This window comes from Bradyrhizobium sp. CSS354 (assembly GCF_029051725.1).
GTDB lineage: Bacteria > Pseudomonadota > Alphaproteobacteria > Rhizobiales > Xanthobacteraceae > Bradyrhizobium.
The window spans coordinates 1-55,979 of the sequence record NZ_JAACFU010000013.1 but is presented as its reverse complement, the minus strand read 5'-3'; the positions used below and the strand labels follow the sequence as shown (position 1 = coordinate 55,979).

The 55,979-nt window shown below is 64.1% G+C and carries 53 protein-coding genes (1 of these 53 running past the window's edge); 21 read left to right on the top strand and 32 right to left on the bottom strand.

Going from position 1 to position 55,979, the window contains the following annotated elements; all coding sequences use genetic code 11:
• Positions 1-933, top strand: partial view of a DNA mismatch repair endonuclease MutL gene (gene mutL / locus GWG67_RS27090; protein WP_275172417.1) — the 3' portion only. It extends 879 nt beyond the left edge of the window; only the last 933 of its 1,812 coding nucleotides appear in the window; its start codon lies off the left edge, out of view; the stop codon is at positions 931-933.
• A 107-nt stretch (positions 934-1,040) separates the two neighbouring features.
• Here mutL and rsmD read toward each other — a convergent pair whose 3' ends face one another.
• Complete coding sequence (gene rsmD / locus GWG67_RS27085) at positions 1,041-1,595, bottom strand: 16S rRNA (guanine(966)-N(2))-methyltransferase RsmD (protein ID WP_275172416.1); 555 nt, start codon at positions 1,593-1,595, stop codon at positions 1,041-1,043.
• 2 nt (positions 1,596-1,597) lie between these two features.
• Positions 1,598-3,745: a pseudouridine synthase gene (locus GWG67_RS27080; RefSeq protein ID WP_275172415.1), complete on the bottom strand. Its 2,148-nt coding sequence runs from the start codon at positions 3,743-3,745 to the stop codon at positions 1,598-1,600.
• 120 nt (positions 3,746-3,865) lie between these two features.
• On the opposite strand from GWG67_RS27080, the gene GWG67_RS27075 reads away from it, so the two are divergent.
• A complete protein-coding gene (locus GWG67_RS27075) occupies positions 3,866-4,324 on the top strand; it encodes a nucleoside deaminase (RefSeq protein WP_275172521.1) in 459 nt (152 codons plus the stop codon).
• Here the strand turns inward: GWG67_RS27075 and GWG67_RS27070 are convergent.
• Positions 4,321-5,226, bottom strand: a complete 906-nt coding sequence (locus tag GWG67_RS27070) for an alpha/beta fold hydrolase (protein WP_275172414.1) — start codon at positions 5,224-5,226, stop codon at positions 4,321-4,323. The two genes, GWG67_RS27075 and GWG67_RS27070, sit on opposite strands and share 4 nt — an antisense overlap.
• Positions 5,227-5,410: 184 nt before the next feature.
• Positions 5,411-6,694 carry a phosphoribosylamine--glycine ligase gene (gene purD / locus GWG67_RS27065; RefSeq protein WP_275172413.1) on the bottom strand — a complete coding sequence of 428 codons (1,284 nt, stop codon included), beginning with the start codon at positions 6,692-6,694 and terminating at the stop codon, positions 5,411-5,413.
• A 295-nt stretch (positions 6,695-6,989) separates the two neighbouring features.
• On the opposite strand from purD, the gene GWG67_RS27060 reads away from it, so the two are divergent.
• Entirely contained in the window at positions 6,990-7,280 is a 291-nt protein-coding gene (locus tag GWG67_RS27060) for a hypothetical protein (RefSeq protein WP_275172412.1), read from the top strand.
• A 468-nt stretch (positions 7,281-7,748) separates the two neighbouring features.
• Complete coding sequence (locus GWG67_RS27055) at positions 7,749-8,516, top strand: hypothetical protein (RefSeq protein ID WP_275172411.1); 768 nt, start codon at positions 7,749-7,751, stop codon at positions 8,514-8,516.
• A 99-nt stretch (positions 8,517-8,615) separates the two neighbouring features.
• Here the strand turns inward: GWG67_RS27055 and GWG67_RS27050 are convergent, their stop codons facing one another.
• The 4 genes from GWG67_RS27050 to GWG67_RS27035 form a co-directional block, all read right to left on the bottom strand.
• Entirely contained in the window at positions 8,616-12,182 is a 3,567-nt protein-coding gene (locus GWG67_RS27050) for an SIR2 family protein (protein ID WP_275172410.1), read from the bottom strand.
• 226 nt (positions 12,183-12,408) lie between these two features.
• Positions 12,409-12,702 carry a transcriptional regulator gene (locus GWG67_RS27045; protein ID WP_275172409.1) on the bottom strand — a complete coding sequence of 98 codons (294 nt, stop codon included), beginning with the start codon at positions 12,700-12,702 and terminating at the stop codon, positions 12,409-12,411.
• Positions 12,702-13,256, bottom strand: coding sequence for a hypothetical protein (locus tag GWG67_RS27040; protein WP_275172408.1), 555 nt, complete (start codon positions 13,254-13,256; stop codon positions 12,702-12,704). The genes GWG67_RS27045 and GWG67_RS27040 overlap by 1 nt, the downstream gene beginning before the upstream one ends.
• Before the next feature lie 335 nt (positions 13,257-13,591).
• Positions 13,592-14,701, bottom strand: a complete 1,110-nt coding sequence (locus GWG67_RS27035; protein WP_275172407.1) for an alpha/beta hydrolase — start codon at positions 14,699-14,701, stop codon at positions 13,592-13,594.
• A 118-nt stretch (positions 14,702-14,819) separates the two neighbouring features.
• Between GWG67_RS27035 and xseA the strand changes: the two genes are divergently transcribed.
• Positions 14,820-16,460, top strand: coding sequence for an exodeoxyribonuclease VII large subunit (gene xseA / locus GWG67_RS27030; RefSeq protein ID WP_275172406.1), 1,641 nt, complete (start codon positions 14,820-14,822; stop codon positions 16,458-16,460).
• A gap of 494 nt (positions 16,461-16,954) precedes the next feature.
• On the opposite strand, the gene GWG67_RS27025 is transcribed toward xseA, so the two are convergent.
• Both GWG67_RS27025 and GWG67_RS27020 read right to left on the bottom strand, forming a co-directional pair.
• Positions 16,955-17,140, bottom strand: a complete 186-nt coding sequence (locus GWG67_RS27025; RefSeq protein WP_275172405.1) for a hypothetical protein — start codon at positions 17,138-17,140, stop codon at positions 16,955-16,957.
• Between the two features lie 179 nt (positions 17,141-17,319).
• Positions 17,320-18,144, bottom strand: coding sequence for a dienelactone hydrolase family protein (locus GWG67_RS27020; RefSeq protein ID WP_275172404.1), 825 nt, complete (start codon positions 18,142-18,144; stop codon positions 17,320-17,322).
• A 175-nt stretch (positions 18,145-18,319) separates the two neighbouring features.
• Here GWG67_RS27020 and GWG67_RS27015 point away from each other — a divergent pair, with 175 nt between their 5' ends.
• Positions 18,320-18,547: a DUF2093 domain-containing protein gene (locus GWG67_RS27015; RefSeq protein ID WP_007596922.1), complete on the top strand. Its 228-nt coding sequence runs from the start codon at positions 18,320-18,322 to the stop codon at positions 18,545-18,547.
• A gap of 16 nt (positions 18,548-18,563) precedes the next feature.
• Here the strand turns inward: GWG67_RS27015 and GWG67_RS27010 are convergent, their stop codons facing one another.
• Positions 18,564-18,869: a hypothetical protein gene (locus tag GWG67_RS27010; RefSeq protein WP_275172403.1), complete on the bottom strand. Its 306-nt coding sequence runs from the start codon at positions 18,867-18,869 to the stop codon at positions 18,564-18,566.
• 519 nt (positions 18,870-19,388) lie between these two features.
• Here GWG67_RS27010 and GWG67_RS27005 point away from each other — a divergent pair.
• Positions 19,389-19,583 carry a hypothetical protein gene (locus GWG67_RS27005; RefSeq protein WP_275172402.1) on the top strand — a complete coding sequence of 65 codons (195 nt, stop codon included), beginning with the start codon at positions 19,389-19,391 and terminating at the stop codon, positions 19,581-19,583.
• A 382-nt stretch (positions 19,584-19,965) separates the two neighbouring features.
• On the opposite strand, the gene GWG67_RS27000 is transcribed toward GWG67_RS27005, so the two are convergent.
• From GWG67_RS27000 to GWG67_RS26970, 7 genes are all read right to left on the bottom strand, one after another.
• On the bottom strand, positions 19,966-20,301 hold the full coding sequence (locus tag GWG67_RS27000; RefSeq protein WP_007596925.1) for a GYD domain-containing protein: 336 nt from the start codon (positions 20,299-20,301) through the stop codon (positions 19,966-19,968).
• A 313-nt stretch (positions 20,302-20,614) separates the two neighbouring features.
• On the bottom strand, positions 20,615-21,631 hold the full coding sequence (gene lpxK / locus GWG67_RS26995) for a tetraacyldisaccharide 4'-kinase (RefSeq protein WP_275172401.1): 1,017 nt from the start codon (positions 21,629-21,631) through the stop codon (positions 20,615-20,617).
• Positions 21,624-22,970 carry a 3-deoxy-D-manno-octulosonic acid transferase gene (locus GWG67_RS26990; protein ID WP_275172400.1) on the bottom strand — a complete coding sequence of 449 codons (1,347 nt, stop codon included), beginning with the start codon at positions 22,968-22,970 and terminating at the stop codon, positions 21,624-21,626. The genes lpxK and GWG67_RS26990 overlap by 8 nt, the downstream gene beginning before the upstream one ends.
• The gene (locus tag GWG67_RS26985; protein ID WP_275172399.1) at positions 22,933-23,646 is read right to left on the bottom strand and encodes a lysophospholipid acyltransferase family protein; all 714 of its coding nucleotides are present in this window, start codon (positions 23,644-23,646) and stop codon (positions 22,933-22,935) included. The genes GWG67_RS26990 and GWG67_RS26985 overlap by 38 nt, the downstream gene beginning before the upstream one ends.
• Positions 23,643-23,885: a DUF4170 domain-containing protein gene (locus tag GWG67_RS26980; RefSeq protein ID WP_007596929.1), complete on the bottom strand. Its 243-nt coding sequence runs from the start codon at positions 23,883-23,885 to the stop codon at positions 23,643-23,645. Before GWG67_RS26980 ends, GWG67_RS26985 begins: the two co-directional genes overlap by 4 nt.
• A 60-nt stretch (positions 23,886-23,945) precedes the next feature.
• Positions 23,946-24,764, bottom strand: a complete 819-nt coding sequence (locus GWG67_RS26975; RefSeq protein WP_275172398.1) for a 3'(2'),5'-bisphosphate nucleotidase CysQ — start codon at positions 24,762-24,764, stop codon at positions 23,946-23,948.
• Positions 24,751-26,154, bottom strand: coding sequence for a TldD/PmbA family protein (locus tag GWG67_RS26970; protein WP_007614951.1), 1,404 nt, complete (start codon positions 26,152-26,154; stop codon positions 24,751-24,753). Before GWG67_RS26970 ends, GWG67_RS26975 begins: the two co-directional genes overlap by 14 nt.
• A gap of 264 nt (positions 26,155-26,418) precedes the next feature.
• On the opposite strand from GWG67_RS26970, the gene GWG67_RS26965 reads away from it, so the two are divergent.
• Complete coding sequence (locus GWG67_RS26965; RefSeq protein WP_275172397.1) at positions 26,419-26,937, top strand: DUF6101 family protein; 519 nt, start codon at positions 26,419-26,421, stop codon at positions 26,935-26,937.
• Here GWG67_RS26965 and ubiA read toward each other — a convergent pair.
• The gene (gene ubiA, locus GWG67_RS26960) at positions 26,934-27,866 is read right to left on the bottom strand and encodes a 4-hydroxybenzoate octaprenyltransferase (RefSeq protein WP_275172396.1); all 933 of its coding nucleotides are present in this window, start codon (positions 27,864-27,866) and stop codon (positions 26,934-26,936) included. The two genes, GWG67_RS26965 and ubiA, sit on opposite strands and share 4 nt — an antisense overlap.
• Positions 27,863-28,522: a hypothetical protein gene (locus GWG67_RS26955; RefSeq protein ID WP_275172395.1), complete on the bottom strand. Its 660-nt coding sequence runs from the start codon at positions 28,520-28,522 to the stop codon at positions 27,863-27,865. Before GWG67_RS26955 ends, ubiA begins: the two co-directional genes overlap by 4 nt.
• A 210-nt stretch (positions 28,523-28,732) precedes the next feature.
• On the opposite strand from GWG67_RS26955, the gene GWG67_RS26950 reads away from it, so the two are divergent.
• On the top strand, positions 28,733-29,485 hold the full coding sequence (locus GWG67_RS26950) for a 16S rRNA (uracil(1498)-N(3))-methyltransferase (protein ID WP_275172394.1): 753 nt from the start codon (positions 28,733-28,735) through the stop codon (positions 29,483-29,485).
• A gap of 82 nt (positions 29,486-29,567) precedes the next feature.
• Here the strand turns inward: GWG67_RS26950 and GWG67_RS26945 are convergent, their stop codons facing one another.
• Positions 29,568-30,512: a helix-turn-helix domain-containing protein gene (locus GWG67_RS26945; protein ID WP_275172393.1), complete on the bottom strand. Its 945-nt coding sequence runs from the start codon at positions 30,510-30,512 to the stop codon at positions 29,568-29,570.
• A gap of 741 nt (positions 30,513-31,253) precedes the next feature.
• On the opposite strand from GWG67_RS26945, the gene GWG67_RS26940 reads away from it, so the two are divergent.
• From GWG67_RS26940 to GWG67_RS26920, 5 genes are all read left to right on the top strand, one after another.
• Positions 31,254-32,405 (top strand): ATP phosphoribosyltransferase regulatory subunit, encoded by a 1,152-nt coding sequence (locus GWG67_RS26940; RefSeq protein WP_275172392.1) that lies wholly within the window; start codon positions 31,254-31,256, stop codon positions 32,403-32,405.
• A 3-nt stretch (positions 32,406-32,408) separates the two neighbouring features.
• Positions 32,409-33,386: an ATP phosphoribosyltransferase gene (gene hisG / locus GWG67_RS26935; protein ID WP_275172391.1), complete on the top strand. Its 978-nt coding sequence runs from the start codon at positions 32,409-32,411 to the stop codon at positions 33,384-33,386.
• Positions 33,387-33,486: 100 nt separating this feature from the next.
• A complete protein-coding gene (locus GWG67_RS26930) occupies positions 33,487-34,548 on the top strand; it encodes a glycosyltransferase family 2 protein (RefSeq protein WP_275172390.1) in 1,062 nt (353 codons plus the stop codon).
• Positions 34,545-35,390 carry a ChbG/HpnK family deacetylase gene (locus GWG67_RS26925; RefSeq protein WP_275172389.1) on the top strand — a complete coding sequence of 282 codons (846 nt, stop codon included), beginning with the start codon at positions 34,545-34,547 and terminating at the stop codon, positions 35,388-35,390. The genes GWG67_RS26930 and GWG67_RS26925 overlap by 4 nt, the downstream gene beginning before the upstream one ends.
• 136 nt (positions 35,391-35,526) lie before the next feature.
• Positions 35,527-36,354 (top strand): DUF2076 domain-containing protein, encoded by an 828-nt coding sequence (locus GWG67_RS26920; protein WP_275172388.1) that lies wholly within the window; start codon positions 35,527-35,529, stop codon positions 36,352-36,354.
• A 73-nt stretch (positions 36,355-36,427) separates the two neighbouring features.
• Here the strand turns inward: GWG67_RS26920 and GWG67_RS26915 are convergent, their stop codons facing one another.
• Positions 36,428-37,228: a L,D-transpeptidase gene (locus GWG67_RS26915; RefSeq protein WP_275172387.1), complete on the bottom strand. Its 801-nt coding sequence runs from the start codon at positions 37,226-37,228 to the stop codon at positions 36,428-36,430.
• Positions 37,229-37,542: 314 nt separating this feature from the next.
• Here GWG67_RS26915 and GWG67_RS26910 point away from each other — a divergent pair, with 314 nt between their 5' ends.
• The gene (locus GWG67_RS26910) at positions 37,543-38,322 is read left to right on the top strand and encodes a protein phosphatase CheZ (RefSeq protein ID WP_275172386.1); all 780 of its coding nucleotides are present in this window, start codon (positions 37,543-37,545) and stop codon (positions 38,320-38,322) included.
• Between the two features lie 160 nt (positions 38,323-38,482).
• On the opposite strand, the gene GWG67_RS26905 is transcribed toward GWG67_RS26910, so the two are convergent.
• Positions 38,483-39,004 carry a hypothetical protein gene (locus GWG67_RS26905; protein ID WP_275172385.1) on the bottom strand — a complete coding sequence of 174 codons (522 nt, stop codon included), beginning with the start codon at positions 39,002-39,004 and terminating at the stop codon, positions 38,483-38,485.
• Between the two features lie 313 nt (positions 39,005-39,317).
• Here GWG67_RS26905 and groES point away from each other — a divergent pair, with 313 nt between their 5' ends.
• From groES to GWG67_RS26890, 3 genes are all read left to right on the top strand, one after another.
• Positions 39,318-39,614 carry a co-chaperone GroES gene (groES, locus tag GWG67_RS26900; protein WP_007596954.1) on the top strand — a complete coding sequence of 99 codons (297 nt, stop codon included), beginning with the start codon at positions 39,318-39,320 and terminating at the stop codon, positions 39,612-39,614.
• 142 nt (positions 39,615-39,756) lie between these two features.
• On the top strand, positions 39,757-41,388 hold the full coding sequence (gene groL, locus GWG67_RS26895; RefSeq protein WP_275172384.1) for a chaperonin GroEL: 1,632 nt from the start codon (positions 39,757-39,759) through the stop codon (positions 41,386-41,388).
• A gap of 201 nt (positions 41,389-41,589) precedes the next feature.
• Positions 41,590-42,801 (top strand): hypothetical protein, encoded by a 1,212-nt coding sequence (locus GWG67_RS26890; RefSeq protein WP_275172383.1) that lies wholly within the window; start codon positions 41,590-41,592, stop codon positions 42,799-42,801.
• Between the two features lie 196 nt (positions 42,802-42,997).
• Here the strand turns inward: GWG67_RS26890 and GWG67_RS26885 are convergent, their stop codons facing one another.
• Positions 42,998-43,396 (bottom strand): META domain-containing protein, encoded by a 399-nt coding sequence (locus GWG67_RS26885; RefSeq protein WP_275172382.1) that lies wholly within the window; start codon positions 43,394-43,396, stop codon positions 42,998-43,000.
• A 138-nt stretch (positions 43,397-43,534) separates the two neighbouring features.
• Entirely contained in the window at positions 43,535-45,199 is a 1,665-nt protein-coding gene (locus tag GWG67_RS26880; protein ID WP_275172381.1) for an L-lactate permease, read from the bottom strand.
• A 312-nt stretch (positions 45,200-45,511) separates the two neighbouring features.
• Between GWG67_RS26880 and GWG67_RS26875 the strand changes: the two genes are divergently transcribed.
• Positions 45,512-47,275, top strand: a complete 1,764-nt coding sequence (locus GWG67_RS26875; RefSeq protein WP_275172380.1) for an ABC transporter ATP-binding protein/permease — start codon at positions 45,512-45,514, stop codon at positions 47,273-47,275.
• A 250-nt stretch (positions 47,276-47,525) separates the two neighbouring features.
• On the opposite strand, the gene GWG67_RS26870 is transcribed toward GWG67_RS26875, so the two are convergent.
• From GWG67_RS26870 to GWG67_RS26850, 5 genes are all read right to left on the bottom strand, one after another.
• On the bottom strand, positions 47,526-48,530 hold the full coding sequence (locus tag GWG67_RS26870; RefSeq protein ID WP_027520439.1) for a TorF family putative porin: 1,005 nt from the start codon (positions 48,528-48,530) through the stop codon (positions 47,526-47,528).
• A gap of 411 nt (positions 48,531-48,941) precedes the next feature.
• Complete coding sequence (locus tag GWG67_RS26865) at positions 48,942-49,325, bottom strand: histone (protein ID WP_275172379.1); 384 nt, start codon at positions 49,323-49,325, stop codon at positions 48,942-48,944.
• A 99-nt stretch (positions 49,326-49,424) separates the two neighbouring features.
• The gene (glcF, locus tag GWG67_RS26860; RefSeq protein ID WP_275172378.1) at positions 49,425-50,747 is read right to left on the bottom strand and encodes a glycolate oxidase subunit GlcF; all 1,323 of its coding nucleotides are present in this window, start codon (positions 50,745-50,747) and stop codon (positions 49,425-49,427) included.
• Positions 50,744-51,982, bottom strand: a complete 1,239-nt coding sequence (locus tag GWG67_RS26855; RefSeq protein ID WP_275172377.1) for an FAD-binding protein — start codon at positions 51,980-51,982, stop codon at positions 50,744-50,746. The genes glcF and GWG67_RS26855 overlap by 4 nt, the downstream gene beginning before the upstream one ends.
• A gap of 63 nt (positions 51,983-52,045) precedes the next feature.
• Positions 52,046-53,539 carry an FAD-linked oxidase C-terminal domain-containing protein gene (locus tag GWG67_RS26850; RefSeq protein WP_275172376.1) on the bottom strand — a complete coding sequence of 498 codons (1,494 nt, stop codon included), beginning with the start codon at positions 53,537-53,539 and terminating at the stop codon, positions 52,046-52,048.
• A gap of 273 nt (positions 53,540-53,812) precedes the next feature.
• Here GWG67_RS26850 and cycA point away from each other — a divergent pair, with 273 nt between their 5' ends.
• The gene (gene cycA / locus GWG67_RS26845; RefSeq protein WP_275172375.1) at positions 53,813-54,208 is read left to right on the top strand and encodes a cytochrome c-550 CycA; all 396 of its coding nucleotides are present in this window, start codon (positions 53,813-53,815) and stop codon (positions 54,206-54,208) included.
• Between the two features lie 18 nt (positions 54,209-54,226).
• Here the strand turns inward: cycA and GWG67_RS26840 are convergent, their stop codons facing one another.
• A complete protein-coding gene (locus GWG67_RS26840) occupies positions 54,227-55,183 on the bottom strand; it encodes an alpha/beta fold hydrolase (protein WP_275172374.1) in 957 nt (318 codons plus the stop codon).
• A 326-nt stretch (positions 55,184-55,509) separates the two neighbouring features.
• On the opposite strand from GWG67_RS26840, the gene GWG67_RS26835 reads away from it, so the two are divergent.
• Positions 55,510-55,692 carry a hypothetical protein gene (locus GWG67_RS26835; RefSeq protein ID WP_275172373.1) on the top strand — a complete coding sequence of 61 codons (183 nt, stop codon included), beginning with the start codon at positions 55,510-55,512 and terminating at the stop codon, positions 55,690-55,692.
• Between the two features lie 12 nt (positions 55,693-55,704).
• Here GWG67_RS26835 and GWG67_RS26830 read toward each other — a convergent pair whose 3' ends face one another.
• The gene (locus GWG67_RS26830; protein ID WP_275172372.1) at positions 55,705-55,839 is read right to left on the bottom strand and encodes a hypothetical protein; all 135 of its coding nucleotides are present in this window, start codon (positions 55,837-55,839) and stop codon (positions 55,705-55,707) included.
• Between the last annotated feature and the right edge of the window lie 140 nt (positions 55,840-55,979).

Here is a 55,979-nt window from a genome sequence, read left to right as displayed (position 1 = left end):
CCCCGCGAGGTCGACGCCAATGTGCATCCGGCCAAGACCGAGGTGCGGTTTCGCAACGCCGGCCTGGTCCGCGCGCTGATCGTGCACGGATTGAAAGAAGGGCTTGCACGGGAGGGCCGGCGTACGGCTGCCAACAGCGGCGAGAGCGCGCTGTCGTCGTTCCGCCCCGCATTCACGCCGCGCCCGGCAAGCTGGGACTGGCGGGCGTCGCCATCCGCCCCGGTCGCGCCGATGCCGTCATTCGAAGGCTCCACCGCACCCGCGTTCGCCGAGCGCGCGCAAGCGGCGTTCGATGTCGGCGCACCCAGCGCGGACGTGCGGATCGAATCCCAGCCGGTCAGTGACCTGGTCGACCGCCCGCTCGGCGCTGCGCGCACGCAGATCCACGAGACCTATATCGTCTCTCAAACTCGCGACGGCCTGATCATCGTCGACCAGCACGCCGCGCATGAACGCATCGTCTACGAGCGGCTGAAAGCCTCGCTAGCGGCCAATGGCGTGCAGCGGCAGATCCTGCTGATCCCCGAGATCGTCGAGATGGACGAGGCTACGGTGGAGCGCCTGCTCGAGCGCAGCGAGGAATTGGCGTCGTTTGGCCTCGCGATCGAATCCTTCGGCCCCGGCGCGGTTGCGGTGCGCGAGACGCCGTCGCTGCTCGGCAAGGCCAACGCGGGCGGGCTGTTGCGCGATCTTTCCGAGCACATGGCCGAGTGGGACGAGGCGCTGCCGCTGGAGCGCCGCCTGATGCACGTCGCCGCCACCATGGCCTGTCACGGTTCGGTGCGCGCCGGCCGAAGGCTGCGGCCGGAGGAGATGAACGCCCTGCTCCGCGAAATGGAGGACACCCCGAACTCCGGCCAGTGCAATCACGGCCGGCCGACCTATGTCGAGCTGAAGCTGAGCGACGTGGAGAAGCTGTTCGGGCGGAGGTAATTCGTAGGGTGGGTTAGCGAAGCGTAACCCACCAACTTCGTCCCACGTGCGCGGCAAGGTGGTGGGTTACGCCTTCGGCTAACCCACCCTACGAACCGATTGTGAAGTTACGGGCGCTTCAAAAACACGAACTCCGTGTCGTCATACGCGCGCCGCTCCAATTCCTCGTAACCCTCAGGCGCCGCAAACTGTGCGGCCTTTGCCTCTTCCACGACGAGCAGCGCGCCCGGCGTCAGCCAGCCGCCGTCGCGCAGGCTCGCAAGCGCCTTCTCCGCAAACCCCTTGCCATAGGGCGGATCGAGGAACACCAGCGAGAACGGCTCGACCGGATGTGCGGGGCCGAGATCGGTCGCATCACGACGATAGACTTTTGTCACGCCACCCAGGCCCAGCGTCTCGACATTGTTCCGCAGCAGGGCGCGCGCTTCCGCGCCGTTGTCGACGAACAGCACGAATTTCGCGCCGCGTGACGACGCTTCGATGCCCAGCGCGCCGGTGCCGGCGAAGAGATCGAGCACACGCGCATCCGGAATCGGATCGTCATAGGCGTGCACGAGGATGTTGAACACGGACTCGCGCAGGCGGTCCGCCGTGGGGCGGATGTCGCGCGAGGACGGTGAGGCCAGATTGCGCCCCTTCAATCGACCGCCGACGACGCGCAACGTCAGTCCTCCTTCGGCGCCAGATCGCGCTTGCCGTGATAGCCGCGCTTGGGACGGCGCGGCGGACCATAGCCGCTCGCCTCAGCCTCGTTGCGCTCGCGCGCTTCCTCGCTGCCGGTGCGCTGCACCAGAACGCGGCGGCCCTTGCGGTCGTTGATCACGCCGCGCTTGCTCGCAGGCTTCTTCTCGCGGGGCGCGTCGTCTCCCTCATGCGAGGCCGATTTCTGCGGCACGTCGAATTGCGCGCCCGATTTCTCGATGATCTTTTCGCCGAGTTGGTCGCGCAGCACACGGGACTTGATCTCCTCGACCTGGCCTTCCGGGACCTCGCCGAGCTGGAACGGGCCGTAGGAGACCCGGATCAACCGGTTCACCTCGAGCCCGAGATGGGCGCAAACGTTGCGCACCTCGCGGTTCTTGCCCTCGCGGATCGCAAAAACCAGCCAGACATTGGCGCCCTGGTCACGCTCCAGCGTGGCGTCGATCGGACCATATTTGACGCCCTCGATCTCGATGCCGTTCTTCAGCTGGTCGAGCTGCGCCTGCGTGACGTCGCCATGGGCGCGGACGCGGTAGCGGCGCAGCCAGCCGGTGTCCGGCAACTCGAGCGTGCGCGCGAGCCCGCCATCATTGGTGAGCAGCAGCAGGCCCTCGGTGTTGAAGTCGAGCCGGCCGACACTGATCAGCCGCGGCAGACCTTCGGGCAAATTGTCGAACACGGTCGGACGTCCCTCGGGATCGTCATGCGTCGTCATCAGGCCGCGCGGCTTATGATAGAGGAACAGCCGCGTGCGCTCGCGCTCCGGCAACGGCTTGCCGTCGACGGTGACGACATCGTTCGAGGTGATGTCGAGCGCAGGCGAATTGATGACACGGCCGTTGACGCTGACGCGGCCCTGCGTGACCATCTCCTCGGCATCGCGGCGCGAGGCGAGGCCCGCACGCGACAACACCTTGGCGATACGCTCGCCGGCCTTCTTCGGCTTCGGTGCTTCGTCCCGGCGCGGGCGGCCTTCGAAATCCCGATCACGGTTGCGATAGGCGCCGCGGCCGCCGAAGGCGGGACGCTTTTCGAAGATCCTGCTGTCATCCTCGTTTTCGCGGCGTGGACGATCGCCGGAACGCGCTTCGCTGCGGGGATGCTCGTGCCAGTCGGAGCGGCCTTCGGAGCGCTCGCGCGGACGATCGAATTTCGGGCGATCGCCGCCGCGATCGAACCTGGGACGATCATCGCGTGGCCGATCAAACTTGGGCCGATCGAATTTGGGCCGCTCGCGGAACGGACGATCACCCGATGTGCGATCGTCGCGCGAACGCGAAAAGCGCGGACGGTCTTCGCCGCCGCCTTGCCGATCGTCGCGCTTCTGCCAGGGCTTGTCCTGACCGCGGTCGCCGCCGCCAAAATCCTTGCGCGGACCCTTGTTGAAGTCCTTGCGCGGCGGCCGATCGCCGCGCGGGGCCGCATCGCGCTTCTGCCAGGGTTTCGAATCGCTGCGATTGCGGTCCGGTGCGCCGCGCGAAAACTTCCGCTCGCCGTCGAACTTGCGTTCCGGACGGTCGCCACGCGGCGCGTAAGGTCGCTTGTCGCCAAACTTCGCGTCACCGGTTCGGCCGGCCGGACGGGAATCGTCGCGATCCCTGCGCGGCGGACGGTCATCACGCCCATAGGACGGGCGATCACCGCGCGGCTTGAACGGCCGCTTCTCGCCATCGCGCGAGGGGCGATCAGAAAATGGGCGGTCGCCACGAGGCTTGAACGGGCGCTTCTCGCCGTCGCGCGACGGACGATCGGAAAACGGACGGTCTTCACGCGGCTTGAAGGGACGATCACCGCGCGGCTTGAAGCTGCGCTCGCCACGATCCTCGCCGCGCGGCCGATCTTCACGCGGCCGGTCTTGGCGATTGAACTTCGGACGGTCGCTGAAGTCGCGGCGCGGGGCATCGCCGTCCTCGCGGCGGCGGAAGGGACGGCTGTCGCGGTCTCCGCGGGGCGGGCGGGCGTCGCCTTTGTCCCCGGGAGGACCGCGCTTGGCGAACTTCTTGTCGGGCCCGCGTGGCTTGCCGGACCGGCCCTTGGCGGGGCCGCCCTTGGCCGGGCCGCGATCACGCCGGCCGCGGGAATCGTTGTCTTTGTCGCTGTCGCGAGGCATGAATAATCTCACTCAGGGGGTGGCCAGAAAGCATTGTGCGCGCTCGTCTCGAGCCGCATGCTCAGGCAAATTCGGTCAAGCACTTCTGCTGAAGGCGCAGCTACTAGCAGGTTTCTCGCGATGATACGAGGCTTGAAAGCCCCCTCTTTCATGGATTTGGCGCTCAAAACGGCCGAAAACGCCGGAAAGGCGGGCGAAGTTCCGATCGGGTGCGTCGTGGTCCGCAATTACGAGGTCATCGCCACCGCGGCGAACCGGACGCTGACCGACTACGACCCCACGGCTCATGCCGAGATCGTTGCGCTGCGCGACGCCGCCAAGAAAATCGGCAGCGAGCGCCTGGTCGACTGCGACCTCTACGTGACGCTGGAGCCCTGCACCATGTGTGCGGGCGCGATCTCGTTTGCAAGGGTGAGGCGCCTGTATTACGGCGCCGCCGACCCCAAGGGCGGCGCGGTTGAATCAGGCGTGCGGTTCTTCACCTCGCCGACCTGCCATCACGTCCCGGATGTCTATTCCGGGGTGGGCGAAAGCGAGTCGGCGCGGCTGCTCAAGGACTTCTTTCGGGAGCGGCGCTAAGGCGCGGCAAAGAACTCGCGCAGCGCCTTCGCGGTGACGTCGGGGTTCTCCTCGGTGAGGAAGTGCCCCGAATCCACCGGCATGCCCGCGACGTTGGTCGCCCACTGCTTCCAGATGTCGAGCGGGGTGGCGGCGGCTTGCGCCACGCCGGCGTTGCCCCACAGCGCCAGCATGGGAATCGTGATCTTCTTGCCGGCCTCGAAATCGGCCTTGTCGAGATCGTAGTCGAAATAGGCGCCGGCGCGATAATCCTCGCACATCGCGTGCACGCGGGCGGGATCGCGGAACGGGGCGATGTAGTGTTCGAGCGCGCGCTGGTCGATGGCGTCGAGCGTCTTCGACCTGGTCTGGCTCGCCATCTTGAAGCGCAGGAAGAACTCGCCATTGCTCGCAATCAGCGTCTCCGGCAACGGGGCTGGCTGCGCCAAAAAAGTCCAGTGATAGATCTTCAGCGCGTAGGCGCGGTTCACCCGCTCCCAGTAATTATAGGTCGGCAGGATATCGAGCACCGCGAGCTTCGACAGCCGGCCGGGATGATCGAGCGCCAGGCGATAGGCGACGCGGCCGCCGCGGTCGTGGCCGGCGAGCGCGAAGTGCACGTGGCCGAGGCGCTCCATCGCCTCGACCATGGCCTTGGCCATCGCGCGCTTGCTGTAGGGGATGTGCAGCGCGTCGCTCTCGGGCATGTCGGACCAGCCATAGCCGGGCAGATCGGCGATGATCAGCGTGAAGGCGTCGGCCAGCTGCGGCGCGACGCGGTGCCACATCACGTTGGTCTCGGAGAAGCCGTGCAGCAGCAACAGCGGCGGTCCCTTGCCGCCGACGCGGGCGAAGATGCGGCCGAAGGAGGTGTTGATCCATTCGGAGGCGAAGCCTGGATAGAGGTCGGCGAGATCGGACATCTTGTGCATCCTTATCTGTCAGCGTGGAATCTGCTCGGTCTTGAGAATGCCCCAAAACAAAAAAGTCGAAAAACAACCCCATGCACAGTAGCTAAGTCCAACTGGCGCCTACACAATTTCGGAGTGCCGACGGGCGGGGCGGAAATTGCGCGCGCGTGCGAAAAAAGCCTGTCAGCTCAGGGCCTTAGTTCTGGGACTTCTCGGCGTCCACCGCCTGCCAGCCGATGTCGCGGCGGCAAAAACCTTCCGGCCAGTTGATGCGGTCAACGGCCTGGTAGGCGCGGGCCTGCGCCTCCGTCACGGTCTTGCCGAGCGCGCAGACATTGAGCACGCGGCCGCCATTGGCGAGGATGGCGCCGTCCTTCTCGACCGTGCCGGCGTGGAAGATCTCGGCGGTCTCGACCTCTGAGGCGTCATCGAGCCCCTCGATCCGCGTGCCTTTCTGATAGTCGCCGGGATATCCCTTCGCGGCCATCACCACCGTGAGCGCGGCCTCCGGATGCCAGCGGAGGTCGAAATTCTTCAGCTGGCCGTCGCAGGCGGCGAGGAAGGCCGGCACGATGTCCGACATCATCCTGAGCATCAGCACCTGGCACTCGGGATCGCCGAAGCGCACGTTGAACTCGAACAGTTTTGGCCCTTGCGTCGTCAGCATGATCCCGGCGTAGAGGATGCCGCGAAACGGCGTGCCGCGCTGCTTCATGCCTGATACCGTAGGCCTGATGATCTTGGCCATGATCGCGTCATGGATCGCCGGCGTCACCAGCGGCGTCGGCGAATAGGCGCCCATGCCGCCGGTGTTCGGGCCGACGTCATGGTCGAACACGCGCTTGTGGTCCTGCGCGGAGGCCAGCGGAATGGCGGTCTCGCCGTCGCACAGCGCGAAGAAGCTGATCTCGCGGCCCGGCAGAAACTCCTCGATCACGACCTCGGCGCCGGCCTCGCCAAAGCCGCCCTCGAACATCATGGCGATGGCGTCCTCCGCCTCGCGCACCGACTTGGCGACGACGACGCCCTTGCCGGCGGCAAGGCCGTCGGCCTTGACCACGATCGGCGCGCCCTGGCTCTGGACGTAGGCACGCGCATCGGCGGCGTTGGTGAATCGCTTGTAGGCGCCGGTCGGAATGCCGAATTCGGTGCACAGCGCCTTGGTGAAGCCCTTGGAGCTTTCGAGCTGGGCGGGGATTCTGTCCGGCCCGAACGCCTTGATGCCTGCGGCGGTGAGGTCATCGACGATACCGGCCGCCAGCGGCGTCTCCGGGCCGACCACCACGAGCTCGACCGCATTGGTCTTGCAGAAGGCGATCACGGCGCCATGGTCGGCGACATCGAGCGCCACGCATTCCGCCTCGCGCGCGATCCCGGCATTGCCCGGCGCGCACCAGAATTTGGTCACCAGGGGAGACGCCGCGATCTTCCACGCCAGCGCATGTTCGCGGCCGCCGGAACCAAGCAGGAGAATGTGCATCGAGGGCTCGAAATGAGGGTTTTGGTGAACGCGGAGGTCGCATGAATCGGGGTGGGTGTGAAGGGGGTCTGGTGTCGAACTCACCGCCATTCCGGGTGGCTTGCTCCGCTGCCCTTTCTCCCCTTGCGGTAGAGTCATAGCAGAAAAAAACGAAACAATATCAATGTGAGGGCCACTCTCTCCAGCGGATGTTCAAAATAGAGATTCCGCTGGCACTTCGTTTGGCATTGATATCGCAGCAACAACTAAGACGATCAGAGTCGCTACAGAACGCGGACTGCGCTACCCTTCTCGAATGACGGGCATCACTGATTATTTTTTCGTCGGATTTGCCGGATTCCTTTACGTGATTGGCGAGTACAAACTTGCCTTTTGGTTCAGCGCATTTGGGATCGTAAATAACGCTGGAGCCGCCGTGAGGGCCGTTGTGGACCCAGATTGGTACATGCGCAAACGATTGGAAGCCAATTTACCAGTCGATTTCTTCAACTCTGGAATACGGAGTCTTCTGGCAATCAAGGTCATAGTAATTGGCGTGCTCTGTTGGGCGGCGTGGCGTGCAGGCACTCACGCCGGATATTTTTGACAGTCCGAGTATGCCAACCTTGCTAGCGATTATCTTCGGGATTGCTGCTTACGCCGGGTGCAAGGGATGGCCCCTTTACACCGTGATTTTCGTGGGCGGCGCTATGGTAATTTGGAACTTGATGTATTTCGGAGTGCGGGCAATGCAGGCCGCATCAGGCGGCCCGCTAGCCTACCTCTTTCGAATATCAATCATAAACATTCTCCAAGCGGCAGCAGCCTACGCTGTAGGCTTTGGGCTGTATCGCCTGATTGGATAACCCCCGTCATCTCAACAGACGATTTTTTCCGCAAGGAAGGGGCGAATTTGGTGACGCCGCCGACCGGTGATGACCCGTACGAGGAGGAGGCGTAACGGCTGCGGGCGATCAAGCAGCGAAGCAGGCCGTGAACGTCCACTCCGGTCCAAGACCCGACTGTTGGGCGGAGCTTTGCTGTATATTATCACGGCACAAGGGGGTTCGATTTGATGGCTTTCCTAACGCCCGAGCAGATCAAGGAAATCGAGGAAAAGCGTGGGACGCTCCTTCTCAAGTACAACAAGATGCTGCTCAAGCTCCCGTTCACACGTTTTCAGCAAGAGAAGGCGGCGGAATACTTCCTGCACGGCTTCGTGCGTCGCTTGGGCACGCTGGTGCGATGCGTAGACAACGTTTTTGCACTCATCCCGATGGATACAGAGCACGTACCGGAGAAGAACGTGCTGCATGATGCCCAGATCAACATCCAGTCATTCTTCGCGAACGTCTATGGCTGCGTCGACAATCTCGCGTGGATCTGGGTGTATGAGAAAGGCCTTGATCGCAAGATGCGGCGCAACAGCGTCGGATTGCGGGCAAAGCATACGGAAGTGCGGTCCACGTTAAGTGTCGGCTTTCAGGACTATTTGGTGAAGCTCGATCCGTGGCTGGACTACATCATCGAATATCGTGATGCGCTGGCCCACCGCATTCCGTTGTACGTGCCGCCCGGCGGAGTTCCAACCAAGCATGTCGACGTCTACAACACCCTCGAGCGCGGCATGCAAGAGGCTCTGTATGTTCGCGGCGACCCCTACGAATATGAACGATTGTCGGCCGAGCAAAATAAGCTGCTCGTGTTTCAACCGCTAATCTCGCATTCTATGACGGAAACTACTGCTCGTTACGCCTTTCACGTGCAGATGGTCGTCGACTTTCTGACGGTCGATGAGATGGGCAACAAGATGCTGGATGAATTGGGTCCTGCGCGCCCTTAGACGCCGCATTGGAATTACGACAGTACACTAAATCCCCAAAGTCTAAGCATTAGTTGCTCCCGTTTAGTGCACTGTCACCGTAATTCCGCAGTTGATAACTTAGTCAGCCCATTCAGGCCTACCCTCCAGAGCGAACCGGACCTCTGGCACAGGATCATCCGGATAGACAGCAAGCCAATTGTCGATAGCGTCTCCAGACGTACCGGCTTTCTTCAGCTGATCTGCCAGGCGAACACATTCGCGCCGCACTAAGCTTAGAGATCGCGAAGGAAGATCACGCGGATCCCAATTCTCATAGTTGGTTTCGATAGAGAGCAACTCCAATGCTTCGACAAGGCGCGCCTCTTCGCCCGGAGCTATCAAACCCGCGACCAGCAGACGCCGCGCGCACCCAAGCACCATCAGCAGCCCTGGTTCGCGGCGGTTGACGCATAGGGAAACGACATCCGACGCGAGCACGTGCGGAAAGGATGCGGGCGCGCTGCTGCGCAGTTTAACCAGATGATTGATCGCTACGACCGCGCCGTTGATCGCAATATCGGTACGGCCCGCCAGCGCGCGCCGGATCGAAGAAATGCCTAGAGGCTCCCGTTCCGGAAATATGCGTATGAACTGGGCCGCCGTCTGGACCAGCGATTCAACCGGGCCCTTGCGCAGAGCATCGGACCATTTTTGGATCCCATCCGCCTCAATATCGTCCGCGCTCAGAAGTGGCAGAACCGCGTTCGCCAAACACGGGCCGATGCTGTTCTCTATTTCCTGCTGTTTGCTCAGAAGAAACGGATCCGGGAATTCGCGTGCTTTGGGTTTCCATTCCAGACACTTCTCCAGAACCGCTTTTGCATCTGCGAGCGTCAAAGGCGCCGGGACAAGATTACCTTCAAGGTCGCGTGCGCTGGCAGCTAGAGAATTCAGCCGGAATTCGTCCAGCTTTCCCGCAACTAGATCGTGTACAATACTGTGATCAAAGGCCTTCCGGCTGAGGCCGGTCTCGGGTTCTGGAAGCCGCAGGAAAACCTGACCATAAAGATTGGCATGAGACGGAAGTCCCTCGTCTCCATCCCGTTGGGACCACAGCGCCGCTCCAAAGCTGGCTTTTTCAGCATCAGTGAGAACGCCGGCGTCGTGCATCGCAACCAGACGCCAGATAGCGCGTGTTCGGTTCAAATCTGAATAGGACCGACATGTCTCTATCAACGATGCAACGGCGTTGACCCATGCATAGCTTGAGTCGCGTGAAGAATAATCATTTCTATCGAAAGAAAAGGCCAGCTCGGGCCAGTGGTGCTCGATGCCTTCCCGCGAGGTGTCCTTGGGAAGTCTCAGCTGGATTGCTGACAGTGTCAGCGCGCTTCGCATCGACGGCGGCACCGCTTCCAGCGAACGGGTCAAGAGGTTAGTGAGGGGCTCGAACAGCCACCAGTGTTCCCATTCCTTGTCGTTCGACAGGCTCATTGCCCATCCAAACATCTTGGCCGCTTCATTCGGCGACAGACGAACGACCAGCCGCGACAAAAGCTCTGTATACTTCACCGTCCGGCTGATCCAGTTATGCACGGCGAACTGCGTACGTCCGTAATCGACCGCCTGCTTCAGCCGGTCGATAATGGCTTTCACCACCTCGCTTGGCATCTGCGCTACTTTTACCCGGCTGAAGTACCGGTCGATAAACCCATCTGAGCCATTGGGCAGCCTGAGCACGGCTGCCCAAATTGTAACATCGGATGTTATGCGGGCGACTTCCAGGCTTCTGACAAAGCGTGTCCCCAGAACATCGAAGTGATCGATCGATGATGATAGTCCGACGTGATCCGCAAGGGCAAAGATTTCATAGAAGGATGGTGCGCTTCCTGCAACGAAGCGGATGGTCTTCGACTGGTCCCGGTATGTACCCGCATCAAAACGAAGCTGTATTGTTTCAGCTTCCTTGAGCCGGCGATCGAACTCTTCGCCTATCTCATGATCGAAATAGGTCGTTTCATCCCATGGGTCGCAGTTTGCCGCTTTGTATTTGACCGGCCAGCGCTCATACTCATCGTCGCGCACCTTCTTGAATTCCGGATTGTCGCGCATCGTGAAATGCACACGCTTCATGAGCCATGCCGCCCAGGCTTCGCGCGACAAGAGCCAGATGGACCGGCGATCCTGAGCTCGGCGTTCCTTTATGTTCTTCCAGGCGTCAAAGATTGTCTGCGCAGCTTTGCCGTCCTGGCAAAGTTCGCACAGCAGCGCGGCCCTCCGAATACCCCACGCCGGATCGTTGCCCGCAACCGCGCCGACCGCCGCAGCAAGGCCGGCAAAATCTAGCTCATCACGGCAGCGGAGCGCGCGCTCGTAGGCGAGTCCTTCTTCCATCCGGGATGATTTTTCCATGGCTGCGGCAAGTTCTTCAAACGCTGTCCAATCGCGGCGGCGCCGTGCTGCGCGCAGCAGTGCAATCTGAAGTGCGTCCCGCTGCGCAGCCGTAAGGCCAGTATTCTGTTGCAGCGCCTCCTCTGCAAGCTCGACGGCGTCAGGCGGAATAGGCCTGAGCGCCGTTTCATGGCGCCAGATCAGCTCGTAAACGACCATTGCGCGCGTATCGGCATTGGCCTTGCGCAGGCTTCCCCATAATTCCGGGAAGAATGAGTGGGTATCATATTCGAGCCTTTTCCGCTCGTAAGGCGGCGCAACCAGCCAGCCGGGATACCGCTCCCGGTCTTCCCGCCACCGCTGGCCGACGGCGAGACAGAATGCATCAGGATCAGGAAGCGGCGGCTCCTTGTCCGCTCCCTTATGTCCCTCATGGCGCGTCCATACATGGCTCGGCTGCGGCTTGGCCTCCCACAGGCTATCGATGAAGATCGTCATCGCGCGGGAATGCTTTTCATCCCTCTCGCAGTGTTCGACCAACGGGGCCAGATCGATCGGCGAGATATTGTAGTGTTCGAGTACCTGACGCCGTGAAGGCGATAGATTCAAAACCCCGACCAGCCGGATTTTTCGGGCCGAAGCACCCAGTTGATCCCGGACCCATCCCGACCATTGCAGAAAATTCGGATCGTCGCCGGAGAAGCCGATTAGGCATAATTCGTTTTCGAGCAGAACCTGCTGTGCCAGATTGACGAAGGGAGCAAAGCGCTGTGGGTAGGTCCGGAAATCCTCTGCTGTGAAGATAAACGGTTCATGAGATGGCAGGCTGCCGTGGAGTTTAACAATCCGTGGAGCCCGCGTCCGGGCAATGTCGGAAAGCACCCGCACGACCTCATAAGTGCGATCAGGTTCGTCGATCGGCGTGCGCTCAAGAAGCGTATCCCAGTTCGTCGTGAGGACATCAGCCCAGGGCAACCCCATCAGTCGGGAATGCATATCGCCGGGCGTCCACTGATGGTCAGATACGAGATCGCGGATGAGCGTATCCAGCGCATGCCGGCCCAGTGCGGTGCTGTATTGCTCAGCCAGCTTGAGCGGATCATTCGGCAGGCTTTCGCCATGAAGACGCTTACGCATCTCCACCTCGAAGTCGCTCCAGAGAGGGGGCATGCGGCCATCCTGCGATGCGAGCCGTGCAAACCTGCTGAAGCCGGCGCCGACCATGATGGCTGCGCCTCTCACCTCCTTTGCGCCCCAGAGCGCCTGCTGCACTTGGCGCAGCGTCGGATAATCAGGTAGATCTGTTAAGTTCATAGTCGGTCCGCGTTCGTTTCTCACCATCTAGAAAGGCAAGGTGTCTGTCCCACTCCGGAACATAGACGAATGGTTCGATGGTGCGAAAGAGCCGTCATTCTGAAAGCATTGTGAGAATGCAGGACATCTCATAGCAAGCGGCGCTTTCGGCTATCTTCAATGCGGCAGAAACTCTTGTTTGGTGTCTGTGATAATCCAGGGACCGTTCTGGGCTTCAAGTGTAACCTCAGCTTGGCCCAATGATCTCCTGCAACATCGCCACATGCCGCGCGAAGGCGACGCGGCCCGCTGCGGTCGCGGTGACCGTGGTCTGCGGCTTCTTGCCGACGAACGCCTTCTCCACCGAAACGTAACCCGCCTTGGCCAGTGTCTCGATATGCGCGCCGAGATTGCCGTCGGTCGCGCCGGTGAGCTTTTTCAGCCGGGAAAACTCCAATCCTGCGGTGGCCGGCAGCGCGTTCAGCGCCGCCATGATCTTCAGCCGCAGCGGCTGGTGGATGATGTCGTCGAGCTCGGCCATCAGATCCGCCGCATCCAGAGGCCGCCGAGGATCAGGCCTCCGCCGTTGACGAAGGCCATCCAGAGCGGAAACGCCTGGCCGATGTAGAAGTAGCCGATCAGCGTCAGCGCGGAGATGCCGAGACCGATCGCGATGAAGGCATAGCCGAACCAGAGACCCGCCAGCGAATAGAACAGCATGAAGTAGAGCGGCCAGAACGTGCCGAGCTGGCGCGCACCGAAATGACCGAGCAAATTGGTGCAGAGATAACCGAAGGCGAAGAACAGCGCGAACACCAGAAGCAGTCTGACATTGAAGCCGACGCCATGGGAGTGATGCGGCGGATTGAAGATGCGCAGCGCCACCAGACCGCCGGCGCCCAACGCGTCCGCAGCAACCCAGGCGTAGACCGCATAGACCGGCCAAAGCCAGGTCACGAGGTTGGCCGCAAACACCAGGACGCCCCACCAGACGGCGGCGTGGCTCGCCAGCTCATAGAGCTGCGATTGCTTCACGCGCTGGACGATGTCGTCGATATCGGCCAGCGCCGCGGAGGCTTCCTTGCTGTCGATCATGTCGTCCCTTTCTGTCCCTGGCTATCTCGTATGACGCTCAGTGACAGCTGAGCAAGCGCCTCGTCCTTCGAGACGTCAGGCGGACTAGGCGGCTTGCTCCCGCATCTCCCGCTTGCGGGAGAGGCCGACGCGACCCGGGCGATGCGCCAGCATCGTCCCGCGCGCGGCGGGTGAGGGCTCTCTCCACTTGGGGATTTTTTCCGCAATTCTCGACGATCCCATCGCGGCGACAGCCCTCTCCCCAGCCCTCCCCCGCCAGCGGGGGAGGGAGCCTACCGCCGATGCCGCTCCATCGTTTGCTCTCATATGCGGTTACCCTGTCATCAACGGGGCGATCATGACTGCCCTGCCCCGCGCGTGGCCACGTCGTCGGCGATGACCGAGATCGCCTTCGGGTTGGTGACGATGCCCATGTGGTTGATGCCGTCGATGACCTTGACGTCGACCGACGGTTTGATGGCCTGCACGGTCTCCGCGTACTTGTCCGAGATCATCATCTCGTCCTCGGCGCCGCCGAAGATCGTGACGGGGCGTGTCGTCGCCGGAAGATCGATGCGATAGCCGCGCGTCGCGAAATTGCGCGTCAGGCGGTCGGAATAGGTGGCGACGAGGTACTTTGCCGAAGTCGCGGGCACGGCGAGCGCGAGCACCGGAAGCTGCGAGCAGCAGTCGATGCCGAGCTTGCGCAGCGTGGCGAGCGCGAAGAAGCGCGGCAGGTCGACATTGGCCCAGCCGCCGGCATGCGGCTTGTTGGTCGGCGCGTCATAGCCGAGATAGGGCGCGAGCAGCACGGTGCGCACGAACATGTCCTGCATGATCGGTGTCGCGGCGACGCGCAGCGAGAAGCCGGCGCCTGCGGAATGGCCGATCAAGGTGAGCGGCAGCTCCGGGGCGGTCTTGCGGATTTGAGCGACGAAGTCGACGAGGTCGTCTTCGAGCTGGCCGACATAGCCGATATCGCCGCGCGTGCCGGAGCCGCCATGGCCGCGGATGTCGAGCGCCCAGGTCTCCACCCCGCGCGAGGCGATGGCATGGGTCAGGGCATGATTGACGGTGCCGCTGGAGCCGGACGAGCCGTGGATGAAGACCGCGCCGCGACCCGTGGCGGGGCCGGAGCCATTTCCGTTCCGATGGGATCGGAACGGGGCTCCGGATTCTTGTTTTGACGCGTTTTCTTCACGCGAACCGGCTTCCACTTCGCTTGAAAACGCTTTGGCAGCGTAGTGGCGGAAGCCGATCCAGGTGCCGTCGCGGGCCTGGAAGCGCTCGAGCGGAGGCAGCGTGGACCAATCGATGCCCTTGGCGGAGTCGGAGACCGATCGCATCTCCGGTGGTCGCTCCAGCGGCGTTGCGATCATGGCGGCCAGGATCAGCGCCACGCCGCCGACCGCGCACAAGGCCCATTTCAGCCCGTTCAAAACGCCGCGCAGCAGTCGAATTGCCATGACCACACCTCTCAGACCGATAAAATATAGAGAACTCTATAATACAGAGTACTCTCTTGATCAATCCCCGGATTGGCGCCGCGCTGCAAAAATCCTTAACGTCGGGTCTGATCCCAACATGCCGAATCGTTTGCCGATGCCGTCTGCGGAACCCCTGCTCAACACTCCCGAATTCACCGTTTCCGAGCTCTCGCAGTCTCTGAAGCGGACGGTCGAGGACACCTATGGCCATGTCCGGGTCCGCGGCGAGATCTCCGGCTTCCGCGGGGCGCATTCCTCCGGCCATTGCTATTTCGCGCTCAAGGACGAGAGCGCCAAGATCGAGGCGGTGATCTGGAAGGGCGTGCACGGCCGGATGCGCTTCAAGCCCCAGGAGGGGCTTGAGGTCATCGCCACCGGCAAGCTCACGACCTATCCGGGCTCCTCGAAATACCAGATCGTGATCGAGGCGCTGGAGCCGGCCGGCATCGGCGCGCTGATGGCGCTGATGGAGGAGCGCAAGAGGAAGCTCGCCGCCGAAGGCCTGTTCGACGAAGCGCGCAAGCAGCTTCTGCCGTGGCTGCCGGAGGTGATCGGCGTGGTGACCTCGCCGACCGGCGCCGTGATCCGCGACATCCTTCATCGGCTGGAGGACCGCTTTCCCCGCCACGTGCTGGTGTGGCCGGTGAAAGTTCAGGGCGAAGGCTCGGCCGAGCAGGTCGCGGCCGCGATCCGTGGCTTCAACGCGCTGCCGGAGGGCGGGAAGATTCCGCGCCCGGACGTGCTGATCGTCGCGCGCGGCGGCGGCTCGCTGGAGGACCTCTGGTCGTTCAACGAGGAGATCGTGGTTCGCGCCGCGGCCGAGAGCATGATCCCGCTGATCTCGGCCGTGGGGCATGAGACCGACATCACGCTGATCGATTTCGTCGCCGACAAGCGCGCGCCGACGCCGACGGCGGCGGCCGAGATGGCGGTGCCGGTGCGCAGCGATCTCTTTGTCGAGGTCGGCGATCTCGGGCGGCGCACCCGGTCCTGCTGGCAACGCGGCCAGGAGAGCCGTCGCAGCGAGCTGCGTGCCGCCGTGCGCGCGCTGCCGGCCGCCGGGGATTTGCTGGCGATCCCGCGGCAGCGGCTGGATTCGGCGGGCTCGTCCCTGCCCCGCTGCCTCAAGGCCAACACGCATGCGCATTTCCGAAGGTTCACCGCGGCGAGCGCCAAGCTGACGCTGCGGGTGCTGCACGGCCAGATCTCGCAGGCCGATCACCGCCTCACCGTGTGCGGCGAGCGGCTCGGACTGTCCACGCGGTCGCTGCTGCGGCGGCGACGCGACCGCTTTGCCGGGCTGGAGGTGCGCTTGCGCGCCTCCAAGCTTTCCAATGCGCAGGCGCAGCGCAACGCGATTCATCGCCAGCGCGAGCGCACGCATCGCCTTGCCGAGCGCGCGGGCCGCGCGCTGGTGACGCTGTTGCAGCGGCTCGATGCCCGCGTCGAGAACAGCGGCAAGCTGCTCTCCGCATTGTCCTATCGCGGCGTGCTCGCGCGCGGCTTTGCGCTGGTCCGCGACGAGGCCGGCCATCCCCTGCATTCGGCAGACAGCGTCGGTCCCGGCGCGAGGGTGGAGATCGAGTTTGCGGATGGCCGTGTGGGTGCGACCGCGGATGCGGATCGTGCAGCACCGACGGCAAAGCGCGCGCCGTCGCAGGCCAAGGCGGCGGCGCAAGAGGCCAAGCCAGCGCCAAAGCGCGTGGGCAAGCCGGTGGATCAGGGGAATTTGTTTTAGAGGCGCGAGGGCGTCGCGCCACCCTCGCTATCATTCCCCGCCTTGTGCGCAATTGCGCACTGGAGCGGGGAATCCAGTACGCCGCGGCTTCTCGATCAATCACAGCCGTCTCGGCGTACTGGATCGCCCGGTCAAGCCGGGCGATGACAGTGCGGATGTGGGACGCGTGCCACGAACTCGCTGTCGTCCCGGCCTAGTGCGCAATTGCGCACGGGGGCCGGGACCCATAACCACAGGGAGAGGTTTGGCGAAGACTGGTCGTTCGGGACCGATACCACGCGCAACTGATAGATCACGCGGTATGGGTCCCGGCCCCCGTGCGCAATTGCGCACTAGGCCGGGACGACGTTGGGAGAGAGTGCGCCTTACACGTCCGTCATATGTGGGACGCGCGCGCCACACACGCACTGTCGTAGCCCGCATGAGCGTAGGGACATGCGGGACCGGCGGCCCCGGATATCGCTACGCTCATCCGGGCTACGAGACTGCGCGTCTCAGCGGCAGGACAATCCCGCGTCGATCGTGGTCCAGAAGCCGCAATGTTCCGGCGCGAGTTGCGGCGCGCCGGCATGGGCTTCGAACAGATGGGCTTCGAACAGGAAGACCGCGACGGTGAAGACGATCAGGGCGGAGGAGAACAGGACGAGGCGATTGCGCATCGGATTGCGTTTAATCGACATCGTGGTCGAATGATGGCGTCGTGACGGGCTGAAACCATCACGGCGCGCGATCCGTAGAGTCACGGTCGGCCATTTTCCGTGCAGGGCGATGGTCGATGCGGGGCTGTCCGCTGTTGTTCCCCGGGCGGCCCCGCCTCGCTTCTCACGAGCTACGGCGCGGCGAGCCCGCTCATCCCAGGCTACCGCGCCAGCCACTCCGCGACTTGCTTCTGCGACTCCGCGCGCGCCTGCGCGTCGGTGCCGAGATGGCCGTGCTCGGGCGCGGCGGCGTCGGTGCTGCCGGCGAGTGCATGCAGCGGGGTGTTGGCGCGATCGAAGTCGTGAAAGGCGCCGGGATAGACCACGATGCGCGCGAGCGCGCTGCGGCCATGCGCACCATCGACCATCTGGCGGCAGGCCGGCGGCGACGAGACGTCGTCATTGCCGCCGATCAGCACCAGCGTCGGTACCCGTGTGCTCCAGCCCAGGCCTGCGGAAATCCTGCAATCCGGATAGAACGCGATCGCGGCGCGGAAATCCGGCCCCGTCTCGCGCGCAAGGCTCTGCGGACGCACCGCCCAAAGCAGCGCGCTGGCGCCATTGGCCCACCCGATCAGGCTGACGCGGTCGCGCGCAACCCAGCTCTGCCGCATCAACCACGCGCGCGACGCCGCGATGTCGGTGACGCGTTCGCGCCGCGCCTTGACGTGCATCTCCTTGACGCGGCATTGCGGCCCGAGCTCGCGCGAGCCGTAGCTGTCAGGCAGCAGGACGGCGTTGCCGGACTCGAGCAGCCGCTCGGCCCATTCGCGGTAGCGCGGCAGGACGGAATCGGAATGCCCACCGAGACCGCCGCAGCCGTGGAGCGCGATCACGGTCGGAAACGGCCCCGTGCCCTCGGGCTTGTAGAGCTGCGCATGCAGCACGCCCGACGCCAGCGGAATCTCGACCGGCTGCGGCGCCGGCGACGCTTGCGCGGCCGAGATCAGGAACGTCAGGAACAGGGCGGTGAACGGAAGGCGCATCGAACTTTGCCGTTGGATCCTTCGCTCAAGCACTATCATGCGGAAACGGCGCCAAAACATCACAAACCGGTGGGTTTACCGGGCGGACAAGCCACCCTATCTATGCTACATCCCGTCCAACACATCGTGCCCTCCAAGGTGACTCCGGAGCGGCCTTCCACGGAGACTTTCGACCGTGCTGAACAAGTTCGGCCCCTCGGGCCATGGCGAAGCGCAGGTGCAGTATCTCGACGGCGATTTCCGCGTGATCTCGCCGGGGACCTTCGTGCGTTGCGCGATCACCGATACGCGAATCCCGCTCGACGAATTGAAATACTGGAGCGTGGATTTGCAGGAAGCCTACGCCACGCCCGCCGCCGTGCTCGAGCGGCATTACCCGGGCGCGCCCAAGCCGCAGGCGTGAGGCGGCGGGCGCACGTCTAGTGCTGCTCCGTGCCATCCGCGCCCACGCAGGTTTTGATGAAACTCTTCCTGATCTCGCCGACGATCTTCTGATCGATCGCCTGCTTCAGACAATCAAGCCGCGCCTGCGCCATGCAGAGCTGCATCTGGTCGCGCTTGTCTTGTCCCTTCAGATTTTGCGTTGAGCTGAGGCACGTCACGCGCTTGGTTGCGGGCACCGGCACTGTCGCGCTTGAAGCAGCGGGCGACGTCGTCTGTGCAAGCACGGGCGCAGCAATCAGACACGCAACGCTAGCGACAACAATCGCGGCCGGCAGCTTCATCGAACTCTCCTGATCGTCTGAACGATTAGGAGTTTTGCGATGAACGACGCCTGAATGGCGGCTGCCGTCGGCGAGCAAAGCGCAGCTGCCCTGTCGACGTAGCACGAAATGTGCAGCTTATCGCGAGGCATGGAAATGGTCCGCATCGGCGTCGCGACGATGTTCGCGCGCGCATGAAGTACGCGTCTCACCGCAAATGATCTCCGTCACGCCGATCCGCGTTGCATCGGAGAGTGCTTGCACTCCGTGGTTAGTCATTTCGCGTTGTGGTTGGATTCTTTGTTGCGATTGGCGCTCTTAGGTTGTTTGACGAAGTCTTGCTGAAACAGAGCGCCGCTATGCTTCATCTTAGGTAATTGGCCCTGCTCTTTTTATCGCACAGACAATTAAGTCAACCAAACGGCCACTGAGCTCTGGAATTGGCGCAGTCTGTGAACGGGCTCATATCGAAGAGCCATCTGTCGGGCTACGATCACCTCGAAAATTCGCGGTGGAATATTTGTAAATCGAAAATCAACGATGGGGGTGATCATGCCCACCATATTAAACCTGCTCTATCGTGAGTATTGCCGCGCCCGCCTCGCTGAAATGCGGAAACAGCTTCTGATCGCAGCTGAACGCTCTGAAGCTCTCGAAGCGCATCATCATCCGGATCAGGGTGACGATGAGAGGACGGACACACAACGCAAGACCGGTCGCGGCACGCCGAATTGAAGCGGCCCGAGACCGGCGATTTCTCCCGCGTAGCAGTGACCAAGCAGTTGGCAACAGTTTGGGAGGCAGCAATGAATGCACCCGAGTACTATACCGCCATGGTGGCCTGCGTCTCGTGCCTGACCATTATCGGATTGATGGCCGTTGGGGCGTGGTGAGCATGATTGACTGCTGAACCGCAATCGCAGGCCGTTACCGAGGCCGCTGGCAAGCGCGTTCGGTCGGACCTATGACGGCGGACGCAGCACGCGTCGTACAGCATTGTCCGCCAACGACGCAGGAGGCCTTCGCCTTGCCTCGGCTTGCAAACATTATTCTTGCTGTGAGGTGAGCGTTGCCGCCGCTTCGTTCGACTGCGGCGGCTTCGCTTTAGATCCGGATGTCAGCTTCCGGGCGGGGTATACGAAGAACGCAGCTTCGCCGCGTTCTGGCGGACCTGCTTGATCTCGTCCTGCGTGAACAGCCGCGTCAATTTCACGTTCTGCAGGGTGCCCGCCGTGACGGTCAGGCCGGAAATGGCCGGAGCCGCACCCGGATCAGGCACATCGAAAATCACCAAAACGCCTGGGCCGTCGGCCGCAACGCTGAACATCGAAATCAGCTTTCCGCCGGCCGCTTCGATGAGTTTTCTTGCCGCCTCCTGACGATCGGTCTTGGGGTTCTCCAAAATGGCATTGAGAGCGCGTGGTGTGTATTGTCCGGTGAGGCAAAAATGCATGGCATGTTCTCCTCTGGGTTTTTGGCAATGACTTTCCCTGCCGTTCCGAACTCGTCGTTACGGCCGCTGCATCTGAAATGATGAAGGTACTGCCCGCCGTGGGCATAAACGCCGTCGATGATTTCCGGGAGTTCGGCACGTCCCGGTGACGGCTCTCATGAAAGGCTACATCAACTGCCCAACATGCGGAAGGGAATTCGGCAGCCGCGACATGTCACCTCGGTTGCCGCATATCGCATCCGCGCAGGAAATGCTTTTCGTCACACCGTGGCGTCCACAACGAGTGCGAGCGCGGTTCGCGCGCCGTCCGACATTATCGCCTGCCGAATCTTCGCTCGCGCGCCTTGTAGAGATGGTCGCTGATCAATTGCCGGAGCGCAGCCGGGTCGTCGAATTCGAGCTGGACGGCGAACGGCACGATGCCATCGGGCACGCCTTCGCGGCCGTGCAGGCGCGCGAGATCCTTTTCCGTCGTCACCAGCGTTTGCTGCTCGCGTTGCGCCTCTGTGGCGAGGGCTGCGATCTCGTCGTTTGAAAACATGTGATGATCGGCGAAGGCGCGCGTGCGCGCGACCTCGATGCCGCTGGCACGCAAGCTGCGGAAGAACCGTTCGGGATCGCCGATGCCGGCGAACGCGAACACCGGCTTGCCCAATAGTCTTGCGACCGACTCGGTCTCGGGTCTCAGCCGCGCGCGCAGCTCCGGCTTGTTGCGCCTGGCAAGCTCGGCGGCGACATCGTCGGCGGCGCGCCCGCCGCCGATCACGACCAGCGCGTCGGTGCGCGCGAGCTGCGCCTGCAGTGGCGCACGCAGGGGACCGGCCGGGAACACCCTGCCGTTGCCGAGGCCGCGCTCGCTGTCGATCACGATCAGCGAGGTGTCCTTGAGAAGACGAGGGTTCTGGAAACCGTCGTCCATCAGGATCACGGTAGCGCCTTGCGACTTGGCCAGCACGACGCCCTCGAGGCGGTCGCGCGCAACCGTGACAGGAACGTCGCGCGCCATCATCAGCGGCTCGTCGCCGATATCGGAAGCGGTGTGACGCATCCGGTCGACCATCACCGGGCCCTTGAGGTTGCCGCCATAGCCGCGGCTGAGCACCACCGGCGTCTCGCCGAGCTCGCGCAAGAGCTTCGTCAGCGCCAGCACGGTCGGCGTCTTGCCGGCGCCGCCGACATGATAGTTGCCGACGCAGATCACGGGGATGCCGGCGTCGACGCCCTCGCGCAGCATCCGCCGTTCCGTGATCGCGCCATAGAGCGCACCCAGCGGCGCCAATGCATACGATTCGAGGGAACGTGGCCGGTACCAGAAGGCCGGCTCACGCATTGGCGGCCCCCATCTCGATCCGCAACTGCAGCAGATAAGGCTCGAGCGCGGTCATGGTGCGGTTGAGCGCACCGCCGAGATCCTCGACCACGCCGGCGCCCGACTGCTGGATCTTCTGGCGCAGGGTGGGGTCGGCGAGCAGCTGGCCGAGCTGCTTGATCAGCAGTTCCTGCGTGTCGGCGTGGCGCGCGCCGCCGCTGTGATCGAGCGCCTCGTAGACATCGGCGAAATTGAAGACGTGCGGACCATGGACGATGGCCGCGCCGAGCTTGATCGCTTCGATCGGATTCTGGCCGCCGTGGCGGATCAGCGATCCGCCCATGAACACGATGTCCGAGAGACGATAGAACAGGCCGAGCTCGCCCATGGTGTCGGCGACATAAACGTCGGTGGCCGCCGTCGGCAGCTCATCGCGCGAGCGCAGGGCCGGCTTCAGGCCGGACGCCGTGATCAGGCCCGTGATCGGGGAGCCGCGATCCGGATGGCGCGGCACGATCACGGTCAGGAGCTGCGGAAAGAATCCGCTAAGGCTGCGATGCGCCGCCACCAGCATCTCCTCCTCGCCCGGATGGGTCGAGGCCGCGACGATGATCGGACGCCCGCGCGTCATCGCCATCAGCCGTTCGAGCTTGGCGGGGTCGGCCGGCGGCGCCGGAACGTCGAGCTTGAGATTGCCCGTGGTGACGACATCGCGGCCGCCGAGCGTCGAGAAGCGCTCGGCATCGGTCTTCGACTGCGCCAGACAGATGTCAAACCGCGACAGCAGCGCCGAGATGGTGCCCTGCATGCGGCGCCAGCGCGGGAAGGAGCGCGGCGACATCCGCCCGTTGATCAGCACCATCGGCACGCGGCGCGCAGCGCCGGCCAGGATCAGGTTCGGCCACAGATCGGATTCGATGAACAGCGCCAGCGACGGCTTCCAATGGTCGAGGAAGCGCGCGACATAACGCGGGGAATCATACGGCACGTATTGATGGATGACGTCGGGCGGAAAACGCTTTGCGACAATAGCAGCCGACGTGACCGTGCCCGAGGTGAGCAGAATGCGCAGGTTCAGATCGCGCAAGCGCTCGATCAGCGCCGCCGCGGCGAGGACCTCGCCGACGCTGGCGCCGTGAATCCAAACCAGCGGACCGTGCGGCCGCACGTCCCGGGACAGGCCCCGCCGTTCGCCGACGCGCGCGGGATCTTCCTTGCCCTGCTTCAGGCGCCGCTTGATCAGCGCAGGCGCGAGCGGCACCAGGCCGCGCGCCAGGCGCCGGTACATTCGCAGCGTCAACGGCAGCGAGCCGGGCAGCGATTTAGGCATCTGCAGGTCCCGGCCGGCCGAGTTGCGCATAGGCTTGGCGGGTCGCCTCGTTCAAGGTCTCCTCCAGCTCGAGCCGCAGCGCTTCCATGGTGGCGGCGTTCGCATCCGGCGGAACGTGGATTTCCTTGATGCCGACCAATGCGCCCCGCCCGAACGGCAGGTTGATGGTGGTGCGGTCCCAGTTCTTGAGCCGGACGAAGCGGCTGGTCGCCATCGCAAAAGGCATGATCGGCCGCCCCGATTCCCGTGCCAGCATGATGATGCCGAGCCCGGCCACGCGCGAGCGCTTGGGGACGTCGGCGGTCAGCGCGACATTACAACCGTCCTGGAGCGTCCGCACCATTTCCTTGAAGGCACCAACCCCGCCCTTGCGGTGAAACGCGCCGCCATGGTCGCCCGACCCGCGGATGGTGCCGATGCCGAGCCGCTCGGCGGCGATGGCGTTGAACTCGCCGTCGCGGTGGCGGGAGATCAGGACCCTGGCCTTGTACCAGTCCTTGTTCTTGATGAAGGGGGTGAGGAAATGCTGGCCGTGCCAGAACGCGAAGATCGCCGGGATCTGCGGCTCGACCCGGTCATAGACGTCCGGCGGGTCGAACGTGAATTTGTTCGTCCGCCAGACCAGACGCAGATATTCGGCCGCCAGGATTCCGACGGCACGCTGGACGAAGCTGCTCCTCAGCGTATTGCGAAGCAGCTTTTTCAACGCGCCGGTTCTTGATTCGGGTCGAGCAGCCGGTGGAGATGGACGATGAAATAGCGCATCTGCGCGTTGTCGACCGTGCTCTGCGCCTTGGCGCGCCAGGCGGCGTGCGCGGTCGCATAGTTCGGGTAGAGGCCGACGATCTCGACGTCGTCGAGGTTTTTGAAGGTGTTGTGCTCGAGATCGACGAGCTCGCCGCCGACGACGAGGTGGAGCAGTTGTTGCGGGGCACTATCTGGCATCGGTTCTGTTCCTAACGGGCTGCCCGGCAAAGCAGTGTTCGACAAGCACGAGAAAGCGCTTCACGGCAAGGGGCGGTTTCGAAAATGCGAGACAATGCTCGCATGACGATCGCGACCCGCTGCCACCAGCACCCCATGCGTGACTTGCCGGCGGTTATAGAGGATGGGATCTCCGGAGAGATCGCTCATCCTACCATCGGCTTCCTGCACGATCAAATCCGCCGCCGCAAGGTCCCAATCATGACTGTTGCCGCCCGCAAAAGCCGCATCCAGCGCGCCATGGGCGACGCGGCACAGACGCAGCGCGAGCGAACCGATTCGCGGATGCAGCTTGATCTCGCCCAGTGACGGCTTCAGGCGCTCGACCAGGGGCTTCGGACCCGCGACACGCGAGAAGTCGAGCTCGGATCCCGCCGTCGCCCGCACCGGCACGTCGTTGAGGGTCGTGCCCTGGCCGCGGGCGGCGAAGAAGAACTCATCGCTCGTCGGCGCGAACACCGCGGCGAGCACGGGCGAGGCATCCTCGACCAGCGCGACGCTGACGCACCATTCGTCATGGCCATTGAGGTAGTTGCGGGTGCCGTCGATGGGATCGACGATCCAGGTCAGCCGCCGCGACAGCCGCACCTCGTCGTCGGCGCTCTCCTCCGACAGCCAGCCATAGTCTGGCGTCGCCGCACGCAGGCGCGATTCCAGGAGATCGTTGACGGCAATGTCGGCTTCCGAAACCGGCGAGGACGCGCCCTTGGTCCACTTCTTCAGCTCGGTGCGGAACATCGACCCCGCGAGTGCGCCCGCCTCCCGCACCGTGTCTTGCAGCAGCGCCGCGTCGCGCGCCTGGATGCCTTCACCCGTTGCGTTCGCGTCAACGTCCGCCAAGCGTCAAACCCTCGATGCGCACCGTCGGCGCATTGACGCCGTAGCGGAACTCGAGATTGTTCGCCGGCTGCATCGACTTGAAGATCTCGAACAGATGACCGGCGATCGTCACCTCGCTCACGGGATAAGTGAGTTCGCCGTTCTCGATCCAGAAGCCGGAGGCGCCGCGGCTGTAATCGCCGGTCACGCCGTTGACGCCCGAGCCGATCAAATCGGTGACGTAGAAACCCTGCTTGATGTCGGAGATCAGCTCGGCCGGGGTGGGCGTGCCGGGTTCAAGATGCAGATTGTACGGCCCGGGCGACGGCGAGGAGGAGACGCCGCGATGGGCGTGGCCGGTGGTGGTGAGACCGAGCTCACGCGCGGTGGCGCAATCGAGCAGCCAGGTCGTCAGCACGCCTTCGTCGATCAGCGCGATCTTCTTCACTGCAACACCTTCGGCGTCGAACGTCTGCGAGCGCAGGCCGCGTTTGCGCAGCGGATCGTCGATGATGCGGATGTTCTTGGCGAACAGCTGCTGACCGAGCTTGTCCTTCAGGAAGCTGGTCTTGCGCGCGATCGAAGCGCCATTGATGGCGCCGACGACGTGACCGACCAGCGAGCCCGCGACGCGCGGATCGAACACCACAGGCACCTTGCAGGTCTCGACCTTGCGCGGATTGGCGCGGGCCACGGTGCGCTCGCCCGCGGAACGGCCGACGATCTCCGGTGACAAGAGGTCCGCACCGTGCGGCGCCGAGGTGAAATCGTAGTCGCGCTCCATGCCGGTGCCGTCGCCGACAATGGCGGTGGCGGAGATGCCCTGGCTGGAACGCAGATAAGAGCCGTGGAAGCCGGTGCTGGTGACGAGCACCATGCCGCCCATGCCGGCGGAGGCCGAAGCGCCGCCGGATTTGGTCACGCCCTTCACACCTAGCGCCGCAGCCTCCGCTTCGAGCGCCCGGCGCTCAAGCTCCGAGGTCGCGGGCACGTCAGGATCGAGCAGATCGAGATCGGGGAAGTCGCGCGCGAGCAGTGCGGGATCGGCCAGGCCGACATATTTGTCGTCGGGCGCGACGCGCGCCATCGCAACCGCTCGCTCGGCAAGCTTGGTCACGGCATCGCCGCTGGCGTCGTTGGTCGAGACCACCGCCTGGCGCCGGCCGACCAGCACGCGCAAGCCGACATCGTCGCCCTCGGAGCGTTCGGATTCCTCGACCCTGCCGTCGCGCACCTCGACGCCTTGCGAGACGCCACGCACGGCGACCGCATCGGCCGCATCCGCGCCGGCGCGCCTGGCCGCCTCCACCAGCCGCTGCGCGAGATCGGAGAGCGCAGACTGGTCGAACAGGTCGCGGCTGGCTGTGGACGAATCCTTGGGCGAAAGCGTCGAGCTTGGTGAAGGGTTCACAAACGAAATCCTGTTGGGGCGGGCTGCGGGACCGGAATCCACAGATGTGCCCTGATCGCGCGGACTTCAAGCATTTTCAGCCCACCAAAAGCTCAGATTCGCACCTTGCACGCAACGTCTCGTCAATCATGCGCGCCAAGGTCTTGTCAATCATGCGCGGCGGTGAGGTTGGATTAACCAGCCTTTTTAAGCGGTTTCGGAAAGCCGCGCGCTAAGGTCCTCGCATCGACCGGGAACATAATCCCGGCGGGGAGAACTAAAGCCGTGAGGCGTCAAACAGCAACAAGCGGGATCGCTCCCGCCGGGTCGAGCCGCTCCCTGCGGCTCGACCCCCTTTCCCTTCCGGTCCGCTTCGATGCGCATGATCCGCGCGCCGACGGATATGTCCGGCAGATAGAGCTTCATCGCGAACGTGTCGTGCTGCACCGTGCCGTCCGCGGCATGCGGATGGCAATCAACGTCCGCGTCAGCGACTTCATCGGCGTCGCGCTGCGCGGCAACGACGAGGCCCAGACCCTCGTCCTCGTGCATCGCGATCCCTCGCTCTCCATTCCGCTGCTGGTCAGCGCCGATGGCGACGAACTCGTTGAGGCCTGGGCGATCTGGAGCGAGCTGTTCGCACTTCCGCAGCTCGACGAAGGCGCGCGCAAACCCGCGCCGCGCCGTCGCCGCGCCAACGCGATCCGCGACCGCCGTCCGAAATTTTTGATGCGCCGCCGCACCGGTGTCGCACGGGAGCTGTCGGTGCATCGCCATGAGCGCGAGATCATCGCGCGGACTTAAGCCGCCCGCATCACCGCGTCGGCCAATAATCCCGCAAACAACAACAGCCCCGCGTCGCGGTTCGAATAGAACAGGCGCTTGCAGAGATCGCCGTCGCTGATATTCAGCCGCGCGATCTGCGAGGCCAGATGCACGGCGAAGGCCACAAGTCCGAGCCAGGCCGGCCAGCGCGCATCGCCCGACGCCAGCGCCACGCCGATCAGCAGCACCGCCAGGCCGTAGAATAGGATCAGCGCCTGGTGCGTATGCGCGCCGAACAGGCGCGCGGTGGACTTGATGCCGATCAGCGCATCGTCCTCGGCGTCCTGATGCGCGTAGATCGTGTCGTAGCCGATCACCCAGGAAATCGCGCCGGCATAGAGCACGAGCGCGGTGACGTCGATCCGCCCGAAGGTGACGGCAAATCCCATCAGGGCGCCCCAGGAGAACGCGAGCCCGAGCACGGTCTGCGGCCACCAGGTGATGCGCTTCATGAACGGGTAGATCGCGACGATCAACAGTGAGGCGATGCCGGTCAGGATCGCGAAGCGGTTGAACTGCAGCAACACCACGAGCCCGATCAGCGCTTGCGCGACCATGATGGCCAGCGCCTGCTTCGCGCTCACCTGGCCCGACGGCAACGGCCGCGAACGGGTGCGCTCGACCTTGTCGTCGAGGTCACGGTCGGTGATGTCGTTCCAGGTACAGCCTGCCCCCCGCATCACGAAGGCGCCGACGAAGAACAGGACGATGGTGAACGGCAGGCCCCGGACGTCATGCGCCATGCCGGCGGCGAGCGCCGCCGACCACCAGCACGGCATCAACAGGAGCCAGGAGCCGATCGGACGATCGAAGCGGGACAAGCGCAGATAAGGCCGCGCCCATTGCGGTGCGCGCGTATCGACCCAGTTGCCGGTGGAATCGGCAACTCGGGCGGATGTGTCGCTCATCGGGTCAGGACGTTGCCGTTGAGTGTGTCGAAGGTGCTGCCGCCCTTCTTGCCCGCATTGGCCTCGGGCGCCGAGCCCGAACCCAGCACTTCGCTCAGCGACGGACCGGCCGGACCGCGTGGCTGGTTCTGCATCTGCTGCGCAACATTGCAGACCTTCGCGGCCATCGCCTCGGTGTTCTTGTGGCCGTCCTTCATCTGCGCGCCGATTTGCGCCGGAATCCCGCACTTCGAGGCGTTGGCCTCGATGTACTTGATCATCTTGGTCTCAGCCTGGCTGAAGTTGCGGATCAGCTTGCAGGCCTCGTCAGGCGGGGCGTGACGGTCGCTCGCGGCCTTGATCAGCTTGCCGCGCTTTTCGGCATCCTCGCGCAGAGGCATGAAGGCCTTCATGCAGTCCTCGCCGGGACCGGCTTGCGTCGGCGGGGCCGCGCTGAAGGCGCCGGCGCCACCGACGGGTGCGGCGCCGTTCACGGGAAAGGACGATTGCGGCGCGCCGCCGACGGAGGCGACGGGCGCCGAGCCATTCACGGGCGGGAAGGCGGAACTCGTTGGGGCCTGGCCCGGCAGCGGCGCGGGGAAACCCTGCGCATAGGCACACACGGCGCCCATCGTGACCATGGCGGCAGTGATCGGAACCATCAAATGACGGATCATCAAGGCAGTCTCTCCGGCAGGAGCTTGCGGGGTTCGGCGTCTTCCCAATTGAAGCGCAACCAGCGTGCTCGCGATTTTACGATTCCCGCCGGCGCTTAACAACCCGTTGAATAGGGCAAGAGCGCGGCGCGCCGACGCACCAATTTGGCAAAATTTACCCCGAAAGTACTGCTTTCGGTTAAGAACGGCGGCAAATCGGACCCTTGAACGATGCCTTCCCACGATTTCCGCGGCCCCCGCCTGTTCGTCGATGCCCCCCTTGCCCAGGACGGCAGGGTCGAGCTCGACCGCGACCAGAGCAATTATCTCGGCAATGTGCTGCGGCTTGCCGCCGGGGCCGAGGTTTTGGCGTTCAACGGCCGCGACGGCGAATGGCAGGCTGCCATTGAAGGCCGCAAGCGGCCGGACGGCCTCGTCATCCTCCAGCAGACCCGGCCGCAGGACCGGCTGCCCGATCTCGCCTACGTCTTCGCCCCGCTCAAGCATGCCCGGCTCGACTACATGGTGCAGAAGGCCATCGAGATGGGCGCTGCCTCGCTTCAGCCGGTGCTGACACGATTTACCCAGGCTTCCCGCGTCAATACCGAGCGGATGCGCGCCAATGTCGTCGAGGCGGCCGAGCAATGCGGCATTCTCAGCATCGCCACCGTTGCCGAGCCGGTGCCGCTGGAGCGATTCCTCAGCCAGCGCGCCGCCGGCAGGCTGCTGATCTTCTGCGACGAGGCGGCGGAGCTCGAAAACCCCATTCAGAGCCTGCAAGGCGCAGGCGCGGCGGAGGGCATCGACGTGCTGATCGGCCCCGAAGGCGGCTTTGCCGAGGAAGAGCGGGCGCTGCTGCTGCGGCAGCCGAAAATCCTGCGGCTGGCGCTGGGACCCCGGATCATGCGGGCCGACACGGCCGCGGTGGCCGCGCTGGCGATGGTGCAGGCTGTACTGGGCGACTGGGGTCGCGAACGCGGCTAGGCAAGCATTGGTTGGCCTTCCGGCTGCCGATCATCTGAGCAGCCCCAGGCCACCGAACCAGGTGGAGGGCGACCGCACCGTGCTATTCGCCTCGTAGCGATCGGTTCAGAGTCTCGGAAGGCAACTCTCCGAAAGCCTCTCTGTAGCTCGCTGCGAACTCGCTGAGATGCCAGAAACCATGCGCAAGCGCGCAGGACTTCACACTCCGGCTCGCTCGGCCGGTGCGCAGTTGCTTGCGCACCGACCAGAGGCGCAAGACCCGGCTATAGCGATGAGGGCTCATGCCGCAGATGGCACGTGTCGCACTCTGGAGAGTCCGGACCGACACGCCCGCTTGCTCCGCCAGTTCGGTCGTCTTGTGCCAGATCATCAGATCGCGCCGAATCAGTTTCTCCATATCGGCTACGATCCGCCGATAATGCTCGGTGGTGGATGACACAGGTCCGCTTGCGACGCTGGACCAGATCGCCGCATCCATCGTGCTGAGCAGTGACTGTTCGACAATCGTTTGCGAAGCCGGCTCGTTCAAGAAGTCTGGGTCATTTGCTGCGGTTTCAAGCGATATCGAGATCAGACGGCGTAGCGAGGCAAGCACGTCCGGCGCCGGATTCAGCAAATGGCATCCATCGCCTAATTCAGGCAATGGCTCCCGCCCGGATGGACTGAAGTAGACCACTGCCAGCAGACGCCCCTCCGGCTCATGCACCAGGCAATCTGAATCACCTTTCAATACCAGGACAGAACCGCCCATCGATTGCCCGTTGATGCGGGCAGAGGTCACGTGATCCATCGGGACCGCCACTGCGGCAGCATTGGTGAACTGATAGCCTCGAATGATCCGGGGGAAGGTTTTCAACAGCGACAGGGTCAGGGTCGGCAAGGTGAGCCGGGCACGCATGATCGCGGTAGCCCCGGCCGACAACGGCATGCTCGATGCGCCGGCGTATTTCTCGGTCTCGCCGAAATGATCGATGTCATACGAATTGAGCTCGAGCGCCGAGGACGGCTTGAGATCCTGGAACGACATCAAGCGATCCGCCGCTCTCTTTTGCATTCCCTCGCGAGCAGGGACTAGACGGCTTTGATCCATGTTCTGCTGCTTACTTGGCCTTCTTCTTGGAAACGGCGATTTTAGCGCCACGCAAATCATCCGGCCCGTTGACGCCGGCGCGCCGCAGGTCGCGCGGCATTGAGAATGGCATGAACGATCAGAAGGTCGAGTGGATCGAATTCGTCATAGTGCCGGAACATCTCGCAGATCGAAATCAGCGGCCAGCGCGTGTCACGAGACCGAACGGATATCATCTGTTGCATTGCGTATGAATCGGAAACCAACTTTCGCATTGTAAACGAAGGTTCCGCGAACGGATCGTCCCCCTACCCAAATTGAGTATGTGACCGGTGGAGCATTCTGAAGCGGGCCGAGCAGCTCGCGGATGAAGTTGCGATCGAGGCGGCCGAGCTTCCGCCCCAGGCGACCCATTCATCTTGGAAGCGCCCCGGAGACGTCCCTGTCCCGAAATGAATGAGGGTGAGGCCTCCCTATCCATCTGGGGTCGACGCAGTGGGATGAATAGGTGCTATATTACCTGAATTGGCGCGAGACCTCATTTAAGTTTCGCCTCCCGTGATGACTGCGCGTCGCGCCGACGCTGTTAAGCGATTGATCCTTTGGAGGTCGAAACCGCTTTCGGGCCATGCTAAGGCCTGCGGCAATTCGCTCCCCTTGCTTGCCCTGCCCGGTCCCACCGGGACGATGGACCCCGAGATGACCACGACTGCCACCTCAAATGCTGCCGGCTCCGCCGCCTGGGCGGATACGCTGCTGCTGTCGTTCGCGCAGGCCGGCTATGTCAGGGCCGAGCCCGCGATCCTGCAACCGGCCGAACCGTTCCTGGACCTCTCCGGCGAGGACATCCGCAAGAGCCTGTACCTGACCACGGACCTCTCCGGCGAGGAGCTCTGCCTGCGGCCGGACCTGACCATTCCGGTGGCCCGCGATTACCTCAGCTCTGGCCGTGCTGGCGAGCCGGCCGGGTTCAGTTATCTCGGCCCGGTGTTTCGCTACCGCAACGGCCAGAGCAGCGAATTCCTGCAGGCCGGCATCGAATCGTTCGGCCGCCAGGACCGCGCCGCGGCCGATGCCGAGATGCTGGCGCTGGCGCTGGAGGCGACCGCCGCCTTCGGCGTCCGCGACGTCGAGATCCGCACCGGCGACGTGGCGCTGTTCAACGCGCTGCTCGACGCGCTCAACCTCTATCCGGTCTGGCGCCGCCGCCTGGTCAAGGATTTCAACCGCAAGATCAGCCTGGAGCAGGATCTGGAGCGGCTGGCAGCCGCGACCACCGCGACCCGCAGCGAATATGAGGGCGTGCTCGCGGCGCTCGCCGGCTCCGACCGCAAGGCGGCACTCGCTTTCGTCACCGATCTGATGTCGATCGCCGGCACCACCAATGTCGGCGGCCGCACCACGGCCGAGATTGCCGACCGCTTCCTCGAGCAGTCGACGTTGAAGGGCGGCGCGCTGCCGCGCGAGGCCATCGCCGTGCTCAAGCGTTTCCTGTCGATATCGGGTAATCCCGATGACGCCGTCGCGGAGCTGCGCGCGCTCACCAATGATGCAAAGCTCGATCTCAGTGCTGCGATCGACCAGTTCGAAAGCCGGGTCGGCTTCATGGCCGCGCGCGGCATCGATGTGAAGGGGACGCGCTTTTCGACCGCGTTCGGACGCGGGCTCGACTACTACACCGGCTTCGAATTCGAGCTGCATCACCGCGGCAACGGCGCCGAGCCGCTGGTTGCCGGCGGCCGCTATGACGGGCTGATGACTCAACTTGGATCGGCCGAGCCGATTCCGGCGGTCGGTTTCTCGGTCTGGGTGGATGCGCTGACCCGGATCGGCCGCAAGGTGGGAGCTTAAGTCATGAGCGCGCCATTCGTTCTGGCCGTTCCTTCCAAGGGCCGCCTTCAGGAAAACACCGAGGCCTTCTTCGCCCGCGCCGGGCTGAAGCTGTCGAAGGCGGGCGGCGCACGCGACTATCGCGGCACGCTCGCGGGCCTCGACAATGTCGAGGTCGCCTATCTCTCGGCGAGCGAGATCGCCTCGCAACTGTCCCGCGGCTCGGCGCATCTCGGCGTCACTGGGGAGGATCTGGTGCGCGAGACCATCGCGGACGCCGACAAGCGCGTCTCCCTGATCGAAGGCCTCGGCTTCGGCTATGCCGACGTCGTCGTCGCGGTGCCGCAGGCGTGGATCGACGTCCGCACCATGGCCGACCTCGACGACGTCACCACCGGCTTCCGCGAGCAGCATCACATGCGGATGCGGGTCGCGACCAAGTTCATCAACCTCACCCGCGCCTTCTTCCAGAATCAAGGCATCACCGATTACCGCATCGTCGAAAGCACGGGCGCAACCGAAGGCGCGCCGGCCGCCGGCAGCGCCGAGTTGATCGTCGACATCACCACGACCGGGGCGACCCTCGCCGCCAACGGATTGCGGGTGCTCGACGACGGCGTGATCCTGCGTAGCCAGGCCAATCTGGTGGCCTCGAGGGACGCCGATTGGTCGCCGCAGGCGCGGGAGACCGCGCGAATCATCCTCGATCACATCGCGGCGCGGGCGCGGGCCAACAAATACCGCGAGGTCCGCACCCGCTTCCGCCAGTGCGACGCGGCCATGCTCACCGAGGCCCACGAGCGCTTCGGCGTCGAAGCCCCGTTCGGCGGGCCAACCTCCTCGGGCATGCTCACGCTGCACTGCCCGCCGGGCCAGCTCTATGCACTCGCGAGCTTCCTGCGCGGGCATGGCGCCGAGACCGTCTCGGTGGTTTCGCTGGATTACGTGTTCGACCGGGACAACCCGCTGTTCGCCAGGCTCGAGGCGTTCCTGCGGCAGTGAGCCCAAAGTTTGTTGAGCAATTCCGTTCAGCGTAGCGACAGCAAACGGCAGCTACCATATGCTGTCGAGATGACCTTGAACGCCTCTGGAACCTTGATCGATGACGTTGGGCTCTGACGTTTCCGGCATGACGACCACCGCGGCAAGCGCCGCCGCGAAGGGACTGTCGATTGTCGTCCCCGTCTACAACGAAGCGGCGGGCCTCGCCGCCTTGCACCAGCGCATCTGCGATCTCGCAAAGACCTTGCGGGAGCGCTATCGCTTGGCTTGCGAGGTCGTCTATGTCGACGACGGCAGCGCGGACGCGACGCTGTCGATCGCCCGCTCGCTGCCGGCCGACGCGGTCGACGTCCAGGTGGTGTCGTTGTCGCGGAATTTCGGCAAGGAGGCCGCGCTGATGGCCGGCCTCGACCATGCCCGGCTCGGCGCGGTGCTGTTCATGGACGGCGACGGCCAGCATCCGCCGTCGCTGGTCGAGCGACTGGTGCGGCACTGGATCGAGGACGGCTACGACGTAGTCTATACTGCCAAGGCGCATCGCGACAACGAGCCGTTCCTGCGGCGGCTCGCCGGACGCGGCTTCTATGCGCTGATCAATTGGGGCGCGCGCCAGAAGATTCCAGAAGACGCCGGCGATTTCCGCCTGCTTTCGCCGCGCGCGGTCGCAGCACTGAGGCAGCTGCCGGAGCGCAACCGCTTCTTCAAGGGCCTCGCGAGCTGGATCGGCTTCCGCCAGATCCGCGTCGACTACGAGCCCGCGCCGCGCACCCATGGCGTGACAACCTTCAGCGCCGCGCGTCTGCTTGGTCTTTCGATCGAAGGCGTGACCTCGTTCTCGGTGGCGCCACTGCGCTTCGCGAGCCTGCTCGGCGTGATCCTCGCCGGCGGAGCGTTCCTGTTCGGTCTGTCCATCCTCTGGGAGGTCTTGACCACCGGCAAGCAGGTGCCCGGCTATCCCTCACTCGTGATCGGCCTGATGACGATCGGCGGCGTGCAGCTCATCATGATCGGCATCGTCGGCGAATATATCGGCAAGATCCTCTCCGAGCTGAAGGCGCGCCCGATCTACTTCGTCGCCGAGCACAGTGAAAAGCATTTCGAGACCGACAGGGCCCAGGGCGCTTCAAGCCAGGACACCTCGAACAGGACGGCGGCCGAATGAGCGCGGCCGCGCCGCTGCGGCGGATCTGGCTCTGCGCCGACGATTACGGCATCAGCCCGGGCGTCAATCGCGCCATCCGCGACCTGATCGAACGCGGCCGTCTCAACGCCACCTCGGTGATGATGGTGGGACCTGCGGTCGAGCGCAGCGAGATCGAGGCGCTCCAGGCGGCGGCGCAAGCGAGCCCGCGCTGCGCGATCGGATTGCACGTGACATTGTCGGCACCGTTCCGGCCGCTCACCATGCATTTCCGCCCGCTCGACGGCGACATGTTTCTCCCGTTTCCGAAGCTGCTGCGCGCGGGTCTTGCGCGAAGGCTCGACCGCGAGTTCTTTCGCAACGAGGTCAAGGCGCAGCTGGCAGCCTTCGCGAAAGCGTTCGGGCGCGCGCCTGACTTCGTCGACGGCCATCAGCATGTGCAGCTCTACCCACAGGTGCGCGACGGCTTTGTCGATGCAGTCGCCGAAGCCGCGCCAAATGCCTGGGTGCGCCAGGGCGGCCGCGATCTGCCGCTGATGCAGCGGCTGGCCTCACCGAAAGCCATGGTGCTCGATATCCTCAGCGCGCAATTCCGCCGCCGTGCCGGCCGCGCGGGCCTGAGCTTCAATCCCGGCTTCGCCGGCGCCTATGATTTCACGCAAGCCGCCGATTTCGGCGCGCTGATGCGGCAATTCCTCGAAGGCCTGCCGGATGGCGGCCTCATCATGTGTCATCCCGGCTTCGTCGACGACATCCTCACCGGTCTCGACCCGATGACCGCTGTCCGCGAGCGCGAGCACGCCTATCTCGCCGGCGATGCCTTCGCGCGCCTGCTGACGGACAGCGGCGTCACGCTGGGGTGAAACCGGTGAAAGTTTGCGAGAAAGCAGCCCGCGAGGCAGCTTGTCGCATACCGAAATTTAATCCTGCCGGCACTGTTGGGGCCACATTGGAACCCTACATCTGCCTCGCGCTTGTTTTGCGCGAGGGAGACTGACCATGACGCCGCAGGAACGCCAGCTCGTCGACGAGCTTTTCGACCGGCTTTCGAAACTGGAAAATGCACCGCGCGATCCCGACGCGATCGCCGCGATCTCCGACGGCCTGCGCAAGGCGCCCGGCGCGATCTATGCGCTGGTGCAGACCGTGCTGTTGCAGGACGAGGCGCTGAAGCGTGCTCACAATCGCATCCAGGAGCTGGAGGCGGGGCAGGCGCCCGAGCAGGCGCAGTCCGGCGGCTTCCTGGACACCATGCGCGACACGCTGTTCGGCGGGGGTCCGTCGCGCGGCTCGGTTCCGAACGTGCCGCCACGTGACTCGCGGCCGGTCTGGAACAGCGGCCAGGCGATGCAGCAGACCCAGCCCGGTTATGGCCAGCCGCCTTATGGGCAGGCATACGGTCAAGGACCGGGGCAAGGCTATGGCGCGCCGCCGGTCGGCGGTGGCGGCGGCTCGTTCCTCGGCACGGCGGCGGCAGCCGCGGCTGGCGTCGTCGGCGGCTCGCTGCTGTTGTCCAGCATCCGCGGCATGATGGGCGGATCGCATCAGCAGGCCTTCGGCGACAGCAATGCCCTGGGCGACCGCAGCGCTGGTGGAAGTCCCTGGAGCGGCAGCGATCAGTCCGGCGGCTCGCTCGCGCGCGATGCCGGCCTCGATGACATCGGCTCGAACCGCGACCGCGGCGATGCGTCCCGCCAGGGCTTCGCCGACCACGCTTCGAACGACGACCAGAATTACAACGATCAGAACGACAATGACGACAATGTCGACCTCGCCGATGACAGCGATTTCGGCGGCGGCGACGATGGCGGCAGCGATTACGCCTGACGCTTCTTATCCTTGCTCCAAACGAGAACGGCCGCCGATGAGGCGGCCGTTTTTGGTTCCGAGGACTATTCGCCTACATCACCACGACCTTGGTGCCGACGTTGACGCGGCCATAGAGGTCGATGACGTCTTCGTTGCGCATGCGGATGCAGCCCGAGGAGACGTTGGTGCCGATGGTCCAGGGCTCGTTGGAGCCGTGGATACGGTAGAGCGTCGAACCGAGATACATCGCGCGCGCGCCGAGCGGATTTTCCGGGCCGCCTTCCATGTGCCGGGGCAGGTCGGGGCGACGCGCGATCATTTCCGCCGGCGGGGTCCAGGCCGGCCATTCGCGCTTGGCCGTGATCGACTTCACGCCGGACCAGGTGAAGCCGGGACGCCCGACGCCGATGCCGTAGCGCATCGCCCGGCCGTTGCCCTCGACGAGATACAGGAACTTGTTCGGCGTATCGACCACGATCGTGCCGGCGCTTTCGTTGCCGCTATAGTCAACGAGTTGCTTCTCGAATCTCGGGTCGAACTGACGCTGCCGCGGATCGACCGCCTCCTGCTGGAGACCTGCGCCCTGCATCTGCGGCTCGCCCATCGGCGGCAGGCGGCGCTGGTCATAATAACCTGGCTGCTGCTGATACATCGGCTGCTGCGGAGCGTAGGCCGGACCGCGACCGGGCCCGTCGCCGAATATGAACTCGATGAAGCCGCCGCCCATGTTCGAATTGGAGGCGACGCGAACCGGCGCAGGCGGCACCTGCGGCTGGTAGAGCACCGCGGGCGGATCGTTCGGCACGCTATTGTCGAAAGCGCTGGCGCTGTTGGCGCCCGCAATGAAGGTGCAAGCGCTGCCAAGCAGCGCGACAGACATTTTCTTGAACATCGACGTACTCTGTACTGTTTCGTCTAGATCACATGCGTCGTGGCGAGGTGATGGCTGATCCGCTCCCGCGACGTGGTCAATAAAGAGCAAAAGCCGTTTTGTTTGGTAAACGGAAACGCCATTTCGATTCACCACGTCGTCGGCAGCGGTGCAATTTGGCGATCAGCGTTTATTTTCGATGAACGCCGCGCACGCATGGTTAATCGCCCGTTTGCAAGCCGTCGCGCACAACCGCACGACAGTTCCGGCTGTGAACTTCGTGTTAAATCGCTTCTGCCTACAAAGACGCGTGAGTGAGGTGGGGGGAGTTCTTGATGGCTATTCACCGCAAACGTTTTCGTGTCGAAGAGGCTATTGTCGGCGAGATGCCAAGCCCCGAAATGATTGAGGAGGCTGCGCCGATGCATAGCGAGATCATGGCCGAGTTGCGTGCGATCCGTGCACAGATGGCGAAGGGCACCGCGCCCCTGTCCGGCAGCGCCGCCATGGCCGCGATCGACGCCTCCACCGCCCACGAGCTCTCCGAAGCCCGTACCATGCTCGATACTTACCGGGCGCAGATCGAGCAGTGCGAGAAGCTGAAGGTCGAGCTCGACCTCATCCACGACGCCATCGATCGTACCAAGCGCGAGATCGCGACACTGCATGGCAAGAGCTTCGACGGCGGCGAAATGGCCAAGGTCAATGGCGAGCTCGGCGCGGTCGTCGGCGGCACCGAACAAGCGACCCAGCAGATTCTCGAAGCCGCCGAGTCGATCGACCAGGCGGCCAGCGCGATGGCCAAAGTGCAATCGGCCGATCAGCAGAAGCGGCTCGCCGACGATATCCAGGAACGCGTCATCTCGATCTTCGAAGCCTGCAACTTCCAGGACCTGACCGGCCAGCGCATCAGCAAGGTCATGACCACGATGAAGTTCATCGAGCAGCACATCAACTCCATGATGGAAATCTGGGGCGGCGTCGACGCGATCAAGTCCCACGTCGTGCCGCAGGTCGACACCCGCAGCGACGACGACAAGCTTCTCAACGGCCCGAAGCTCGCCGGCGACGTCGGCCACGCCTCGCAGGACGACATCGACGCGCTGTTCGACTGAGCGGACGCGACACTCTGAAAAACAAAACGCCGGCGCAAGCCGGCGTTTTTTTCGTCATTGCGAGCGAAGCGAAGCAATCCAGCCTGGGTCCGCGGAGGCAGCCTGGATTGCTTCGTCGCTTCGCTCCTCGCAATGACGAGTGGCTAGGCCAGCGCCCCGATCACGCCCTCGGCGCGCAGCGGACGTAGACCATGTTGCCGTAGCGGGTGGCGGCGTCCTTGTCGATGAAGCGGGTGATGAGGACGCGGCCGTCGAAGGAGACGATCTCGCGGTCCTGATCACCGGGCGTCGGACCCGCCGGCCCGATATAGTTCTTGCCGCTGGGCGAACCCTTCAGCCGCAGCTCCTGCGGTGTTGCCTGGTCAGCCAGATGCATGATCACGCCGCCGGAGGAGCCGGCGGTGATCACGTAAGGATTTTTGCATTGGGCCCGGGCGGCAGCCTCGGTGCGGGCGCGGTCGGCCGGGTTCTGGAACGAGGCGAGGCCCCAGCGCCCGACGATCTCGTCGGCGCGGATCGACGCGGGCATTTCGGGGCCGGTGCCGGGCTCGGCCTCGGGGGGCGGTGAGGACGAAGAAAAGGACGGCAGGCTCATGCCGCCGCCGCAGGCGCCAAGCAGCAGCGCCATGCAAGAAGCCATCGCCAGATTGGCGACCGTGCGCGCGTGAGCTGAACTGATCATGGCATTCCCCCGGACAAAACCATGGCCGCACCCCTTACGCAGCCAAGCGCAAAACCGCTGCCGGAGCAATGACGTCCTTTAATACGCCGGCGCCCCGAACAAGTTTCCAATGTCACCATCCTATATCCGTCTCACCAATCGCTTAACCACCTTTGCTTGACAGGATCGCGGCCAAGCCATATTCCCGGACGCACCATTAGCACTCTGAAAGATGGATTGCTAACGCGCGCCGATCGATCCTCGGGAAGGGTGGACGGAAGCGCCGCCCGCCCACTGCCTCTCCTTCCGAAGCGAGCCTCCAAAGGGAAACGTCATGACTAAATCCAAATTTCGTCCGCTGCATGACCGTGTCGTGGTCAAACGTATCGACGCCGAGTCAAAGACCAAGGGCGGCATCATCATTCCGGACACGGCCAAGGAAAAGCCGTCCCAGGGCGAAGTCGTCGCCGTCGGCCCCGGTGGCCGCGACGAGGCCGGCAAGCTGATCCCGATCGACCTCAAGGTCGGCGACCGTGTGCTGTTTGGCAAGTGGTCGGGCACCGAGGTCAAGATCGACAACGACGAGCTCCTGATCATGAAGGAGTCGGACATCATGGGCGTGATGGCCTGAGGCCAGACGCCTGAACGGCCGCTGAATGCATGCCCGGGTCACTCGATCCGGGCATGCATCATTCCGCCGGGTTCGATCGCGGACCCCGGATGAGGCGACCCAATAAGCAAGACACATCACGAAACAAGAGGAATTGCAGACCATGGCTGCCAAAGACGTCAAGTTTTCCGGAGACGCGCGCGATCGCATGCTGCGCGGCGTCGATATTCTCGCCAACGCCGTCAAGGTGACGCTCGGCCCGAAGGGCCGCAACGTGCTCATCGAGAAGTCGTTCGGCGCGCCCCGCATCACCAAGGACGGCGTCACCGTCGCCAAGGAGATCGAGCTCGAGGACAAGTTCGAGAACATGGGCGCCCAGATGGTGCGTGAGGTCGCCTCCAAGACCAACGACCTCGCCGGCGACGGCACCACCACCGCGACCGTACTGGCCCAGTCCATCGTGCGCGAAGGCGCCAAGTCGGTTGCCGCCGGCATGAACCCGATGGACCTCAAGCGCGGCATCGACATCGCGGTCGCGGCCGTCGTCAAGGACATCGAGAAGCGCGCCAAGCCGGTCGCCGCCTCCTCCGAGGTCGCCCAGGTCGGCACCATCTCGGCCAACGGCGATGCCGCCATCGGCAAGATGATCGCGCAGGCGATGCAGAAGGTCGGCAACGAGGGCGTCATCACCGTCGAGGAGAACAAGTCGCTCGACACCGAGGTGGACATCGTCGAGGGCATGAAGTTCGACCGCGGCTATCTCAGCCCCTACTTCGTCACCAACCCCGAGAAGATGACGGCCGAGCTCGAGGACGCCTACATCCTCCTGCACGAGAAGAAGCTGTCCGGCCTGCAGGCCATGCTGCCGGTGCTTGAAGCCGTGGTGCAGTCGGGCAAGCCGCTCGTCATCATCGCCGAGGACGTCGAGGGCGAGGCGCTGGCCACCCTGGTCGTCAACCGCCTCCGCGGCGGCCTGAAGGTCGCCGCCGTCAAGGCGCCGGGCTTCGGCGACCGCCGCAAGGCCATGCTCGAGGACCTCGCGATCCTCACCGGCGGCCAGCTGATCTCCGAAGACCTCGGCATGAAGCTCGAGAACGTCACGGTGAAGATGCTTGGGCGCGCGGGCAAGGTGGTGATCGACAAGGAGAACACCACGATCGTCAAGGGCGCCGGCAAGAAGCCGGAGATCGAGGCCCGCGTCGGCCAGATCAAGGCCCAGATCGAGGAGACCACCTCGGACTACGATCGTGAGAAGCTCCAGGAGCGCCTCGCCAAGCTCGCAGGCGGCGTCGCGGTGATCCGCGTCGGCGGCGCCACCGAGATCGAGGTCAAGGAGAAGAAGGACCGCGTCGAGGACGCGCTCAACGCCACCCGCGCCGCGGTGCAGGAAGGCATCGTCCCCGGCGGCGGCGTCGCGCTGCTCCGCGCCAAGAAGGCGGTTGGCCGTCTGACCAACGCCAATGCCGACGTCCAGGCCGGCATCAACATCGTGCTGAAGGCGCTGGAAGCCCCGATCCGCCAGATCTCCGAGAACGCGGGCGTGGAAGGCTCGATCGTCGTCGGCAAGATCCTGGAGAACAAGTCGGAGACCTTCGGCTTCGACGCCCAGACCGAGGAGTATGTCGACATGGTCGAGAAGGGCATCATCGACCCCGCCAAGGTGGTACGCACCGCGCTCCAGGACGCCGCGTCGATCGCCGGCCTGCTGGTGACCACCGAGGCCATGGTCGCGGAGTCACCGAAGAAGGAAGCCGGCCCCGGCATGCCGGCCGGTGGCGGCATGGGCGGCTTCTAAGCCCCATCCTCGCCTGATAGTAGTTGCGAAGGCCGCCTCCGGGCGGCCTTCTTTTTTGCCGATCATGGCCCGAGCTTTCCAATTCAACCGGCGGTCAAAACCCACTACGGTGACGCCCGATTCGAATTGTTTGGGCATGATCTCATCGGAAAACCGCTGCACACTTCCGGATCATGCCCCATTGCCCCGGGGATTTCGTCGATGCGCCCGCTTCTGTTTTGCTCCACGGCCGTTCTGGCGGCTCTGCTTGCAGTTTCGCCTGAGGTCGCATCCGCCCAGATGAAGCTGGCGCCCAAGGCCACGGCGCCGGGCGGCGCCGAGACGCGCTATTTCACCTCGATCGACGGGCTGATGGACGGCAATGCCGACGTGATCCTGAAGGAGACACGCCAGGGCAAGATCGTCACCGCGGCCGTGCTCGACGTCTGTTATCCCGTCGCGAAGAATTCCGACCGCAAGGACCGCTTCATCGTCAATCTCCAGGTCGCGGGCCAGAACCTGACGGGTACGACGCAGAGCCTCGGCGCGAAGACGCCGGTCACCGTCAAGCTGCTGCGCAAACAGGCCGGAGACACGTTCGAATTCCGCGGCCAGATCAGCATTGGCCAGGCCGTCACCGAGGTCACCTCGCCCGACAATTCCGATCTCAGCGAGAAGGAATTCCTCGACAACCAGACCTCCGACGACGGCATCACGCCGCAGCCGAAGGATTTCACCGACGTCTCACCGGAAGCGATCGCGGTCAAGGTCAAGGTGGATGCCGCGACCGAGTTCCTGAAGAGCCTGAAGGGCCAGGACGTCGAGGTGACGCTGGCGAGCCTCACCGTCGGCTGCGACGCGCTGCGCGCGGGCGAGCAGACCATCAACATGTCGGTCGATCCGGAGCGCGCCGGCGCGCTGCTGGCAAAATTCAAGGCGATGCCCGGCGTCACTGCCGCGGGCTGGACCGCGGGCATGATCGAGATGGACCGCACCATCCGCATTCCCGCCGCCGACTGGCGCGACGGCGACAAGATCAACCGCGACAAGCTCGCGGCCGCGGTGGCTGGCGTGCTGAGCAGGACGCTCGCGGCAAAGCCGGTCTCGCAGAGCTTCAACCCGGCGACCGGCAAGCTCAAGCTGGTGTTCAAGCGGCCGAACCTGGATTTTCCCGCGCTCGAGCTCACCGACACGATCGAGGTTGCGGGTCTCGTCACGCCCGACAAGCCCGGCACGACCGACAAGCTCATGCTCTGGGTCGGGAGTCCCGCGACCACGACCACCGACGAGAGCAGCGGTGCCAAGCTCAATCTCTCGGACGAAGCGACCGGCGACGAGGAAGGCGATCAGCCCGACGACAACGGTTCGGTCGAGGCGCTCGCCAAGGAATTGAAAGGCCAGCGCTGGGACGCCGACAAGTCGGTGTGGAAGTGACGTAACCCGCACATCAACTCTCGGTTGTCGCCCGGCTTGACCGGGCGACCCAGTACTCAGAGACGATTTTGATGCATCGAGAAGCTGCGGCGTACTGGATTCCCCGCTTGCCGCCTACGCTGAAGCTTCGGCGCCCCTGGACCTCAAGCCCGGCGAAGCCTTGGCGTAGCCGGGTCGCGGGGAATGACAGCGATGGCTAATTGCCGTTGACGCGGAAGCGCAGCGGCTTGGGGCCGACGAGCGTGAGCACGTCGCCCTGGCGCTTCCAGGTCTCGACGCTGCCGAGGGCCGCAACGAGATCGTCGTCGGCCTGCGCTCGCGCCGGCGGGCAGGAGCGGTCCTGGATCTGGCCGGGGACGAAGATCACGGTGTTGCCGGAAACCGAGAACTGGCCCTTGCCGCCCTTGCACCAGAGCTCCAGCACGACCTCGCCATTGTCGCCGATCTCGATGTTCGGAATCCGCTTCGAGCCCGGCTGCGGCAGCGCCTCCAGCGTCATCTCGGTGCCGAACGGAAAACCGTCCTCCGCACGCGCAAGCGTGGACATCGCGAGCATTGCAACCGCCGCACACACCGTCTGCCTGAACGAAACCATGAGACCTCTCGACCGACTTGATTTGCCGCACCTTCTATAAGACGGCGGCGCCGTTGAGAAGGTTCGCCCATGCGCGACGCAAAAATCCCCGCGAGGACCAACCTCGCGGGGATTTGGGTTGAAGCGGGGCGTGGCCTGCTACTTCAGCACCATCGCCGTAAACGGCCAGACATAGGCCTGCAACGTCACGAACACGCCGACCAACGAGGCCAGCACGATCGAGTGCCAGAACACGAAGCGCAGGATCGTGCCTTCGTGCCCGTACCAATTCGTCGCGGTGGACGCGACCACGATCGACTGGGCGTCGATCATCTTGCCCATCACGCCGCCGGACGAGTTCGCCGCAGCCATCAGGATCGGCGACAGACCAAGCTGCTCGGAGGTGATCTTCTGAAGATTTCCGAACAGAACGTTGGAAGCGGTATCCGATCCCGTTAACGCCACGCCCAACCAGCCGAGCAGTGTGCCGAAGAAGGGATAGAGCACGCCTGTTGCAGCAAAGGCGAGGCCGAGCGTCGCGTCCACGCCGGAGAGCCGCGTTAGCGTGCCGATCGCAAGCATCGCCGAGATCGTGATCAGCGAGATCGCGCAAAGCCGGATGGTGCGCCCGTATTCCGTCAAGAGCCGGCCAGGACCGACGCCCATCAGGAAGCCTGAGATGATCGCCGCAATCAGCATGCCCGTGCCGGTGAACGAGAGATAGGTGAAGCCGAACACCGCGCTCTCTTTCGTCGGCCCCGGCGCGACCGGCGGCATCTTGTTGATCATCTGATGCAGCTCGGGAACGGGGTAGTTCCAGGTAAAGATCGAGTTCGCCCAAGTCTTGAATCCACCATTGCCCCAGATCAGCATCACGATACAGACGATGATCCACGGCAGCAGCGCGCTGAACAGCTCGCTCTGCGTCAGCGGCGTCTTGTCCATCGGTTTTGCGGCGGCCATGGTGGCGGCCGATTCATCGCGGCCGCGCAGCGCAGGGGACAGCCAGAGCTGCCTCGGCTGCCAGACCTTCAGGAACAGGATCAGCGCGCCCATCGAGATCAGCGATGCGCCGATGTCGACGATCCAGGGATTGATGAAGTTCGAGATCACGAATTGCGGGACCGCGAACGACACGCCGGTGACCAGGATCGCCGGCCAGACATCCTTCATGCCCTTCCAGCCCGCGAACGCCCACACCACCCAGAACGGCACGATCAGCGAGAAGAACGGCAATTGCCGGCCGACCATCGCGCCGAGGATGTAGGGATCAAGCCCGGTGACCGAGGCAAGGCCCTGGATCGGCGTGCCCAGCGCCCCATAGGCGACCGGCGCGGTGTTGGCGATCAGCGACAGGCCGCTTGCTGCAAGCGGCGAGAAGCCGAGGCCGATCAGGACGGCGCCCGTGATCGCGACCGGCGTGCCGAAGCCCGAGGCACCTTCGAAGAAGGCGCCGAACGAGAATGCTATCAGCAGCAATTGCAGCCGCCGGTCCTCGGTGACGCCGCCGACCGCGCGCTTGAGCAATTCGAAGCGTCCGGTGCTCACCGTCACTTGGTAGAGGAAGATGACGTTGAGAACGATCCAGCCGATCGGGAAGAACCCGGTGACGATGCCCAGCACCGAGGCGCGGATCGACATGTTCGCGGGCATGGTGAAGACGAAGATCGTGATCAAATTGGCCACGATCACGGCGATGACCGCCGCGATATGAGCCTGGACGCGGCCGCTCGCGATCAGGACCAGCAATGTGACGACAGGGACTGCCGCCGCGATCGTCGACAGCACAGGGCTGTGCAACGGGTCATAAACTTGATTCCACATGGTCTTCCTCCCCCACGCATGTGTGCTGCAGGCGGCCCGCGTGGACAGCCGATCCTGCTTGGCGTTGAAGCGATAACCCCCGAGCCCGACGCGAATTCCTCGCGAATGCAGCGGTTCCCGTCCGCTCACAAGCTCGCGAAATCCCGAAGGCCCCCGCCCCGCGCCGTTGAGCCCATGCTAGGGTTGCAAGCTGCGACAAGCCAACGCAAATTGCAGGCCTTGCGACTTTAGTCTAAGCGCGCCGATTTCCGCCGTCGTCCCAAGTCTTTGGCCCCTGGCAGTTGTGCACATCCCCTCAGGAGACTCAGCTCTGTGAAGAACATCAGCGCCACGCTCGCGATCGTCTGGCGAATCGCCGCCCCATATTTCCGGTCGGAGGACAAATGGGCCGGCCGCGGTCTGCTGGCCGCTGTCATCGCGATGGAGCTGGCGCTGGTCGCGATCGACGTCCTGGTCAATCAATGGCAGAACCGGTTCTACAGCTCACTGCAGGCAAGTGACTGGGATAGTTTCGTCAGGGAGATCTGGATCTTCATTGGCCTCGCCTCCGCCTTCATCGCGCTGGCGGTCTACAAGCTGTACCTGAATCAGTGGCTCCAGATCCGCTGGCGGCAATGGCTGACCCGGCACTATCTGGGCGAATGGCTGCAAGGCGCCACCCACTACCGCATGCAGCTCAAGGGCGATGCGGCCGACAACCCGGACCAGCGCATCACCGAGGACGTCAAGAACTTCGTCGAGCAGACCCTGACTATCGGGCTCGGCCTGCTCTCGTCGATCGTGACGCTGTTCTCGTTCGTGATCATCCTCTGGGGGCTTTCCAACGCTGCGCCGTTGCACCTGTTCGGCGCCGATCTCATGATCCCCGGCTATCTGTGCTGGGGCGCGCTGGTCTACGCGATCTTCGGCACTGCGTTGACGCACTGGATCGGCGCTCCGCTGGTCAATCTCAATTTCGAGCAGCAGCGCTTCGAGGCCGACTTCCGCTTCAACCTCGTCCGCGTTCGCGAGAATTCCGAGCAGATCGCGCTACTCAAGGGCGAAGGCGCCGAGCGCGGCCGGCTGCTGGAGCGCTTCGGCTTCGTGATTGGTAATTGGTACGCCATCATGAGCCGCACCAAGCGCCTCACCGCGTTCACCGCGAGCTATCAGCAGGCCGCCGTGATCTTTCCCTACGTGCTGGTGGCGCCGGCCTTCTTCGCCAAGAAGATCCAGCTTGGCGACATGATGCAGACCGCCTCCGCCTTCTCGAGCGTACAAGGCGCACTGTCCTTCTTCGTCACGGCGTACCGGTCGCTGGCGGAATGGCGCTCGATCGTCGCGCGCCTCGACGGCTTCGAGATGTCGGTCGATGCGGCCGCGAATTTGCCGCCGCACGAGCCTGCGATTGCCCTCAAGGTCGCCGGCGGCAATCGCAATATCGCCCTCGAACAGCTCTGCGTGAACCTGCCGAGCGGCACGCCGCTGGTCGCCGCCGACGCCTTCTCCGTCCAGACGCCGGAGCGCGTGCTGGTGACCGGACCGTCGGGCTCCGGCAAGTCGACGCTATTCCGGGCCATCGCCGGCATCTGGCCGTTCGGCACCGGCAGCATCTTCGTCCCGGAAAAGGCGAAGCTGATGATGCTGCCCCAGCGTCCCTATTTCCCGGTCGGTGTGCTGCGCGACGCGGTGGTTTATCCGGCCGCGCCGGGCGCATTCGAAACCTCCCGTGTCAGGGACGCGCTGATCGCCGTGGGGCTGCCCGACCTCGCCGAACGGCTCGAGGAGGACGGTCATTGGAACCGGATGCTGTCGCTGGGCGAGCAGCAGCGCCTCGGGCTCGCCCGCGCGCTGCTGCACGCCCCGGACTACCTGTTCCTGGATGAGGCCACGGCCTCGCTGGACGAACCGTCCGAGGCCCGCCTGTACCGGCTGCTGGCGGAGAAGCTGCCGCAGGCCACCCTCGTCTCCATCGGCCACCGCTCGACGCTGGAAGCCTTCCATACCCGCAAGGTGACGATGGTGAAGCACGGCGCGATCCACGTCCTCGGTGACGGTGGTGTGCCGGTCGAGAAGGAGCCCAGCGCGGCACGCTGAGACGGCTCGACCGAGCCCTGAGGCTATTATGGCCCTTCGTTGCGGCCCTCCTTCGAGACGCCCGCCTTTGGCGGGCCCTCAGGATGAGGTCTGTCCTCGCGGTGAAATCTTTGACCCCTCATAGTGAGGAGCCCGCCGGAGGCGGGCGTCTCGAACCATGCAGGGCCCCGGCCCGGCGCCCCAAAGTCCCAAAGCAAAAGGGCGGCAGGTTTGCCCTGCCGCCCTTCATAAAGTCGCTTCGGGAAGAAGCTTACTTCAGGTTGCTCATCGCCGTCAGGTCGAACGACAGCTTGGCAATGCCGGCCGCGCCGCACCAGTTGGAGCCAGCGCCGCCCGGATTGATCGCGGTGACGTTGGTGGTACCGGTGGCGTTGAAGGCGCTGGTGAAGGCGTTGCAATCACCCTTGTTCAGGTCGGTGTCGGAGTAACGCAGGTCCAGCGTGAACACCTTGTAGGTGAAGCCGATGCCGATGTTCCAGGTGTTGTAGTCCTTGTACGGGATACCGTTGGCGAAAACGGTGCCCACGCCGGTGCCGTAGAAGGCGTCCGAAGTACCGAACCACTGCCGGCCGAACTCACCCGACACGTACATGCCCATGCCGGAGGGACCGAAGGCCGTGCTGGGCGCCGTGTACTTGGCGGTCAACGAAGCGTAGTTGCCCCAGGCACCCGAGTTCAGGAAGTTCGGCGAGTAGTACTCGGTCGCGCCGACCGTGAAGCTGTCGTTGATGGTGTAGTTCACCTTGCCGTAGACTTCGACGAAGCTGACGTCCTTCTTCATGACGTTGCCGTCGGCGAGGAAGATCGTGGTCGTGCTGACGCCGCAGACGTTGCCGCCGGGAATGCCGCCGGTGAGCACGTTGTCGGCGCAGCTGCCGCCCGGATACAGGTAGCCCCAGACACCGATGTCGAAGGCGAAGGCGCCGAAGGTCGGGCGGATACCGCCGTAGATATCGACTTCAGCAGCGGCGCGATTGGCGAAGGAGATGCTCTCCGCGGACACGCCGACGTAGAGCTGGAGGTCCTTGTTGACGTTGTAGCGCGGCTCGAAATAGGCCGCGACCGACGGCTTGTGGTTCGACTGCGTGACGCCGCGGAAGATGTAGTCGCTCATGATGGCGCCGCCGAAGGCGATATCCCAGGGGTCAAACGCGACGACCGGCGGGGCCTTCAGCGCCTTCACTCGCATGTCTGCCGCGAAAGCCGAGCCCGTCACCATTGCCAGCGCCGTTGCCAACAAAGCCACTTTTTTCATTTCGATCCCCATCACCAGTTCTAAGACCCCAGCCGATCCCGGAAGCCCCCGGAACGCTCGACCTGATTGAAAATTTCGTAACTGCGGCAATTTGGATGGAGTGACGTAAACCGTGAAGCAAAAAACACGGGCATCTGCCGACTTTTTGGGCGTTCTGACGATTCTACGGAAGGTTGTCAGCCTGTGTGTCTTCTTGATCACATTATTTGCATGCCAAAGTGCACTGGGGGGCCCGGGTTAGTACGGGCCCCGCGGTACCGTGCTGCCCGCGCCACGAATCAGGCTGCTTCCGGACAAGACCATCCCGCGCGCGCCGTCGCGCCGATGCAAAAAGGCCGCAGCATCGCTGCGGCCTTCCTGTTGTCGATCATGGTCGTCGGATTGGATCCAGCGCTTTGCCTAACCTTGGGCCTAACCTTGTCCTTCGGCCGGCGTCGTGTCCGCAGAAGACGAAGGCATCGCCCAGCTTGTCTCGGCGGCGGGCTCGGGAGCCGGAGCTGCCGGTGTTGACGGCTTCGGCGCGGGAGCTGCCTTCGCCTTCTTCGGCGCCGCTTTCTTCGCAGCCTTCTTGGCGGCCTTCTTAGGGGCAGCCTGCTTAGCGGCCTTCTTGGCCGACTTCCTGGCGGCCTTCTTTGGCGCGGCCTTCTTCGCAGATTTCTTTGTGGCCTTCTTGGCAGACTTCTTCGCGGATTTCTTCGCGGATTTTTTGGCTGCCTTCTTTGAGGTCTTCTTCGCCGCTACCGCCTTCTTGGCCTTTTTGGCCTTCTTGCTTTTCTTCTTCTTCGCTTTCGCCATCGTGGTCCTCCTGTTGCCGCCGAACAATGGTCGATCGGGCGCCTTCAGCCGTCACCTCCGGACGAAAGCTCAGCCCTCGAAGGCTCGGCCTTCGAAAGCTCAGTCTTGCGCGTTCAATGCCGGCCGCGACCCGCCCGTAGCCCAATCGAGAAGCTCAATCGTGTGTACGACCGGAACTGACGTGCCACTGGCAATCTGCACCATGCAGCCGATATTGCCTGCGGCAATCATGTCCGGCTTGACGCTCGCGATGTTGGCGACCTTGCGATCGCGCAACCGGCCCGCAAGCTCGGGCTGGAGAATGTTGTAGGTGCCCGCCGAACCGCAACACAAATGGCTCTCCGGCACATCTTTCACCACGAATCCATTATTGGAAAGCAATTCTTTCGGAAGGCCCGTGATTTTCTGCCCGTGCTGCAACGAACACGCAGAGTGATAGGCGACGACGATGTTGTCCTTTCGCGCTGTGGCCGCGAGTCCAAGGCCGGCGACGTATTCAGTGATGTCCTTGGCGAGCGCGGAGACCTTCGCCGCATCGGCGGCAAACGCAGCATCCTCTCGCAGAAGATAGCCGTAGTCCTTGATCACGGTGCCGCAGCCGGACGCGGTCACCAGGATGGCATCGAGCCCCTCGCCGGCCGCTTCCGCGCGCCACGCCGCGACATTGGCGCGAGCCCGCGCCAATGCGTCCTGGTCGTTGCCGAGGTGATGGGTCAGCGCGCCGCAACACTGCTCGTCCCTGGCGAGGACGACCTCGATGCCGTGGCGCGTGAGGAGACTGATGGCGGCCTGGTTGATGCGCGGCGCCAGCACCTGCTGGGCGCAGCCCTGGAGCAGCGCGACCCGGCCGCGCTTCTTGCCGAGAGCCGCGAACACACTTCCAGCGGCGGGCCCCCGCGGCGGCAGCCGGCTCGGCGCCAGCGCCAGCATCGCCTTGAGGCGCAGGATCATGCCGGGCGTCGCCGATGGCCGGGGCGTCGGCAGGAATGCGGCCAGCGGGCGGGCCAGCCGTGCCAGCACCATGCTGGCGCGGAAACGCTGCGGGTCCGGCAGGACGAAGGCCAACACCCGGCGCAGCAGCCGCTCGGCCAGCGGCCGCTCGTAACGCTGCTCGATCCTGACCCGGGCCTGATCGACCAGATGCATGTAATTCACCCCCGAGGGGCAGGTCGTCATGCAGGCCAGGCACGACAGGCAGCGGTCGACGTGTTTGACCACTTCGGCCGTCGGCGTCTGGTCCTTCTCCAGCATCTCCTTGATCAGATAGATGCGGCCGCGCGGGCTATCGAGTTCGTCGCCAAGCAGCACATAGGTCGGACAGGTTGCGGTGCAGAAGCCGCAATGGACGCAGGCGCGCAGGATCTTGTCGGCTTCCGCGATGTCTGGATCGGCGAGCTGCGCGAGTGAAAATTCGGTCTTCATGCGGCAGCGCCCCGCGTCAGCCGGCCCCGGTTGAGGATGGTCGTCGGATCGAAACTGGCGCGGACCCGCTCGCTCAGCGCGGCAAGGCCAGGGGCTTGCGGGTGGAATACATCGATCGCGCGCCTGATGTCCTCGGCCGCCCGGATCAGCGTGGCGTGCCCGCCGGCCGCATTCACACGTTCGCGCACGGCCGGGGCATGCGCGTCCGGCGTCGGTGGCAACGCCGCCCAGATCAGTCCACCGCCCCAATCGTAGATCAATTCGCCACCGGTCTCGCGCGCCAGCAGCGTCCCGAGCGCCGCGCCCGACGCCGGCGGACAGACGATCCGCCAGACCGGCCAGGGCCCCAGCACGCCAGCAGCCGCGAACGGCAGGACATCGCGGATCGTGGTCCACAGCGCCGCTGACACCGTATCCTCGACGAGAGTTGCGGTTCCGAACGGCGCCAGCAATTCGCGCAGCGAGCCGGCACGGTGGGCGGCCGAGGCGGTAATACCTTCGAGCCGCAGCACGGTCAGCGCCTCGCCTTGGCCTGCGATATCGCCCAGACCTTCGATCCTGGTCCGGAACGCCGATTTCGGCAGGTGCGCGGCCCCGGAGACGTCGAAGGGCGAGCCGAGCGCCGCGGTCATCGCCTTGTTGGCGGCGGCATCGTCGAGCCCGCGCAGCGACAGCGTCCGCTCGGCCTCCGGCTTCGGCATCACCTTCAGTGTGACCTCGGTCATGACCGACAGCGTGCCCCATGAACCAGCCAGAAGCTTGCAGAGATCGTAGCCGGTGACGTTCTTCACCACCTTGCCGCCGGTCTTGAAGCTGTCGCCGAAACCGGACACGGCATGAGCCCCAAGCAGATGGTCGCGCGCCCCGCCCGCTTTGATCCGGCGCGGACCGGCCAGGCCAGCCGCGATCATGCCACCGATGGTGGCTGATACCGGCGTGCCGAGCAGTGGCGCCGTGTTCATCGGCTCGAAGGCGAATTGCTGGTTCTTGGCATCGATCAGCGACAGCACGTCGGCCAGCGGCGCCCCGGCCTGGAGCGTGACAATGAGTTCGTTGGGCTCGTAGGCGGTGATGGCATTCAGCGCGGAGACGTCGAGCACGGCGTTGGTCGCCATCGCATGGCCGATGCCACGCTTGGAGCCATGACCGATGATCTCGAGCGGCTGCTCATTGGCAATCGCCGCGCGCACCACCTCTTCGACGTCTTTAGCGTCTCGTACCTTGAGCGTATCCACGCCTGTAGCGGGTAACGAAGTTTGCAGCGAAAATCAAATTTGGCGCGTTGCAGCGAGGCGACACTAGAATCGCGGGATGTCAGGAAACGCCAGCTTGCCAGCGTGGACGTGCATGCGGCCGAGCTCGGCGCAGCGGTGCAGGGTCGGAAACACCTTTCCGGGATTGAGCAGGCCCTGCGCGTCGAAGGCGCATTTCAGGCGCTGCTGCTGGTTGAGGTCGATCTCGCTGAACATCTCCGGCATCAGATCGCGCTTCTCGATGCCGACGCCGTGCTCGCCGGTGAGCACGCCGCCGAACTCGACGCAGGCGCGCAGGATGTCGGCGCCGAAGGCCTCGGCGCGCTCGATCTCGCCGGGCTTGTTGGCATCATAGAGGATCAGCGGATGCAAATTGCCGTCGCCGGCATGGAACACGTTGGCGCAACCGAGCTGGTATTTCTCCGATAGCTCGCGGATGCGCGCCAGCGCCTTCGGCAGCGCACCGCGTGGGATGGTGCCGTCCATGCAGAGATAGTCCGGGGAGATGCGGCCCACGGCGGGGAACGCAGCTTTCCGGCCGGCCCAGAACAGATTGCGCTCGGCCTCCGAGGTCGAGATCTGGCAGGTGGTCGAGCCGCAAGCGTTCGCAATCGTCTCGACCCGCGTGATCAGCTCGTCGACCTCGATCTTGGGACCGTCGAGCTCGATGATGAGGAGCGCCTCGACATCGAGCGGATAGCCGGCATGGACGAAGGCCTCCGCGGCGTGGATCGCAGGCTTGTCCATCATCTCCATGCCGCCGGGAATGATGCCGGCGCCGATGATGCGCGCCACGCACTCGCCGGCCGCCTCGACTTGCGCGAAGCCGACCATCAGCGCGCGCGCCGTCTCCGGCTTTTGCAGGATACGCACCGTGATCTCGGTGATGACGCCGAGCAGGCCTTCGGAGCCGGTGATGATGCCCATCAGGTCGTAGCCGGAGTTCTCCGCCGACTTGCCGCCGATGCGCAGGATCTCGCCGCTCATCAGCACGATCTCGCAGCCGAGCACGTTGTTGGTGGTCATGCCATATTTCAGGCAGTGCACGCCGCCGGAATTCTCCGCGACATTACCGCCGATCGAACAGGCGATCTGCGAGGACGGATCCGGCGCGTAGTAGAATCCGGCATGAGCGACGGCCTGACTGATCGCGAGGTTGGTGACGCCGGGCTCGGTGACGACGGCGCGGTTGTCGAAATCGATCTCGCGGATGCGCTTGAACTTGCCGAGGCCCAGGAGCACGCCGTCTTCCAGCGGCAGCGCGCCGCCGGACAGCGAGGTGCCGGAGCCGCGCGGCACCACCTTGATGCCCTGCCCTGCACAATATTTCAGGACGAGCGAAACCTGCTCGGTCGTGTCAGGCAACACCACGACCATCGGCGGCTGCCGATAGGCCGTCAATCCGTCGGATTCATAGGCCCGCATCTCGGCGGCGCTGTCGATCACGCCTTCGCCCGGCACGATTGCGCGCAATGCAGCCACGATCTCAGCGCGGCGCGCGAGCACGGCCTGGTCGCTCGCGGGCATCATGATGGCCATAACATTTCCTTCATGGCATATCCTTCCGGCCGAGGCCGCATGATCGATTTGTCGCGGTAAATCAACCACGTCCGCGGTGGTTTGGGTAGGCCATCCGAAAGTCGGATCGACGATCCTGCGCGAGTTCGCTCTGGGACAAGTAGGAAATCGTGAAACCTGTCATAGCTTGGCGGCTTGTCCAATCCCGGCAGGCCTGCCAAAACCGGCAGGTCCGACCATTGCCGATCAGGCAAGCAACAGACCAGCCCCCAGGGAAGAGACGAAGAGCACCCGATGACAAAACTGATTTTTGGCGCATTGACCATCCTCACCGCGATTGCCACCGCACCCAGCGCGATGGCGCAGGACGTCGCGGCCGGCAAGTCGTCGTTCAACAAATGCCTGGCCTGTCACGCGATCGGCGAAGGCGCCAAGAACAAGGTCGGCCCCGAGCTCAACGGCCTCGACGGCCGCAAGTCCGGCACCGCGCCGGACTACACTTATTCCGACGCCAACAAGAATTCCGGCATCACCTGGAACGAGGCCGTGTTCAAGGAATACATCAAGGACCCCAAGGCCAAGATCCCCGGCACCAAGATGGCGTTCGCCGGTATCAAGAACGAGACCGAGATCAACAATCTCTGGGCCTATGTGTCGCAGTTCGACAAGGACGGGAAGATCAAGCAGTAAACGGCTGAACGGCGGCCGCTAATCGGCGGCCGCCTGCGCCGGAACGATGTTTCCGATCATCGTCTCGATCTCGGTCTTCACGAGATCAGGCACCGCGTTCTGCACCATGTGGCCGAGATCGGGCAGCACGATCAGCTTCGCATTCTGTACGGTCGCGGCGAACGGGCGCGCGTGAATGTCGGTCTTCACCGTCTTGTCGGGTTCGCCGGCGATGATTGTGACCGGCGCCGATATCTCGCCGTAGCGCGCGACCTGCGCGGCGACCGCTTCCTTCAGGGTCACCAGATCATAGGCATTGGCGATGAACTCGCGCGGGCGCAGCAGCAGCGGCGTCGCGGAGTCCTGCACAAAGCCATCCGGCATCATTTGCGGCAGGAAGACATTGCGCGCGCCGGGCTCGCTCAGGAAATAGCCCAGCGGCAGGGTTATGGTGTAGGCGAGCAGCGGGCCGATCACGGGCGTTGCGATGATCTCGTTGTAGCGGCCGACGCCGCCGCGCCAGGGATGGGTGACGGGCGCGAGCATCACAAGGCCCGCGACGCGGCCGGGACGATCGAGCGCCAGCCGCGCGCCGAGCGCACCGCTCCAGGAATGCACCACGAAGACCGCGCGATCGATCCCAAGCTTGCCGAGCGCCTCATCGATCATCCGCGCCTGCACCTCCGGCGTCGAATCCTGCCGCCGCGCCCGCGTGCTCCAGCCATGGCCGGGACGATCGATCAGGATGACGCGATGATCTCTGGCAAGGAGATCGCCGAGCGGCCGCCGCATCGCTTCGAGGTTGGAGCTCGCGCCGTGCAGCATCACGACCGGCAGGCCGGAATCGCGCGGGCCGATATCGACGAGGTGAAGCACCGCACCCTCGACCTCGATCATCCGGCCCTGCGGTGGAAAGGCGCGTTGCACGGCGAGGACGCCGGCCTGCGTGACCAGCGCCAGCACAACCAGCGCGGTCACGACTGACATCACGATCATGGATAGAATCCGGGCGATCCAGGGCACAGGGCAGTTACGTGGCTTGCAGGCGGCAGTTTCGCCCAGGGAGCCTCCGCGCTCCACTTGAAAGGCCGGGGCTGTGGATATGTGCATAATTCAAGCAGGAAAAAATGCAACGAAATCAATGGCACTTCTCGCGGTAAGTCAGCCCCGAACGGCTTCATGCAGTCGTCATCGCGGCTTCCTTATAATCGCCACGGTCGGTTCCGCCATTTAGACGCGGGTGGGCGCCGATCGTGCTCGCAACCCTCTGGGATGCGGGAAAGACCGGCAGGATTTATCCTGATTTGAACCGGAGAATTTCGATGAGCCTGAGATCCAAAGACACTGCGATCGACGAGATCGTGGCAAGCTGCAACGGCGACCTTCGCGGTGCCGTGCGCGCGCTGCTGCTGATCAACGAGCACCTCGAGACGGAGCTGGCGAAGGCCTACGCCGCAGCGGTCGATCGCGGCCTCGCCGAGCGCAGCGGCAACGTTTTGCACTAGGTCGCTGTCGACCTAATTGGTGCTGTCCTCGTCCTTTTCCTCGTCAGGCGTGGGTGGGGGACAGGCGCGGATGGTCGAACGGGCAAGCTTGGCGTCGGCCTTCGATTTGTAGGGACCGTCACCGAACCAGACGTCGCCGATGATCACGGGATTGCTGGTCAGTCGTCCGTGAACAAGGCTCTAAGCGATTGAGCAGGAGTCAGTTTTCCGGTTGGGGGGGCATTTGAGATTGCAGGGATTGGGGGCTTGAGGCCCCCAAACCTTGCAATTTTCGTTTGTGGATTCCC

Excerpts from the sequence above, each read along its gene's own strand:
- GWG67_RS27080 (WP_275172415.1), bottom strand. The coding sequence starts at position 3,745 with ATGCCTCGCGACAGCGACAAAGACAACGATTCCCGCGGCCGGCGTGAT.
- GWG67_RS27075 (WP_275172521.1), top strand. The coding sequence starts at position 3,866 with ATGATACGAGGCTTGAAAGCCCCCTCTTTCATGGATTTGGCGCTCAAA.
- GWG67_RS27070 (WP_275172414.1), bottom strand. The coding sequence starts at position 5,226 with ATGTCCGATCTCGCCGACCTCTATCCAGGCTTCGCCTCCGAATGGATC.
- purD (WP_275172413.1), bottom strand. The coding sequence starts at position 6,694 with ATGCACATTCTCCTGCTTGGTTCCGGCGGCCGCGAACATGCGCTGGCG.
- GWG67_RS27060 (WP_275172412.1), top strand. The coding sequence starts at position 6,990 with ATGACGGGCATCACTGATTATTTTTTCGTCGGATTTGCCGGATTCCTT.
- GWG67_RS27055 (WP_275172411.1), top strand. The coding sequence starts at position 7,749 with ATGGCTTTCCTAACGCCCGAGCAGATCAAGGAAATCGAGGAAAAGCGT.
- GWG67_RS27050 (WP_275172410.1), bottom strand. The coding sequence starts at position 12,182 with ATGAACTTAACAGATCTACCTGATTATCCGACGCTGCGCCAAGTGCAG.
- GWG67_RS27045 (WP_275172409.1), bottom strand. The coding sequence starts at position 12,702 with ATGGCCGAGCTCGACGACATCATCCACCAGCCGCTGCGGCTGAAGATC.
- GWG67_RS27040 (WP_275172408.1), bottom strand. The coding sequence starts at position 13,256 with ATGATCGACAGCAAGGAAGCCTCCGCGGCGCTGGCCGATATCGACGAC.
- GWG67_RS27035 (WP_275172407.1), bottom strand. The coding sequence starts at position 14,701 with ATGGCAATTCGACTGCTGCGCGGCGTTTTGAACGGGCTGAAATGGGCC.
- xseA (WP_275172406.1), top strand. The coding sequence starts at position 14,820 with ATGCCGAATCGTTTGCCGATGCCGTCTGCGGAACCCCTGCTCAACACT.
- GWG67_RS27025 (WP_275172405.1), bottom strand. The coding sequence starts at position 17,140 with ATGTCGATTAAACGCAATCCGATGCGCAATCGCCTCGTCCTGTTCTCC.
- GWG67_RS27020 (WP_275172404.1), bottom strand. The coding sequence starts at position 18,144 with ATGCGCCTTCCGTTCACCGCCCTGTTCCTGACGTTCCTGATCTCGGCC.
- GWG67_RS27010 (WP_275172403.1), bottom strand. The coding sequence starts at position 18,869 with ATGAAGCTGCCGGCCGCGATTGTTGTCGCTAGCGTTGCGTGTCTGATT.
- GWG67_RS27005 (WP_275172402.1), top strand. The coding sequence starts at position 19,389 with ATGGGGGTGATCATGCCCACCATATTAAACCTGCTCTATCGTGAGTAT.
- GWG67_RS27000 (WP_007596925.1), bottom strand. The coding sequence starts at position 20,301 with ATGCATTTTTGCCTCACCGGACAATACACACCACGCGCTCTCAATGCC.
- lpxK (WP_275172401.1), bottom strand. The coding sequence starts at position 21,631 with ATGCGTGAGCCGGCCTTCTGGTACCGGCCACGTTCCCTCGAATCGTAT.
- GWG67_RS26990 (WP_275172400.1), bottom strand. The coding sequence starts at position 22,970 with ATGCGCAACTCGGCCGGCCGGGACCTGCAGATGCCTAAATCGCTGCCC.
- GWG67_RS26980 (WP_007596929.1), bottom strand. The coding sequence starts at position 23,885 with ATGCCAGATAGTGCCCCGCAACAACTGCTCCACCTCGTCGTCGGCGGC.
- ubiA (WP_275172396.1), bottom strand. The coding sequence starts at position 27,866 with ATGAGCGACACATCCGCCCGAGTTGCCGATTCCACCGGCAACTGGGTC.
- GWG67_RS26955 (WP_275172395.1), bottom strand. The coding sequence starts at position 28,522 with ATGATCCGTCATTTGATGGTTCCGATCACTGCCGCCATGGTCACGATG.
- GWG67_RS26950 (WP_275172394.1), top strand. The coding sequence starts at position 28,733 with ATGCCTTCCCACGATTTCCGCGGCCCCCGCCTGTTCGTCGATGCCCCC.
- GWG67_RS26945 (WP_275172393.1), bottom strand. The coding sequence starts at position 30,512 with ATGTCGTTCCAGGATCTCAAGCCGTCCTCGGCGCTCGAGCTCAATTCG.
- GWG67_RS26940 (WP_275172392.1), top strand. The coding sequence starts at position 31,254 with ATGACCACGACTGCCACCTCAAATGCTGCCGGCTCCGCCGCCTGGGCG.
- hisG (WP_275172391.1), top strand. The coding sequence starts at position 32,409 with ATGAGCGCGCCATTCGTTCTGGCCGTTCCTTCCAAGGGCCGCCTTCAG.
- GWG67_RS26930 (WP_275172390.1), top strand. The coding sequence starts at position 33,487 with ATGACGTTGGGCTCTGACGTTTCCGGCATGACGACCACCGCGGCAAGC.
- GWG67_RS26925 (WP_275172389.1), top strand. The coding sequence starts at position 34,545 with ATGAGCGCGGCCGCGCCGCTGCGGCGGATCTGGCTCTGCGCCGACGAT.
- GWG67_RS26920 (WP_275172388.1), top strand. The coding sequence starts at position 35,527 with ATGACGCCGCAGGAACGCCAGCTCGTCGACGAGCTTTTCGACCGGCTT.
- GWG67_RS26915 (WP_275172387.1), bottom strand. The coding sequence starts at position 37,228 with ATGTTCAAGAAAATGTCTGTCGCGCTGCTTGGCAGCGCTTGCACCTTC.
- GWG67_RS26910 (WP_275172386.1), top strand. The coding sequence starts at position 37,543 with ATGGCTATTCACCGCAAACGTTTTCGTGTCGAAGAGGCTATTGTCGGC.
- GWG67_RS26905 (WP_275172385.1), bottom strand. The coding sequence starts at position 39,004 with ATGATCAGTTCAGCTCACGCGCGCACGGTCGCCAATCTGGCGATGGCT.
- groES (WP_007596954.1), top strand. The coding sequence starts at position 39,318 with ATGACTAAATCCAAATTTCGTCCGCTGCATGACCGTGTCGTGGTCAAA.
- groL (WP_275172384.1), top strand. The coding sequence starts at position 39,757 with ATGGCTGCCAAAGACGTCAAGTTTTCCGGAGACGCGCGCGATCGCATG.
- GWG67_RS26890 (WP_275172383.1), top strand. The coding sequence starts at position 41,590 with ATGCGCCCGCTTCTGTTTTGCTCCACGGCCGTTCTGGCGGCTCTGCTT.
- GWG67_RS26885 (WP_275172382.1), bottom strand. The coding sequence starts at position 43,396 with ATGGTTTCGTTCAGGCAGACGGTGTGTGCGGCGGTTGCAATGCTCGCG.
- GWG67_RS26880 (WP_275172381.1), bottom strand. The coding sequence starts at position 45,199 with ATGTGGAATCAAGTTTATGACCCGTTGCACAGCCCTGTGCTGTCGACG.
- GWG67_RS26870 (WP_027520439.1), bottom strand. The coding sequence starts at position 48,530 with ATGAAAAAAGTGGCTTTGTTGGCAACGGCGCTGGCAATGGTGACGGGC.
- GWG67_RS26865 (WP_275172379.1), bottom strand. The coding sequence starts at position 49,325 with ATGGCGAAAGCGAAGAAGAAGAAAAGCAAGAAGGCCAAAAAGGCCAAG.
- glcF (WP_275172378.1), bottom strand. The coding sequence starts at position 50,747 with ATGAAGACCGAATTTTCACTCGCGCAGCTCGCCGATCCAGACATCGCG.
- GWG67_RS26850 (WP_275172376.1), bottom strand. The coding sequence starts at position 53,539 with ATGGCCATCATGATGCCCGCGAGCGACCAGGCCGTGCTCGCGCGCCGC.
- cycA (WP_275172375.1), top strand. The coding sequence starts at position 53,813 with ATGACAAAACTGATTTTTGGCGCATTGACCATCCTCACCGCGATTGCC.
- GWG67_RS26840 (WP_275172374.1), bottom strand. The coding sequence starts at position 55,183 with ATGATCGTGATGTCAGTCGTGACCGCGCTGGTTGTGCTGGCGCTGGTC.
- GWG67_RS26835 (WP_275172373.1), top strand. The coding sequence starts at position 55,510 with ATGAGCCTGAGATCCAAAGACACTGCGATCGACGAGATCGTGGCAAGC.